Source organism: Sphingopyxis sp. Root1497, assembly GCF_001427085.1.
Lineage (GTDB): Bacteria > Pseudomonadota > Alphaproteobacteria > Sphingomonadales > Sphingomonadaceae > Sphingopyxis.
The window spans coordinates 121,158-178,497 of sequence record NZ_LMGF01000003.1; the positions used below are offsets into that span (position 1 = coordinate 121,158).

The 57,340-nt window shown below is 67.2% G+C and carries 51 protein-coding genes (1 of these 51 running past the window's edge); 19 read left to right on the forward strand and 32 right to left on the reverse strand.

Going from position 1 to position 57,340, the window contains the following annotated elements; genetic code table 11:
* Window positions 1–34 precede the first annotated feature (34 nt).
* Together ASD67_RS04125 and ASD67_RS04130 are read right to left on the reverse strand one after the other, a co-directional pair.
* Window positions 35–214, reverse strand: a complete 180-nt coding sequence (locus ASD67_RS04125) for a hypothetical protein (protein ID WP_056343813.1) — start codon at window positions 212–214, stop codon at window positions 35–37.
* Window positions 211–1,578: a tail fiber domain-containing protein gene (locus ASD67_RS04130; RefSeq protein ID WP_156377562.1), complete on the reverse strand. Its 1,368-nt coding sequence runs from the start codon at window positions 1,576–1,578 to the stop codon at window positions 211–213. Before ASD67_RS04130 ends, ASD67_RS04125 begins: the two co-directional genes overlap by 4 nt.
* Before the next feature lie 74 nt (window positions 1,579–1,652).
* Between ASD67_RS04130 and ASD67_RS04135 the strand changes: the two genes are divergently transcribed.
* Complete coding sequence (locus ASD67_RS04135) at window positions 1,653–2,222, forward strand: hypothetical protein (protein WP_156377563.1); 570 nt, start codon at window positions 1,653–1,655, stop codon at window positions 2,220–2,222.
* Window positions 2,223–2,328: 106 nt separating this feature from the next.
* On the opposite strand, the gene ASD67_RS04140 is transcribed toward ASD67_RS04135, so the two are convergent.
* The 6 genes from ASD67_RS04140 to ASD67_RS04165 all read right to left on the reverse strand — a co-directional run bounded on the left by ASD67_RS04140 (window position 2,329) and on the right by ASD67_RS04165 (window position 7,467).
* Complete coding sequence (locus ASD67_RS04140) at window positions 2,329–3,471, reverse strand: phage major capsid protein (RefSeq protein ID WP_156377564.1); 1,143 nt, start codon at window positions 3,469–3,471, stop codon at window positions 2,329–2,331.
* Window positions 3,472–3,476: 5 nt separating this feature from the next.
* Window positions 3,477–3,926, reverse strand: a complete 450-nt coding sequence (locus ASD67_RS04145; RefSeq protein WP_082544974.1) for an HK97 family phage prohead protease — start codon at window positions 3,924–3,926, stop codon at window positions 3,477–3,479.
* 56 nt (window positions 3,927–3,982) lie between these two features.
* Window positions 3,983–4,291, reverse strand: coding sequence for a DUF6127 family protein (locus tag ASD67_RS04150; protein WP_056343825.1), 309 nt, complete (start codon window positions 4,289–4,291; stop codon window positions 3,983–3,985).
* A gap of 106 nt (window positions 4,292–4,397) precedes the next feature.
* Complete coding sequence (locus ASD67_RS04155) at window positions 4,398–5,504, reverse strand: phage portal protein (RefSeq protein ID WP_056343828.1); 1,107 nt, start codon at window positions 5,502–5,504, stop codon at window positions 4,398–4,400.
* 35 nt (window positions 5,505–5,539) lie between these two features.
* Entirely contained in the window at window positions 5,540–6,904 is a 1,365-nt protein-coding gene (locus ASD67_RS04160) for a DNA-packaging protein (RefSeq protein ID WP_056343831.1), read from the reverse strand.
* A complete protein-coding gene (locus ASD67_RS04165) occupies window positions 6,895–7,467 on the reverse strand; it encodes a hypothetical protein (RefSeq protein WP_056343834.1) in 573 nt (190 codons plus the stop codon). The genes ASD67_RS04160 and ASD67_RS04165 overlap by 10 nt, the downstream gene beginning before the upstream one ends.
* A gap of 280 nt (window positions 7,468–7,747) precedes the next feature.
* On the opposite strand from ASD67_RS04165, the gene ASD67_RS23975 reads away from it, so the two are divergent.
* Window positions 7,748–8,218 (forward strand): GNAT family N-acetyltransferase, encoded by a 471-nt coding sequence (locus ASD67_RS23975; protein WP_443028027.1) that lies wholly within the window; start codon window positions 7,748–7,750, stop codon window positions 8,216–8,218.
* Here the strand turns inward: ASD67_RS23975 and ASD67_RS04170 are convergent.
* Complete coding sequence (locus ASD67_RS04170; RefSeq protein WP_056343838.1) at window positions 8,144–9,415, reverse strand: hypothetical protein; 1,272 nt, start codon at window positions 9,413–9,415, stop codon at window positions 8,144–8,146. The two genes, ASD67_RS23975 and ASD67_RS04170, sit on opposite strands and share 75 nt — an antisense overlap.
* 86 nt (window positions 9,416–9,501) lie before the next feature.
* Here ASD67_RS04170 and ASD67_RS22555 point away from each other — a divergent pair, with 86 nt between their 5' ends.
* The 3 genes from ASD67_RS22555 to ASD67_RS04185 all read left to right on the forward strand — a co-directional run bounded on the left by ASD67_RS22555 (window position 9,502) and on the right by ASD67_RS04185 (window position 14,486).
* A complete protein-coding gene (locus ASD67_RS22555; protein ID WP_082544836.1) occupies window positions 9,502–10,275 on the forward strand; it encodes a uracil-DNA glycosylase family protein in 774 nt (257 codons plus the stop codon).
* A 217-nt stretch (window positions 10,276–10,492) separates the two neighbouring features.
* Window positions 10,493–11,986 (forward strand): ATP-binding protein, encoded by a 1,494-nt coding sequence (locus tag ASD67_RS04180; protein ID WP_056343842.1) that lies wholly within the window; start codon window positions 10,493–10,495, stop codon window positions 11,984–11,986.
* Window positions 11,987–12,050: 64 nt separating this feature from the next.
* Window positions 12,051–14,486: a serine/threonine-protein kinase gene (locus ASD67_RS04185; RefSeq protein ID WP_056343845.1), complete on the forward strand. Its 2,436-nt coding sequence runs from the start codon at window positions 12,051–12,053 to the stop codon at window positions 14,484–14,486.
* Between the two features lie 43 nt (window positions 14,487–14,529).
* Here the strand turns inward: ASD67_RS04185 and ASD67_RS04190 are convergent, their stop codons facing one another.
* The 4 genes from ASD67_RS04190 to ASD67_RS23850 all read right to left on the reverse strand — a co-directional run bounded on the left by ASD67_RS04190 (window position 14,530) and on the right by ASD67_RS23850 (window position 19,597).
* The gene (locus ASD67_RS04190) at window positions 14,530–15,111 is read right to left on the reverse strand and encodes an ECF-type sigma factor (protein WP_235535564.1); all 582 of its coding nucleotides are present in this window, start codon (window positions 15,109–15,111) and stop codon (window positions 14,530–14,532) included.
* 50 nt (window positions 15,112–15,161) lie between these two features.
* Complete coding sequence (locus ASD67_RS04195; RefSeq protein ID WP_056343847.1) at window positions 15,162–15,908, reverse strand: 2OG-Fe(II) oxygenase; 747 nt, start codon at window positions 15,906–15,908, stop codon at window positions 15,162–15,164.
* 80 nt (window positions 15,909–15,988) lie between these two features.
* Window positions 15,989–17,467: a calcium-binding protein gene (locus tag ASD67_RS04200; protein ID WP_056343849.1), complete on the reverse strand. Its 1,479-nt coding sequence runs from the start codon at window positions 17,465–17,467 to the stop codon at window positions 15,989–15,991.
* 90 nt (window positions 17,468–17,557) lie between these two features.
* Window positions 17,558–19,597 carry a calcium-binding protein gene (locus ASD67_RS23850; protein ID WP_162248536.1) on the reverse strand — a complete coding sequence of 680 codons (2,040 nt, stop codon included), beginning with the start codon at window positions 19,595–19,597 and terminating at the stop codon, window positions 17,558–17,560.
* A gap of 274 nt (window positions 19,598–19,871) precedes the next feature.
* Here ASD67_RS23850 and ASD67_RS04210 point away from each other — a divergent pair, with 274 nt between their 5' ends.
* The 3 genes from ASD67_RS04210 (at window position 19,872) to ASD67_RS04220 (ending at window position 23,398) form a co-directional block, all read left to right on the forward strand.
* Window positions 19,872–21,542 carry a M20/M25/M40 family metallo-hydrolase gene (locus ASD67_RS04210; protein ID WP_156377565.1) on the forward strand — a complete coding sequence of 557 codons (1,671 nt, stop codon included), beginning with the start codon at window positions 19,872–19,874 and terminating at the stop codon, window positions 21,540–21,542.
* Window positions 21,543–21,819: 277 nt separating this feature from the next.
* Entirely contained in the window at window positions 21,820–22,068 is a 249-nt protein-coding gene (locus ASD67_RS04215; RefSeq protein WP_056343855.1) for a hypothetical protein, read from the forward strand.
* A 67-nt stretch (window positions 22,069–22,135) separates the two neighbouring features.
* Complete coding sequence (locus ASD67_RS04220; RefSeq protein ID WP_235535565.1) at window positions 22,136–23,398, forward strand: L,D-transpeptidase family protein; 1,263 nt, start codon at window positions 22,136–22,138, stop codon at window positions 23,396–23,398.
* On the opposite strand, the gene ASD67_RS04225 is transcribed toward ASD67_RS04220, so the two are convergent.
* The 5 genes from ASD67_RS04225 to ASD67_RS04245 form a co-directional block, all read right to left on the reverse strand.
* Window positions 23,395–23,970 carry a hypothetical protein gene (locus tag ASD67_RS04225; RefSeq protein WP_156377566.1) on the reverse strand — a complete coding sequence of 192 codons (576 nt, stop codon included), beginning with the start codon at window positions 23,968–23,970 and terminating at the stop codon, window positions 23,395–23,397. The two genes, ASD67_RS04220 and ASD67_RS04225, sit on opposite strands and share 4 nt — an antisense overlap.
* A gap of 42 nt (window positions 23,971–24,012) precedes the next feature.
* Window positions 24,013–24,897, reverse strand: coding sequence for a DMT family transporter (locus ASD67_RS04230; protein WP_056343864.1), 885 nt, complete (start codon window positions 24,895–24,897; stop codon window positions 24,013–24,015).
* A 94-nt stretch (window positions 24,898–24,991) separates the two neighbouring features.
* Window positions 24,992–26,341, reverse strand: a complete 1,350-nt coding sequence (locus ASD67_RS04235; RefSeq protein ID WP_056343867.1) for an aminotransferase-like domain-containing protein — start codon at window positions 26,339–26,341, stop codon at window positions 24,992–24,994.
* Window positions 26,334–26,774: a DUF983 domain-containing protein gene (locus tag ASD67_RS04240; RefSeq protein WP_056347009.1), complete on the reverse strand. Its 441-nt coding sequence runs from the start codon at window positions 26,772–26,774 to the stop codon at window positions 26,334–26,336. The genes ASD67_RS04235 and ASD67_RS04240 overlap by 8 nt, the downstream gene beginning before the upstream one ends.
* A gap of 90 nt (window positions 26,775–26,864) precedes the next feature.
* The gene (locus ASD67_RS04245) at window positions 26,865–27,929 is read right to left on the reverse strand and encodes an endonuclease/exonuclease/phosphatase family protein (RefSeq protein WP_056343870.1); all 1,065 of its coding nucleotides are present in this window, start codon (window positions 27,927–27,929) and stop codon (window positions 26,865–26,867) included.
* A gap of 87 nt (window positions 27,930–28,016) precedes the next feature.
* Here ASD67_RS04245 and ASD67_RS04250 point away from each other — a divergent pair, with 87 nt between their 5' ends.
* Both ASD67_RS04250 and ASD67_RS04255 read left to right on the forward strand, forming a co-directional pair.
* Complete coding sequence (locus ASD67_RS04250; RefSeq protein WP_056343874.1) at window positions 28,017–28,592, forward strand: phosphoribosyltransferase; 576 nt, start codon at window positions 28,017–28,019, stop codon at window positions 28,590–28,592.
* A complete protein-coding gene (locus ASD67_RS04255) occupies window positions 28,585–29,607 on the forward strand; it encodes an adenosine deaminase (protein ID WP_056343878.1) in 1,023 nt (340 codons plus the stop codon). Before ASD67_RS04250 ends, ASD67_RS04255 begins: the two co-directional genes overlap by 8 nt.
* Here ASD67_RS04255 and ASD67_RS04260 read toward each other — a convergent pair.
* From ASD67_RS04260 to ASD67_RS04280, 5 genes are all read right to left on the reverse strand, one after another.
* Window positions 29,604–30,065 (reverse strand): hypothetical protein, encoded by a 462-nt coding sequence (locus ASD67_RS04260; RefSeq protein WP_056343882.1) that lies wholly within the window; start codon window positions 30,063–30,065, stop codon window positions 29,604–29,606. The genes ASD67_RS04255 and ASD67_RS04260 overlap by 4 nt on opposite strands.
* A gap of 77 nt (window positions 30,066–30,142) precedes the next feature.
* Window positions 30,143–31,195, reverse strand: coding sequence for a rod shape-determining protein (locus ASD67_RS04265; protein WP_056343885.1), 1,053 nt, complete (start codon window positions 31,193–31,195; stop codon window positions 30,143–30,145).
* Window positions 31,196–31,379: 184 nt separating this feature from the next.
* Entirely contained in the window at window positions 31,380–32,924 is a 1,545-nt protein-coding gene (locus tag ASD67_RS04270) for a DHA2 family efflux MFS transporter permease subunit (protein WP_056343887.1), read from the reverse strand.
* Between the two features lie 8 nt (window positions 32,925–32,932).
* On the reverse strand, window positions 32,933–34,078 hold the full coding sequence (locus ASD67_RS04275; RefSeq protein WP_056343890.1) for an HlyD family secretion protein: 1,146 nt from the start codon (window positions 34,076–34,078) through the stop codon (window positions 32,933–32,935).
* The gene (locus tag ASD67_RS04280) at window positions 34,078–35,505 is read right to left on the reverse strand and encodes an efflux transporter outer membrane subunit (protein ID WP_056343892.1); all 1,428 of its coding nucleotides are present in this window, start codon (window positions 35,503–35,505) and stop codon (window positions 34,078–34,080) included. Before ASD67_RS04280 ends, ASD67_RS04275 begins: the two co-directional genes overlap by 1 nt.
* An 89-nt stretch (window positions 35,506–35,594) precedes the next feature.
* Between ASD67_RS04280 and ASD67_RS04285 the strand changes: the two genes are divergently transcribed.
* On the forward strand, window positions 35,595–36,206 hold the full coding sequence (locus ASD67_RS04285) for a TetR/AcrR family transcriptional regulator (RefSeq protein WP_235535566.1): 612 nt from the start codon (window positions 35,595–35,597) through the stop codon (window positions 36,204–36,206).
* A gap of 5 nt (window positions 36,207–36,211) precedes the next feature.
* Here ASD67_RS04285 and ASD67_RS04290 read toward each other — a convergent pair whose 3' ends face one another.
* The 5 genes from ASD67_RS04290 to ASD67_RS04310 form a co-directional block, all read right to left on the reverse strand.
* The gene (locus ASD67_RS04290) at window positions 36,212–36,595 is read right to left on the reverse strand and encodes a reverse transcriptase-like protein (RefSeq protein ID WP_056343898.1); all 384 of its coding nucleotides are present in this window, start codon (window positions 36,593–36,595) and stop codon (window positions 36,212–36,214) included.
* A gap of 179 nt (window positions 36,596–36,774) precedes the next feature.
* Window positions 36,775–38,871 (reverse strand): TonB-dependent receptor plug domain-containing protein, encoded by a 2,097-nt coding sequence (locus ASD67_RS04295; RefSeq protein WP_056343900.1) that lies wholly within the window; start codon window positions 38,869–38,871, stop codon window positions 36,775–36,777.
* A complete protein-coding gene (locus ASD67_RS04300; protein ID WP_056343903.1) occupies window positions 38,868–39,611 on the reverse strand; it encodes a hypothetical protein in 744 nt (247 codons plus the stop codon). The genes ASD67_RS04295 and ASD67_RS04300 overlap by 4 nt, the downstream gene beginning before the upstream one ends.
* 146 nt (window positions 39,612–39,757) lie before the next feature.
* The gene (locus ASD67_RS04305; RefSeq protein WP_056343906.1) at window positions 39,758–41,482 is read right to left on the reverse strand and encodes a M56 family metallopeptidase; all 1,725 of its coding nucleotides are present in this window, start codon (window positions 41,480–41,482) and stop codon (window positions 39,758–39,760) included.
* Window positions 41,479–41,856: a BlaI/MecI/CopY family transcriptional regulator gene (locus ASD67_RS04310; RefSeq protein WP_056343909.1), complete on the reverse strand. Its 378-nt coding sequence runs from the start codon at window positions 41,854–41,856 to the stop codon at window positions 41,479–41,481. Before ASD67_RS04310 ends, ASD67_RS04305 begins: the two co-directional genes overlap by 4 nt.
* Window positions 41,857–42,021: 165 nt before the next feature.
* Between ASD67_RS04310 and ASD67_RS04315 the strand changes: the two genes are divergently transcribed.
* Together ASD67_RS04315 and ASD67_RS04320 are read left to right on the forward strand one after the other, a co-directional pair.
* On the forward strand, window positions 42,022–44,157 hold the full coding sequence (locus ASD67_RS04315; protein WP_056343912.1) for a S9 family peptidase: 2,136 nt from the start codon (window positions 42,022–42,024) through the stop codon (window positions 44,155–44,157).
* A gap of 2 nt (window positions 44,158–44,159) precedes the next feature.
* On the forward strand, window positions 44,160–46,484 hold the full coding sequence (locus ASD67_RS04320; protein WP_056343915.1) for a GH92 family glycosyl hydrolase: 2,325 nt from the start codon (window positions 44,160–44,162) through the stop codon (window positions 46,482–46,484).
* A gap of 6 nt (window positions 46,485–46,490) precedes the next feature.
* Here the strand turns inward: ASD67_RS04320 and ASD67_RS04325 are convergent, their stop codons facing one another.
* On the reverse strand, window positions 46,491–46,865 hold the full coding sequence (locus tag ASD67_RS04325; protein WP_162248537.1) for a hypothetical protein: 375 nt from the start codon (window positions 46,863–46,865) through the stop codon (window positions 46,491–46,493).
* A gap of 64 nt (window positions 46,866–46,929) precedes the next feature.
* Between ASD67_RS04325 and bchE the strand changes: the two genes are divergently transcribed.
* Window positions 46,930–48,444, forward strand: a complete 1,515-nt coding sequence (gene bchE / locus ASD67_RS04330; protein ID WP_056343921.1) for a magnesium-protoporphyrin IX monomethyl ester anaerobic oxidative cyclase — start codon at window positions 46,930–46,932, stop codon at window positions 48,442–48,444.
* A gap of 66 nt (window positions 48,445–48,510) precedes the next feature.
* On the forward strand, window positions 48,511–49,482 hold the full coding sequence (locus ASD67_RS04335; RefSeq protein WP_056343924.1) for a magnesium and cobalt transport protein CorA: 972 nt from the start codon (window positions 48,511–48,513) through the stop codon (window positions 49,480–49,482).
* A gap of 181 nt (window positions 49,483–49,663) precedes the next feature.
* Here the strand turns inward: ASD67_RS04335 and ASD67_RS04340 are convergent, their stop codons facing one another.
* From ASD67_RS04340 to ASD67_RS04350, 3 genes are read right to left on the reverse strand one after another with little or no spacing between them, the layout of a single operon-like run.
* Window positions 49,664–49,843, reverse strand: a complete 180-nt coding sequence (locus ASD67_RS04340) for a hypothetical protein (protein ID WP_056343927.1) — start codon at window positions 49,841–49,843, stop codon at window positions 49,664–49,666.
* A 1-nt stretch (window position 49,844) separates the two neighbouring features.
* Complete coding sequence (locus ASD67_RS04345; RefSeq protein ID WP_056343930.1) at window positions 49,845–50,420, reverse strand: SRPBCC family protein; 576 nt, start codon at window positions 50,418–50,420, stop codon at window positions 49,845–49,847.
* Entirely contained in the window at window positions 50,420–51,067 is a 648-nt protein-coding gene (locus ASD67_RS04350) for a glutathione S-transferase family protein (protein WP_056343933.1), read from the reverse strand. The genes ASD67_RS04345 and ASD67_RS04350 overlap by 1 nt, the downstream gene beginning before the upstream one ends.
* A gap of 181 nt (window positions 51,068–51,248) precedes the next feature.
* On the opposite strand from ASD67_RS04350, the gene ASD67_RS04355 reads away from it, so the two are divergent.
* The 4 genes in view from ASD67_RS04355 to ASD67_RS04370 are tightly spaced (at most 57 nt apart) and all read left to right on the forward strand, a layout consistent with a single transcriptional unit that may run on beyond the window.
* Window positions 51,249–52,895: a CHASE domain-containing protein gene (locus tag ASD67_RS04355; RefSeq protein WP_056343936.1), complete on the forward strand. Its 1,647-nt coding sequence runs from the start codon at window positions 51,249–51,251 to the stop codon at window positions 52,893–52,895.
* On the forward strand, window positions 52,879–56,532 hold the full coding sequence (locus ASD67_RS04360; RefSeq protein WP_056343939.1) for a hydantoinase B/oxoprolinase family protein: 3,654 nt from the start codon (window positions 52,879–52,881) through the stop codon (window positions 56,530–56,532). Before ASD67_RS04355 ends, ASD67_RS04360 begins: the two co-directional genes overlap by 17 nt.
* 57 nt (window positions 56,533–56,589) lie before the next feature.
* Window positions 56,590–57,264, forward strand: a complete 675-nt coding sequence (locus tag ASD67_RS04365) for a DUF969 domain-containing protein (RefSeq protein WP_056343942.1) — start codon at window positions 56,590–56,592, stop codon at window positions 57,262–57,264.
* A protein-coding gene (locus ASD67_RS04370; RefSeq protein ID WP_056343946.1) for a DUF979 domain-containing protein crosses the window boundary here: on the forward strand, window positions 57,261–57,340 show its beginning. Its footprint extends 859 nt past the window's final position; 80 of the gene's 939 nt are visible here — the first part of the coding sequence; it begins with the start codon at window positions 57,261–57,263; its stop codon lies beyond the right edge, outside the window. The genes ASD67_RS04365 and ASD67_RS04370 overlap by 4 nt, the downstream gene beginning before the upstream one ends.

A 57,340-nucleotide genomic window follows, 5' to 3' on the forward strand; every position in this document is an offset into this window, starting at 1 on the left:
CATGACCTGCGGTCACAGGGAGGATCGGCAAGCCTCACACCAGCCGCCCGTCCCGCCGCACCCGCACCACCCGCTCCCTCGCCTGCGACCCCGCCGTCCGCCCGCGCGCGTCGCCGCGCGCCGCGCCGACCCGCGGCCCCGGATATTCGCTCGCCAGGTCGCGCAAACCCGCATCGGCGATCGCGCCAGCGCCCAGCGCCCGCGCCCCGATCATGCCGCGATCTCGCTCGCCAGCCCGGCGATCAGGAACAGCGCCAGCTGGTCGCCGCGCACCCCGAACCGGTCGTGCCAGATGCCCGCGCCATCCTCCCACCGGTCGAAACACAGAAAGGCATAGGGGGTCCGCCCCGGCCGCCCGTCGTCGCCGACCGGATCGACCAGCCCCTCGTCGGCCATGATGTCCCACACCGCCTGCGCCCGCACCCCGAAGTGCCGCCGCGCCGCATCGGCGCCCTTGGCGTCGATCGCGTCGGTCCACTGGAAAAAACCCAGCTCACCCCATATCCGCCGCGCCGCGCGTATCTCCGCCGCGCTCGCCGCGCCCTGCCAATGCTTGTCGCGCGCATCGGACGTGTTGATCGTCCCCGTCGCCGCATAGACCGTCGACCAGCGCTGGCTCGCGCCGCCGAGCTGCTGGCTATTGTCGGTGCCGGGCCGGAACCGTCCCGAACTTTCGAGCACCACCGCGCGGTCGAGCAAGGTCACCCCCGACGCGCTCAGCTTCAGGTCGGTCTGCCCGCCATGCGCCACCGGCATCGTCGCCGCGATCTGCGCGCGCACCCCGGCGCCCGTCACCGACCCGTCGGCGCTGCGAAAATTGAGCGCGGCAAAGACCGCGTTCGCAGTCCAGCCTGCGGCTCCCGCCTGCGTATCGGCAATCTCCGCCACCACCGGCGCGCTGCCGTCGACCGCCGAACTGCCCTTGACCACCAGCCGCTGCCCCGGCGCGTCGTCGCCGACCCCCAGATTGCCCGCGCAGACGAAGCCACCACCGCTGCGCTGATGGACCAGCGCCGTCGCCGGTACATTCACCCAGCCGCTGCCGCGCCGCACCGTGACACTGTCCGCCGCCTCGACAGAGGTCGCCGCCGCATGGCCGGTCGAGATCGGCTGCTTGCCCGCAAGCACACCGTCATGCGCGGCAATCGCCGCCTGCACCGCGCCGATCGCCGCGCCGTGCGCCGCGATCGTCACCCCCGCCGCCGTCAGCGCCGCGCCGTTGGTGGCAACCCCGGCGGTCGCTGCCGCCAGCGCGCCATCGGTCGCCGTCAGCCACCCCGCGCCGACGGTCAGCGCGACCGTCTTGATCCCCGCCGAAAACACCACCGGCGCCCCACCGTTCGACGACGCCGCGACGGCATCGCGCCGCAGCCGTCCTTCGGCATCGAGCCCGCCGGTCCCGACCTCCCACTCGCCTTCGTGCCGCACCCCGGCAATGCTGTAGTGAAAGCTCGCGCCGCCGGGCACGGCATCGGCAAACCGCCGATGCCCCGCCACCGCGCCGCTCAGGGCAAAGGGTCCCGTGCCCGTCGCGCCGCTCGTCTCGCGCACCAGGTCGGCAAAAAATATCGTCGGCATGGTCATGCCATCCTTTCCATTCAAAATGAGCAGCCGCTTGACGGCGGATGCGCAGAAGCACAGGGCTGCCAGCCATGCGAAAACGGATGATCGGGCTGTTGATATTTGGCATCGGAGCGGCGCCCCAGCCGTTGCTCGCCCAAAACATGTACAGCGAACCATTCAGCGGACCGCTGAAGGAGATCATCGATCAGGGCATAGGCGATCGAAATATTGCCCCGGACGAACGCACTGACCTGAGCAAGTGCAACGGCGCTGACGAAAAAGGCGTGGTTCAGGCCATTGAAAGCTGCTGGCCGGTTCTCGAAACCTACCGCCTTCTGGCCGAACTCTCGTCGGCGATGCGAGAATGGAAAGCTCTGCCATCCGAGAAGCAGATGCTCGTCACACCTCAAAGCACATTGGCTGGAACTCTCTCTGACGACATTCTAAGGCGCGCTGCCAGCCGCAAGTATCCGGCAGAAGACATTGCGCGGGTGATCGCTTTTTTCAGTCGAGCCCAAGTCGCAATGGGACGTGACGATCCCAACGATGTCTATCGAAATATGGTTGGAGCGGACATTGTCATAAGCATGACCCGCATCGACGCGTTGCGGAACAGCAAGCTTGCCGCATTTATCAGAGGGGTTGCTCGGCCCGATTGAGCGCGTGCAAATCTGTGGCGAATCTCGGCAGACGAACACAATGGTAAGCGCCCGGCCCCTACCGAAAGGGAAAGGACCGGGGCCGGGCGCCGCATCGCGCGCCAGATCAGCTGGCGGCGAATTTCATCAGCTTGATCGCTTCCGAATTGATGATCGCGCCGCCCACCCGCTTGGTTGCATAAAAATGCACGAAGGGCTTGTTGCTGAACGGGTCGCGCAAAATGCGCGTCTCGCCGCGGTCCGCGATCAAATACCCGGCGCGGAAATTGCCGAAGGCGATCGACAGGCTGTTCGCCCCCACCGCCGGCATATCCTCGGCCTCGACCACCGGATAACCGAGCAGCGTCGCCGCCTGCCCCTCGACCAGCCCCGGCTGCCACAGGAAGGCGCCGTCGCTCGTCTTGAACTTGCGGATTCGCGCCAGCGTATCGCTGTTCATCACCCACACCGCGCCTTGCCGGTACGGGGCGCGCAGCGCATGGACCAGCTCGACCAGCTTGTCCTGCGGGTTCGACGCCGCAAAGGCGCCCGCCGCGCCCGACGCCAGATATTGCAGTGTCCCGAACGCGCGCACCCCGTCACCCTCGTTGGTCGTCGCCGCGTCGAGGAAGCCCTTGGGCCGGTTCGTCCCGTTGCCGCTCACAAACGCCGCGCCTTCCGCCACCGCGAATTCGCGCGCGATCTCGTCGGCCAGCCAGCTTTCGACATCGAACATCGCATCGTCGAGCATCGCCTGGCTCGCCGCCGGATTGGCGTAAAGCTCGCCCGATGGCGGCGCGATCTCGGCAAAGCTGCGCGTTCCGGTCTCGGGCCGCGCCGCGGTCTCGCCGACCCAGCCCGCCCCGGTCGCCCCGGTCGCGACCAGCTTGCGATAGCCGCTCGTCCCAGTCTGCACGACGGTCGCGATGCTGCGGATCGGCGACAACGATTTCAGTGTCGCGGCGATCGTCCCGTCGATCTCGCGCGGCACCGCATAACCGCCCTCGGCGCCGCTCGCCCCTGACAGGCTCTTCATCTCGACGCCGGCATCGATGCCCCTGCGCAGGTACCGCTCGACGAACGCATCGCGCGCCGGATCGGCCGCCTTCGCCCCGTCGAGCGGCAGCCGCGCCGCCGCGACCGCCTGCGCATCGACCTGCGCCTTCAACGCCGCGACCGAGGCCTTCAGATCATCGACCGCCTCCGCCGCCAGCACCGCATCGAACGCCCCATCGAGCGCATCGGCCTTCACTTCCATATCCAACTCCATGCCCGTCACTCCTTCACCAAAAGACTCCCCTCCCGCAGGCGGGAGGGGTTGGGGGAGGGCCTGTCGCCCGCCGCCAATGTTTCGATTGCAATCACCCGCGCCAGCGCCTGCATCGGCGCCGCCACCAAACTCACTTCGGCGAGGTCGAGCCCCAGCAATTCGCGCGGATTGCTCCCGCGCGCCGCGGTCACCCGATATCCGAACGACAAGCCCGTCAGCGCCCCGCGCGCGACCAGCGCCGCCGCGGTCGGATGCGTCACCCGCGCCACCACGCGCAGCCCGCGCGCATCCTCGGCCAAGCCCTCGATCGTCCCGATCACCGCCCCCGGCCGGTGCTGCCACAACAGCGGCACCGCCCCGCCCGCCGCCAGGCTGCGCGCAAAAGCGCCGCTGCGCACCACATCCCCGCCGCGATCGACGCGGTCGAACACCGACGCATAGCCCGCGAACCTGATCCTCCCTCCCGCTCGCGGGAGGGGTTGGGGGAGGGCCTGTTCCACCACCGCCCCCCTCACCGCAGCAACCCCGGCAGCCCCAGCTTCACTGCCAGCCCGACGACCAGCAGCGCCAGCATCCCGCGCACCGCCCAGTCGACCGCCGCCTTCCACGCGCTCGTCTTCGCGTCGCGCCACGCCCCCAGCAGCTGCCGCAAATCGCTCATGTCGCCGCGCGCCGCCTCGTCCGAGAGCCCCAGCCGCGCCAAAGCCCGCCGCGCCCCCAGCTCGCTCGCCTCCTCGATCAGCGCGCGCAGCACCGCCGCGTCGGCCACACCCGTCCCCGCCAGCGCCACCAGCCGCGCCAGCGCTTCTTCCTCATCCATGTCGAGATCCTTCCTTCCCCTCTCCCATCTAGGGAGAGGGTTGCGCAGCCTTGGCAGCTTGCTGCCTAGGCGAAGCTGGGTGAGGGGATCGCCCTCGCGTCCTGCATCACCCTACCCCCAGCAACGCCCGTTTCTCCTCACCCGTCAGCCAGTCCGCCGCCGACACCTCGTGCCACAGCATCATCCGTTCCTCGGTCAGCGCGGGCACCTTGTTCAGGTCGACCCGCAGCGCGGCATCGGGAAACCACCCGCGCAGCCCCTGCGCGATGCCGCCCAAGATCTTCCCCGCCAGCGGCAGCACCGTCAGCCGCCACAGCGCCCGGTTCGCCTCCTTGTAATTCGCGTAAGTGGCATCGCCCGGCAGCCCGAGCAGCATCGGCGGCACCCCGAACGCCATCGCGATCTCGCGCGCTGCGCTATGCTTCAGCTCCAGGAAATCCATGTCGGCGGGCGACAGCGACAGCGCCTGCCACCTAAGCCCGCCCTCCAGCAGCAACGGTCGCCCCGCATTCGCCCCGCCGGCAAACCCCTCGGCCAGCTCCTCACGCAATCTTTCGACCTGCTCGGCCGACAGCGGCACGCCCTTGTCGCCCGGATCATGCACCAGCGCCCCAGACGGCCGCGCCGCATTCTCCAGCAGGCTGCGGTTCCACCCCGTCGCGGCATTATGCGCCGCGATCGCCGCCGCCGCCGCGCCGAGGCACCCCGCGCCATAATGATCGTCGAGCGGATGCGGCGCCTTCAGGTGGACGACCGCGGTCCGCCCCGCGCCATCCTCGGCCGCCAGCACCGCCGCGCTACCCCCCGCCTTGTAGCGATAAGCGATCGGCCAGCCGCGCGCATCGGCCTCGACCGTCACCCGCTCGGGGCGCAGCGCGAACAGCTCCGCCGGCGCCCCCGTGCCGTCGCCCAAAATCTGCACATAACCATTGCCGTGCAGCAACAACTGCGCCGCCAGCGTCTCGAGCAACCCCTGCCCGCCCGACGTGCCCGCCACCAGCGCGCCGAGCGCCGGGTCGCCCGCCTCCAGCGGCGCCCCGCCGACCGCCTCGGCGACCAGCTGCACGCTGCGCCGCACGATCGGATTCTCCAGATATCCGCTGCGCACCTGCGCCTCGAACGACAAGGGCGCGGGCGCGCTCCACGAGCCATACACCCGCGACAAAGCGGGCCGCGTCGCCGTCGACGCGGCCTTGCGGCCAAACCAGTTCATGATGTTCTCCTGACCCGTCGCGCCCGAAAGCGGCGCTATAATTTTTGCACCCCCGGCCCCGCCGTTCCCATCCCGCGCAGCAACTCCGCCAGCGCCCACACGCACGCATCGGCGCGATCGGGCGAGCGTCCCGGCCCCGCATAGCCGCCGCCGACCTGGAACCCGCAAAGCTGGTCCTCCAGTTCGCCGAACACCCCCGCATGGACCACCTGCCCGCGCTCATAGGCAAGCGCGACCGGCTCGGCACGCCGCGCCTTGCCGACGCTCGCGTGCACCGGCACCACCGGCAGCGTGCAATCGGCCTGGCGCAGCGTGCCCAGCACCATCTCGCCGCCCATATTGCTCTCGGCGACCACCCGGTCGGCGCCCCGGCGCGCCGCCGCCGCGGCGACCGCCTGCGCCCACACGCCAGGCGACGCCTTTTCGACGCTCGCATCCTCCAGCACCGCCAGCCGCCCGTCGCGCAGCAGCGCCGCGACGACGATCCCGCACGCATCGCCTTCGCTGGTCGCCGGCGGATCGACCCCGATCACCACGCGCACCGGCTTGCCGACGCTCGCCGCATCGACCCGGCACGCCTCGACCAGCGCGCGGCTCCACAGCGCGCCCTCGACATCCTCCAGCATCTCGCCGCCCAGCTCCTGCCGCCCCAGCCGCGTCCCGCCATAGCTCGCCAGCATCGCCTCGACGAAGCTTTCGGGCAGGTGCGGATTCTCGCCCGTCCGCCCATAGGTCGGCACCATGCCCGGCGCCGCCAGCACGCGCCGCATCGCCGCATTGGTCCGCGGCGTCGTCGTCACCAGCACCCGCGGCCGCTCGCCCAGCCGCATCCCCAGCATCAGATTGTCCCACGCCGCCGTCCCGCGCCGCCATTTCGCCAGCTCGTCGCACCACGCCGCATGATGTTCGGGCCCGCGCAATTCCTCCCCGGCCTCGGCCGAATAGAGCATCGCCACCGCGCCGCTGTCGAACAGCAGCTCGCGCCGCCCCGCGACCCAGCGCGGCGTCTCGTGCGACCGCGCCACGGTCAGCAGCCCGCTCGGCCCCTCGATCATCACCCGCTGCCCGTCGGCGATCGTCGCCGCGACCAGCGCGATCCGCGCCCCCGGCCGATCGCGCGCCACCTCGCTCACCCATTCGGCGCCCGCCCGCGTCTTGCCGAACCCGCGCCCCGCCTGGATCAGCCAGATCCGCCAGTCCCCCGGCGGGGTACGCTGCCCGTCATTTTGGAACCCGTACCAGCGCCGGACCAGCTCGGCCTTCTGCCCCTCGGTCAGCCCGCGCAGCACATCGCGCAATTCCCTCGGTGTCAGGCTGCGCAGCCACGCGATCAGGTCGTCCGACCGCCACTGCCGCGTGACCGCGTCGGTCGCGTCGGGGTCGGCGTCGGTCAACCACATACCGGCTCCGGCGCGTCCGGACCGGCGCCGTCCTTCGGCGGCGGCGGCGAAGACGAAGACGGCGGCGGCAACGCCCCGCGCGCCGCGCGCTGGCGCAGCACCATGCCGATCCGCTTGATCAGCGCCGCGTCGGTCTCCTCCTGCGTCGCGACATGCCGCTCGGGCTGCCGGCGTTTCGACGCATGCCCCTGCTGCACGCTGCGGCGATGCAGGTTGAGCAGGTTCATCGCCTGCTCCACCGTCATTTTCTCGACCGGTTCCGCGCCCTCATCAAGATCGATCCCTTCGACCACCTGTAACGCACGGCGGACCAGCGCCATTTCCAGCCGTTCGTAACCGATCTCCAGCGCCGCCTGCCACTGCCGCGCAAATTCGGGATCGCGCGCGCGGAGCAGATAGGCGCTGCGCGTCGCGACCCCCGCCGCCTTGTTCGCGCGGCTGACGTTACAGCTCTGCGCCAGCTCGGCCAGGAACGCCGCGCGCTTCGCCGCCGTCCACCCGTTCTTCCGCACCGCCCGAACCTGCAACTGCCCCTTCTGGTTCGGAATGATTTCCTCGTCCATATCGCCCGCCTCCAAAGCAAAAGGGCCGGAAAGCCCCTCCCATCGGAAGAGGCCCCGGCCCGACTCGCAATTCTGCATGATGAGAGTTATGTGCCATATCAGCGTGACGATGTCAAGGAAAATAACCTATATGGTTATGATTTCAGTTTGAAATGGCGGAAACAGCGAATTCCATTTCAAGCCCCATGGAAATATCCTCATTTCCTGTTAAATTGGTCTAGTGGATACGATCTCGCAGATCCTAGTGCCTGAGCGCAGCTGCGTACGCAGCGCATTAGGAGTGCTCGGTGTTCAATACCCTGACGGACTTGATTGGCTCGAACGGCGGTTAGACGATATCGAAAGTGGGCGCGCGCAGCTCTGGCAGGCGGGTCTAGGGAAGTTTACTTCCGGTTGGGCCATCGTGACGCCCAAAGGAAATCACGACGTCAAGCTTTCCACCATGTACGTCGCACCTGGTGCTCGGGGCCAAGGCGTAGGCCGCAGAATGATAGAGGCGATTTCTGCGGAGTGGCACTATCGCAACATATTCAGCGCGCGGGTGACCTTTGACGAAGACGACAGAGTGACGCGCGGTTTTTTCGAAGCCGTTGGTTTCAAACCAATCCCCGACAGTCGTCGCCAATATGGCGCGCGATTCGATCGCGCCTACTTGCTGGATCTGAGTTCGCCAGATTTATTGCCCGTCGCGACCAACAAGCGGCGTGTCCCATGTGAGTTCGCGCTTCATCGCTTCAAGCGCTTCATATAGCGGCTGAACTAGGCCCGTCGACCAAAGCGGCTCCCAGATCTTATCATGGGCGATTTTGTCCGCCGTCAGCCGCCCGTTCGGATCCTCCTGGACCTCACATTCCAAATCCGAGACAGCCTTCCCTGGCATCAGGAGATTTTCGCCATGCGCTTCCAGAAAAATAATGCCCAAAGGATCAACGTTCTCGTCCGGCGGGATCGGTAATGCCATCAGCGAACTGGCGCTCCCGCCCTGCTTATAAGCTTCGCCACGGGTCAACCCCCAGAGACGCACCAGTCGATTGCGCGTTCCGTCGACTTTCCAATTGTAGAGGACGATGCGCTGACGAAAGGTGCGTCCAATGATCCCATAGCGAACGGAAAATCGGCGGCCAACGACAGGCCTATCGGGGTTTATTGTTGGCCGCGGCAGATAATTCGTTGCCTGCACGAGCTGTTCGTCGGTCATTCCAGGGACATACAGCGTTGCCCGATGCGAAATTTTATTGAGATCGACATTGAATTCGCTGAGAAATTGCTTGTCTATTTCAAGCTTAAGCCGTGCGAACAACGCGTCGAGATCGAATTGTTTGCTTTTTTGCTGATAGGTCGAGCTAACAGCTGCATCGATCGCCTCGAGCGATTGACGAATGCTGCTCTTGACCATGGCGACGTCACGCGCGACGGAAATTGGACCGATGGCAAACTCCTTCACTTGCGCGAGCCACGCCGGCGTCGCGGGTACCAGAAGCAGTACCGACACAATAAAAATCGCCAAAAGGATTACAGGTCCAGTCCATTTGAAGAAACGACGCAGCTGATCGTAGATCGTGGCAGGCAGGTCGCTCGACGCTTCGCCCTGACGATTCAGATCCTCGCGCACTTTCGCGACGCCTTCGTGTGCCTTCCAAAGCTTTGACTGGAAGTTGGCATTCTGGTCGGCAAGTTTTTCCATGATGATATCGACGTCCACCGCAATTTCGGCGCCCTTGCCTTTCGGAAGTTTAGCGATTTGCACGCGCAGTTTGCGCATGTCTTCGGTGATGCTGCGGGGATCCTGCAGCCCATCCAGCAGCGCCCGGTCGATCTGATCCGCTTGGGCGAGGACACTCTTGGCAGGCTTGCTGAGAAGCATGGGTTGGGAGATGCTAGCGCCCAGATATAGGCCAAACATGCTCGACATCAGCACCGCCAACAGGATCAACCAAAATTGCTTCACTTGAGCTCCCCCCGTACGTTAGGTTATGCCCTCATCCCATTCCCGGTGCCAGCAGAGAAATGGGTTGAGATAGGACGATCGCCGCCATGCTTCCATTACGCTTTCGGGACGCAGTCCTTGGAGCCGATACGCGAGCCTATCGCACCGGGATCGCCGAGCCCGCCCTTCTTCTTGAGGCCGAAGGCGACCTAACTATCGACTATGCGCCTTTCGATCACGTCGAAGAAAAGGCCGAACTCGTTCTGGTCGGCCTAACCCCGGGTCGTATTCAAGCTGCCAATGCAATTGAGGCTTTGGCGGCTGCGCTTCGAGCCGGCACGACGCTTAAGCAAGCCTTGGGAATAGCGAAGCGCAGCGCAAGTTTCAGTGGCCCTATGCGGGCCAATCTCCTCGCTATGCTTGATGCGATCGGGGTTCCGGCACTGTTCGGTCGGACCAGTGCCGCCGAGTTCTTTGATGATAATGCAAATGTGCATTTCACCTCTGCGCTCCGTTATCCAGTTTATATCAATGGTCGCAACTATTCAGGCATCCCGAACCCACTGCGCCATCCCCTGCTTGTCGCGATGATTGAACGGTATCTCGCCGAAGAAGCCGAAAAAATTGAAGGTGCCCTATGGGTGCCCTTAGGAAGTCATGCGGAGGCAGCGCTTCTCCACCTTTCTGTGCAAGGCCATATCAACGGGTCCCGTATCCTCGCCGGATTGCCACACCCAAGCGGCGCCAATGCCGAACGCATCGCCTATTTCCTCGGCCGCAAATCGCGCGAAACTCTATCGGCGAAGACAAATGCGGATGCCCTTGATGCGACGCGTGCCCATTTGGAAACTCAAATCGCCGAGTTCAGACCCAACCGCTAATGGATTAAGTTGACGCCCTAGGCGTATCACATTGTGTTGAATATCCGCTCTCTTTGTTCGATCCTCAAAAGTCGACGATCTCAGGACGGCCACGTGCTCTCGCCCGTCGGTACGCATAGGAATTAATGAGCTTCTCCGCGTCCGGGCAGCGTCCAACACCGATGGCATGCCCCCCACCATTGCCACCCCGCTCCCGCCCCGTTAGTGGCAAGCCATCGTGGACAGCAGCATCACCATCGGAACCGACGCCGCGCAGAATGCGGTCCGCATCGACGTGCAGGAACTGCTCGCGACGCGCCTGCTCGTGCAGGGCAATTCGGGGTCGGGCAAGTCGCACCTGCTGCGCCGCATCCTCGAGGAAAGCGCCGGCCTCGTCCAGCAGGTGGTGATCGATCCCGAGGGCGATTTCGTCACCCTCGCCGACCGCTACAACCATGTCGTGATCAACGCCGGCGACTATAGCGAGCGCGAGATCGCGGCGATGGGCGCCCGCATCCGCGAGCATCGCGCCTCGGTGATCGTCGCGCTCGACACCCTCGACATCGAGGCGCAGATGAGCTGCGCCGCCGCCTTCCTCAACGCGCTCTTCGACGCCCCGCGCGAACATTGGTTTCCCGCGCTCGTCGTCGTCGACGAGGCGCAGATGTTCGCCCCCAGCGCCTCGGGCGACGTCTCCGACACCGTCCGCCGCGCCAGCCTGTCGGCGATGACCAACCTCATGTGTCGCGGCCGCAAGCGCGGACTCGCCGGCGCGATCGCGACCCAGCGCCTCGCCAAGCTTGCGAAGAATGTCGCGGCCGAGGCGAGCAATTTCCTGATGGGGCGCACCTTCCTCGACATCGACATGGCGCGCGCCGCCGACCTGCTCGGCATGGAACGCCGACAGGCCGAGGCGATCCGCGACCTCGACCGCGGCCATTTCCTCGGGCTCGGCCCCGCGATCTCGCGCCGCCCGGTGTCGATCCGCATCGGCGCGACCCATACCGCGACCCGCGCCGGAACGCACAGCCTGCTGCCGCTGCCCGATGCCGAGCCGCACGACATGCGCACCATGCTCTTCGCCGAGCTGGAGACGATGCCGCCCCCCCCTCCCCCACCGCCGAAACCCGTCCCCGCGCACGACCTGATGCGGCAATTCGCGGCGCACGACGACGACCTTGCGCTCGCCGAAACCGAACCCGATCCCGCGCTCAGCCCCGAAGAGGTCGAGGCGGCACAGGCCGCCGCGACCGCCGCCGCCGAGGATATCGAGGCCGGCATCGTCGCCGCGCTGCACGACATGCTCGCCGACCCCGACGGCGCCTTCCATCCCGAGGCATTCCTTTACCAGGATTTCTCGGTGCGCTGCCGCATGGCGCGGCTCGCGCGCGTGCCGCTCGATCTCGCGCAGTTCCGCCGCCGCTTCGCGCTGGCGAAGGGCGGCATCTTCGACCCCGCCGACGCGCGCTGGGCCGATCTGCTCGACGCCGCATCGCGCCTGCCCGACGACATGCTCGCCCCCTTCGTCCAGATCGGCCGCGCCGCGATGGAGGGGCTGCCCTGCCCCGACGACGACGCGCTCGGCCGCGCTTACGGCACCCGCTCGCCGGGCCGCATCCGCCGCCTCGTCGACTATATGGAAAAACATGGCGCGGTCGTCGTCCGCTCGGACTTCGGCGGCCGCCGCTCGATCGGCATCCCCGCGCTGGGGCTCAGCACCGAGGCCGAATAACGCCCCGATTCCGGCGATTGACCTCTCCCTGTCTTGCCCTACACCGAGGACAGGGGGACATCATATGGCGGGACTCGACCGGGACGATTGGCAGGCCATCCAGGCGCTGTTCGATGAACTGGTCGACCTGCCCCCCGATACCCAGACCCGGCGGCTGACCCGATCGGCGCTCGCCCCCGACATCATCACCGCGGTGCGCGGGCTGCTCACCGCGTCGCGCGGCGAGGGCATCCTCGATGGGACGCCGCCGCCGCTCGGCACCGAAGCCGCGCCCGCCGCCTACACCTCGCTCGCGTCGGGGCAGGATGTCGGCGGCTTCACGATCGACCGGTTGATCGGGCGCGGCGGGCTCGGCGAGGTCTATCTGGCGCGCCGTGCGGGCGCCGATTTCGACCAGAAGGTCGCGCTCAAGCTGCTGCGCGTCGATGCCGCCGAGCGCGCCGAAAGCTTCGCGCGCGAACGCCGCCTGCTCGCGCGGCTCGACCATCCGGGGATCGCGCGGCTGATCGATGCCGGGGTCGCCCCCGACGGCCGGCCCTATATCGTCATGGACTATGTCGACGGGCAGCCGATCGACGCCTGGTGCCGCAGCCACGCCGCCGACCTCGACACAAGGCTCAAGCTGTTCCGCGAGACGTGCGATGCGGTCGCCTTCGCCCACGCCAACCTCGTCGTCCACCGCGACATCAAGCCGTCGAACATATTGATCGACCCTGCGGGCAAGCCGCGCCTCGTCGATTTCGGCATCGGCAAATTGCTCGACGACAGCGCCGCCTTGCCCGCGACGACGCAGGCGATGCTCACCCCCGACTATGCCGCCCCCGAACAGCTCGGCGGCGACGAGGCGACGGTGGCGACCGACGTCTATGCGCTCGGCGTCGTCCTCTACGAACTGGTCAGCGGCCAAAGCCCCTGGCGCACCGAAAAATCATCGGTCCCCGCGATGATCCGCCGCGTGCTCTATGAAGACGCGGCACTGCCCAGCCGCGCCGCCGCGAATGGTGGTCCGGTCCCCGCGGGCAAGATCGGCGGCGACCTCGACGCGATCGTGATGAAGGCGATGCGCCGCACCCCGACCGAACGCTATCTCAGCGTCTCTGCGCTGTCCGAGGACGTCGCGCGCCACCAGCAGTTCCTCCCCGTCCACGCGCGCGACGGGTCGACCCGCTATATGGCGGGGCGTTTCCTGCGCCGGTACCGCTGGGGCGTCGCCGCGACCGCCGCGGTGCTTGCCGCCTTGCTCGTCGGAGCGGGCGGCATCGCCTGGCAGGCGCGCGCGACCGCGATCGAACGCGACGCCGCGCTCGCCGAGGCCAAACGGTCAGAGGCGATCAACCGCCTGCTCACCGTGATGCTGCGCGACACCGCCGCGACCGACGAGGGCGAGACCGCGACGGTCAAGCAGATGCTCGACCAGACCGCCGAGAAGCTCGCCAATTCGCTCGACCATAGCGAGGAATCGGCGGTCCTCGTCGCCACCCTCTTCAACCTTTACGTAAACCTCGAAGACAACCTAGGCTCCTACACCCTCGTCAGCCGCGCGCTCGAACGCGGCGTGGGCAGCGACAGCGCCGCCGCGACCGCCGACCTGAAGGTAAAAAAGGCGGCCGGCGCCGCCGCGATCGACAATACCGAAGAAATGCCCGCGCTGCTCGCCGACGCCGAGCGCGTCTTTGCGACGGATCCGATGCGCTACCGCCTGCAGATCGTCGAACTCAAACAGGCGAAGGCCCAATATCTGCGCCGTACGGGCAAGACCCAGGAGGCGATCGAGCTCCTCGTCTCGACCCTCCCCGACGCCGAAGCGGTGTGGAAGGAAAACCATCGCGACCTGCTGTCGGTCTATAACAATATCCTCGTCTACATGATCGAAACCAACCAGCTCGACGCGATGACGCCGATCATCGCGCGTGCCGAGGCGGTGATCGCCCGCTCGGGCGATGAGAACAGCGGATCGGACCTCAACATCCGCCAATTGAAGGCGCTGCGCCTCATCCGGCTCGGCAAGCCCGCCGAGGCCGAACCGCTGTTGATCGCCCTCGTCGCCCAGCGCCGCGCGACGCTCGGTGAATCGGCGGGCCTCGCGGTCGACCTGGTGCAATTGAGCCGCGCTCAGATGCCGCTTGGCAAATATGCAGCGGCGCGCAAAGCGTTGGAGGAAGCCTATCCGATGGCGGCCGACAATCTTTCGCCCAAGGCGCTGCCGACGATCATCATCGGTGCCGCACTCGCCGAGGCGCGCGCCGAAACCGGCGACGTTGCGGGTGCACAGGCGCTGATCGATCAGCTCCAGCCGCTTTTCGACGCCATGCCCCCCGGTCTCCCCGCCGCCGTCCTCGGCCGCGCCCGCGCGATCCTGCGCCTGAAGCAGCGCCGCCTCGCCGAAGCGCGCCGGGAAGTCGACGACGCCGACGCGATCTTCCGCAAGGCTGGGCCGAGCGGCATCCCCTATCTGCAATCGGTCGCGGCGCTGCGCAAACGCATCGCCGCAGCGGGCTAGGCCGGGACCGCGCCGGCGACCATTGGGCTCATGGCAGCAGGCCTTAAGCCGCGGCCATTTCCTGATGGATCCACGCCCGCGCCTGTACCCACCAACGGCGCACCGTTCGGTCGGTTACCCCCAGCACGTCGGCAGTCTCGCGCTCGTCCATCCCGGCGAAGAAACGGCAATCGACGACCTGCGCCAGATTGGCGTCCTGCCGCTTCAACGCCTCGAGCGCGTCGCCGAGTTTCAGCACCTGTTCGTCCTCGGGCACTGCGGCGGCGAGCGAATCGAGGCTCTGGGTAAAGCTGTAATCCCCCGCCCCGCGCTTCGACGCCAGCCGCGCCCGCGCCGCGTCGATCAATATGTGGCGCATCGCGGTCGCCGCGCAGGCGAGGAAATGCGACTGGCTTTCCCACCCGTCGGCGCGGCGCAATTTGACATAGGCCTCGTTGATCAGCGCCGTCGTCTGCAAGGTCTGGGGGCCGCCGGCGCGATAATGCTCGCGCCGCGCGATCGTCCGCAGTTCGGCATAAAGATCCGCCACCAGCGCGTCGGCGGGACCGGGCAGGTCGTCCTCAGGGGGCGTATCCGGATCGATCGACTTTCCCCCGCAACGCGGCCCGCCAGCAAGTCTGACCAAATGATTTTATGCGGCCAGACCAGCAGTTTGGCAAGCGGGCTTCGCTCGCGTCACCCCGCGTCGTGGAAGATCAGGCCGAGGGTGCGGCGCTGACCGGTTCGTAGGGCACTTACCCCGTGGCGCATCGCTACCCGATAATCGCCGCGGGCGCCCCGCACCGGCCGGGTGTTGACCGCGAAGACCACCGCATCGCCCTTGCCCAGCGGCACGACCGCGGCGCGCGACTGCATGCGCGGGCGCTGCTCGGTGAGCAGGAACTCGCCACCCGTAAAATCGTCCCCCGGTGCCGACAGCAGCACCGCGAGCTGCAGTGGAAAGACATGCTCGCCATATAGATCCTGATGCAGGCAGTTATAATCGCCCGGCCCATAGGACAGCAGCAGCGGTGTCGGCCGCGCCTGCCCCGCCGCGTGGCAGCGCGCCAGAAACGCGGCATGGGCGTCGGGAAAGCGCACATCCATCCCCATCCGTGCGTGCCAGCGGTTGGCGATCGGCGCCAGCCGCGCATAGAGTGCCGTGCGCAGATCCGCGACCGGCGCCGGCAGCGGATAGGCGAAATAGCGATATTCCCCGCGCCCGAACCCGTGCCGCGCCATATGGACATGGCTACGAAACCCTTGCGGCGCGTCGTAACACGCCGCCAGCGCATCGCATTCGGCATCGCCGAACAGCCCTGGCACCACCGCCCAGCCCTCGGCATCGAGCGCCACCGAGAGGGCCGGCCAATCGATCGCGGCGATCCGCGCCTCGATCGGGTGGGTGGCGGAGCGGGCGGGCGGGGCGATACCAGTCGTCATCCCGCCGCCATGGCTTCGCGCCGCGCGCGCGGCGCCCCGTTTCTTGCGGTCAAATGCCGGCGAACATCGAGTGCCGCCGCTCAGAACCCGAAATCGGCGCCCGACAGCAGCGACATGTTGAAATTCTGGATCACCAGGAAACGATCGGCCGCATATTGGACCACCGCGTCGGCGCCCTGCTGATAGATATGCGGCTGCAGCGCAGCAAAATCCGAATACCCGTCGACCTTGATCGTATCGAGGCCGTCTTCGAAATCGAGGATATAGTCGATCGAAGGAAGGCTCGACGCTTGCACGAAAAACAGGTCCCCTGCCGCGCCGCCGACCATGACGTCGTTGCCGTCGCCGCCATCGATATAGTCGCGGCCGGCGCCACCAACGAGGACGTCATTGCCGCCATAACCGTACAGCTCGTCGTTGCCATCCTCGCCATAGATGCCGTTGGCAACGTCATTGCCCAAGATCAGGTCATGGCCGCCACCACCCAGCAAGGCGACGTTGAGTTCGCTAGCCGGTCGACCGCGCTGGTCGCGCGCCGAAATGAGATTGCTCAGCTCGTTGCCGACCCCAAAGGTCGTGTTGCCCCAGACGTACAGATTCTCGACATTGGCGTAGAGGTAATAGCCCGCCCCTTCGATGAGGGCATAGACACTGTCGCTTCCGCCGCCCGCAGCTTCGAAGGTCAGATCGGCGGGGGTATCGACACGATAGCTATCGTTGCCGGCACCACCGTCCATCAGGTCATAGTCACCAAGTCCGCCCGCGCCGTCCAGAACATCTCTGCCGGCACCGCCGACGAGGATGTCGGTGGCGAAATCCTCACCCCCTTGCAGTTCGTCGTCGCCGTCCTCGCCATAGAGGGCATCCGAACCGTCACCACCATAAAGCAGATCGTGACCATTGCCGCCGACCAGATAATCATTCCCGTACAGCCCGAACAGCCAATCGTTGCCGTCTTCGCCGAAAATGCTGTCGTTGCCACCGAACGGCTCGCCTTCGCCGCCGCCCGCAATCGAGTCGTTCCCGGCGCCGCCGAGCAACAACTCGTCACCCAGCCCGCCTTCGATCCGGTTGTCGCGGGAATTGCCGACCAGAAAGGTCAGCGTGTCCGACTCGACGATAATCGTCTCGATATTTTCATTGGCGTACCAGCCGCCATTCTGAATGCGGACAAAGGCCGTATCCCGGCCATAAAGAGAGAGGCCTGGCGGGTTGGCATCTTCGAACACGATATCGCCCGGATGGTCGATACCATATAGGTCATCGCCCTTACCGCCATAGAGCAGATCGGCCGACGGCGCTTCGGACGGATCGAAACGGATATCGAGCGAGTCGTTTCCGAACCCGCCAACCAGCGTATCAGTCCCCCTGCCGCCGTTCAGCGATGCGCCATAGAGAATGTCGTCACCGTCCCCGCCATCTATCTCGTCATAGCCGGCACCGCCGACCACCAGGTCGTTCCCCGCACCGGCCCGGATGATGTCATCCCCGTCGGTCCCGGTGATCTTGTCGTCCGCGGCAGTACCGACGATTTCCTTATGCGCCATCTTCTTCAACACGATCTTCCTCGTTCTGCGTCCCAGCCTCCTCGCCGCCTAAACATCCGATATTCAGCGGCACCAGTTCGCACAACGGCAATGTGGGTGCGGCTAAAATCCGAAATCGGCGCCGGTCAGCGTCGTCGCGACGACATTTTCCAGCACCAGGAACCGCCCGCTGCTATATTCGATCACCGTGTTGGCGCCCTGTTGCGAAAAATGCGACTGCAGCGACGCGAAGTCGAGATAGCTGGCGCTGAGCTGGATCCGGTCGATCCCGCGTTCGAAGTCCCTGATATAGTCGATATCGTTGCCATGGGTGCCGATGAAGAAACGGTCCGCCCCCGCGCCGCCGACTAGGACGTCGCCCCCCGCGCCGCCGTCGAGGAAATCATTGCCGGCGCCGCCGATCAGCACGTCATTGCCGCCGCCGCCGTAAAGTTCGTCGTCGCCGTCCTCGCCGTAAAGCCCGTTCGCGCCGTTATTGCCATATAATTTGTCGTTGCCCCGCCCGCCGAGCAACGTCACCGCGGTGTTGCCTTCGGCGGAGATCAGATTGTCGAGCTCGTTACCGACGCCAAAGCTCGTGTTGCCCGAGAGGTACAGATTCTCGACATTGGCGTAGAGATAGTAGCCGGCGCCGTTGATGTGGGCATAGACCGTATCGTTGCCGCCACCCACCGCCTCGAAGGTCAGGTCGTCGGGGGTGTCTACATAATATTTGTCGTCGCCGGCGCCGCCGTCCATCAGGTCATAGTCGCCCAGCGAGGCGTTGCGATCGCCGGTGCCGCCGTCCAGACTGTCGTTGCCTGCGCCCCCGACCAATATGTCGGTGAAGAAGCCGGTGCCGCCGAACAGGAAATCGTCGCCATCCTCGCCGTAAAGCGCATCGGCCTCCCCGGCCCCGTTGAGCGAGTCATTGCCGGTCCCGCCGGCGAGATAATCGATCCCGCCGCCGCCAAACAGAAAGTCGTTGCCGGCTTCGCCGAACAGGCTGTCATTGCCCAGACCGCCGTTGATGCTGTCGTTGCCGCCACCGCCGAGCAGCAATTCGCTCGCCTCGCCGCCGCGAATGTCATTGTCCTGCGCATTGCCCACCAGAAAGGTCAGGGTGTTCGAACTCGACCAGATATTTTCGATATGGGCATGCGCGTACCAGCCGCCGTTCGCGATGCGGACGAGCGCGGTGTCGGTGCCTTCACCGGCATTTTCGAACGCGATGTCCCCGGCATGATCGATGCCATAGGTGTCGTTGCCGGTCCCGCCATACAGCGCGTCGGCGAATGTCGGATCGCTCGCGAAAAAGGAGGTGTCGAGCGAATCATTGCCCTCGCCGCCGATCAGCACATCGACCCCCGTGCCGCCGCTCAGGGAGTCGTCGCCCGCCTCGCCGTACAACACATCGTTGCCGGCATCGGAAAAGACCGAGTCATTACCCGCCCCGGCCAGGATCGTCATGTTGCCCGTCGGTGTCTTCACCCCGCCCAGCTCGGCCGAGGTCTCGATATAATTGTCGAGGTTATTGCCGACGATCGTCGCCGACTCGCGAACCCCGTTCACTGTGCGCGTGCCCAGCACTCCGCGCAGCCATTCGACATTGGCGGGCATGTAAAACACGTTCCCGCTTCCCGGCGTCTCGCGATAGAGCAGGATGATCGTGTCGCGGGTGCCCTCGCCGGGATTTTCGAAGATATAGTTCTGGTCGGCGAAGCGCACATAATAGGTGTCGTCACCAGTGCCGCCGTACATATAGGTCGTGCGGGTGCCCGTCTGAGCGGTCCCGAAGGTGGCCTCGGCGATCAGCGTGTCATTGCCCGCCTCACCGTACAGATAGCTGGTCTGGCGCCCGTTCGCAGGCAACCCCAGACTGGCGAAATCGGCGTTTGCGAAGGCTTCGAGGCTGCCCTCCAGCGTATCATTGCCTTCGCCGCCATACAGCCTGTCGTTGCCGACCGTCGCGTAAAGCCGGTCGTTGCCGCCCTCGCCATATAAAATGTCGTCGCCGATGCCGCCATCGACCACGTCGTCGCCGCCGCCGGCATGGACGATATCGTTGCCCTTGCCGGTGGCGATCTCGTCGGCGTCGGCGGTGCCGACAATGTCATCGACGCCATCGGTGCCGGGAATCACTTTTCTTGCAACGGTCGCCACAGGATTCTCCCCACGGAAATGCACCAAAAGACAGACAGATGCGTCGCCCCCCACACCTGCCTAGATTCGACCCGGCGCGCCGCCCATCCCAATAAATTTCGGGTGGGATGCCGCATGGGTCGTTGACGGGGCGCCCGATCGCGGCAGCTTGTGGGGTGGCCCCGGAGAACATCCCCGCTGCTTTGGCGCCGCGAATGTGCCATGGACGGAAAAACGCACTCTGACGGGTCGGGACCTTCGAACCCACCCTTTCCAGCCGGGACTATACCTTATCATGTCGATGCGCCTCACCGCCGCCCTTCTCCTCGCTCTCGCCGCCCCCGCCGCCGCACAAACCGGCACGGCGCCCGCCCCGACGATCTCCGCCGACAACCTCACCGAAACGGTGCGAACCCTCGCCTCGGACCAGTTTCAGGGCCGCGCGCCCGGCACGGTCGGCGAGGAGCGCACGATCGGCTATCTCATCGGGCGGATGCAGGCCTTGGGGCTCGAACCCGGCGGAACCGACGGCGGCTGGACCCAGCCGGTGCCCCTGCTCCACACCGCGCTCGCCGCGCCGACCAGGCTGCAGTTCGCACGGAACGGCAATGTCCAACCGCTCGTCCAGGGCACTGACATCTATGTCTCGACGCTCCAGCCCGTCGATGTCGCAACCGTCGCCGCGGCGCCGCTGGTCTTCGTCGGTTACGGGGTCAGCGCCCCCGAACGCAGCTGGGACGATTTCAAGGGACAGGATCTCAAGGGCAAGGTCGCGGTCTTCCTGATCAACGACCCCGATTTCTCCGCCGCCGCGGGCGAACCCGTCGCGGGCAAGTTCGGCGGCAAGACGATGACCTATTACGGCCGCTGGACCTACAAGTTCGAGGAAGCCTCGCGCCGCGGCGCGATCGCCGCGCTGATCGTCCACGACACCGACGGCGTCGGCTATGGCTGGAACGTCGTCAAAAGCGGCGGCGGCGAAAATTATGGCCTCGTCGTGCCCGCCGAAAAGCGCACCAGCCTGCAACTGCAGGGCTGGATCGCCCACGACGTCGCCGACAAGCTCTTTGCCGACGCCAAGCTCGACCTGAACCAGCTCCGCATCGCCGCGCGCCGCGCCGATTTCCGCCCCGTTCCGATGTCCGGCGTCACCCTCGACGCCGCAATCCCGGTCCGCCAAGAGGTCGTGCAGAGCCAGAATGTCCTCGCCAAAATCCCCGGCGCCAAACGCCCCGACGAGGTGGTGATGTATGGCGCCCACTGGGACGCCTATGGCGAGGGCAAGCCCGATGCGCAGGGCCGCATCTACCGCGCCGGCGCCAATGACGACGCGCTCGGCGTCGCCGGGCTGTTCGAGATCGCCCGCGCCTTCAAGGCGGCGCCCGCCCCCGACCGCAGCCTCGTCTTCGCCTTCTGGACCGCCGAGGAACGCGGCCTCCTCGGCTCCGAAGCCTATGCCCAGAACCCGATCTATCTGCCCGAAAAGACCGTCGCCAACCTCGGCCTCGACATCCTTCAGACCGCAGGCAAGGCGAAGGACGTCATCCTCGTCGGCAAGGGGCAGGGCAGCCTCGAGGACGATCTCGCCCGCGTCGCCGCGACGCAGGGCCGCACGGTCTCGGTCGAGAGCCTGCCCGAACGCGGCCTCTTTTACCGCGCCGACCATTTTTCGATGGCCAAGCGCGGCGTCCCCGTCCTGCTGATGATGGGCATCGCCGGGGCGTCCGACCTCGTCGTCGGCGGCAGGGCGGCGGGCCAGAAGTGGGTCGATGACTATACCGGCAATTGCTATCATCAGGCCTGCGACGCGTGGGACGACAGCTGGAACCTCGACGGGGCGGTGCAGGATATCGAGCTGTTCCGCACGATCGGCGACGAGCTCGCGCGCTCGGCCAAATGGCCGTCGTGGAAGGACGGCAGCGAGTTCAAGGCGATCCGCGACGCGAGCGCCGCGGCGAGGCAGTAAACCTCGGCACCCTCACCCTTCCCACCGGCCTTGCCGGCGGGCCCCTTCCCTCTCCCGCCGGGAGAGGGAGGGAGGCGCGAAGCGCCGGAAGGGTGAGGGCCGAAGGACTCGCCCGCATCCCTCGTTCCACCGCCAAAACTCCCCCTCTCGTCGCGCAAAGCGCACCGCTGATCGCGCGCCCGACGCCCCCGTGCAACATTGGCCACCACGCCGCGTAGCTTTTTCGCACGCGCGTCGGGGGGAATCCCCACCCTGCGCCATTTCCAAGGAGCGACCCATGCGTTTCACCCCCCTCATCGTCACCGGGGCCGCCGCCCTGCTACTGTCAGCCTGCGCCGCCAAGGAAGAGGTCGCCATGGCCCCGCCGCCACCGCCGGGCGCGGTCGCGGGCAGCGTCGCCGCCGACCGCGACGGCGATGGCATCATCGACGGCTATTACACCGCCGACGGCATCTATCACCCGAACCAGCCGGCTTACACCCCGCCGCCCCCGCCGCCGCCGACCCGTATCGGCGAAAAGGGCTGATCGCCCTTTGGACCAGATGACATGCCGGGGAATGCGGCGGAGCTGCATTCCCCTTTTCCTCGCGCTGATGGCGACCGCCGCGCCGGTCGTCGCCTCGGCCGCGCCTGCAAAGGCCCCCGCGACGGCCAGCGCCGCCACCGGTTTGGACAGCGCGCTGCGCGAACAGGCGGGCGGCGACATCAAACGCTTCTACGCCGAGCGCGGCTACAAACCGCTCTGGGTCCGCGCGGGCCGGATCGGCCCGCAGGCCGACACCCTGCTCGGCTACCTCGCCTCGGCCGATCTCGACGGCCTCAAACCCTATCGCGTCGACAAGCTGCGCGCGCTGATCCGCGACGCGCAGGGCGGCAACCCCGAGGCGGTCGTCCGCGCCGAACTCGCGCTGTCTGACGCCTTCGCCTCCTATGTCCGCGACCAGCGCAAACCCGGCAAGGACCGCACCGTCTATGCCGACAAGTCGCTCAAACCCAAGCGCCCCGAAGCAATCACCGTGCTGCGTGCCGCCGCCTTCCCCAAGGATTTCGGCGCGTACATGACCGGCATGGACTGGATGAGCGAGGATTATGTCCGCCTCCGCACCCTCGCCGGGCAAGCCGCGAAACGCGGCGCCTCGCGCGACCAGATGGCGCGCCTCCGCCTCAACCTCGACCGCGCGCGCATCCTGCCGGGGCCGTGGGTCCATCATGTCGTCGTCGACGCGTCGTCGGGCCAGCTCAGCTATTATAGCGCGGGCAAGCGCGTCGGCACGATGAAGGTCGTCGTCGGCGCCCCCGCCACCCCCACGCCGCTGCTCGCGGGCAAGCTGCAATGGGCGATCCTCAACCCCTATTGGAACGTCCCCGACTATCTCGCGCAGAACAGCATCGCGCCGAAGGTGCTCGCGGGCCGCAGCCTCGCCTCGCTGCGCATGGAGGCGCTGTCGGACTGGAGCCCCGGCGCGCGCAAGCTCGACCCGTCCGAAATCGACTGGCCCGCGGTCGCCTCGGGCCAGCAGGTATTGCGCCTGCGCGAACTGCCCGGCGGTGCCAATTCGATGGGGCGCGTCAAATATCTCTTCCCGAACAAGCTCGGCATCTACCTTCACGACACCCCCGACCGCGCCCTGCTCAAGAAGGACGACCGTCACTTCAGCAACGGCTGCATCCGGCTGGAGAACGCCGCCGAACTCGGCCAGTGGCTGCTCCAGCGCTCGATCAAATCGAAATCGGGCGCCCCCGAACAGGCCGTCGCGCTGCCGCACGAAGTCCCGGTCTACCTCACCTACCTCACGCCTGTTGCGACCAAACAGGGCGTGGCGTTTCGCGAGGATGTGTATGGGAGGGACAGCTAGAAGCGGGCGTGTCCAACGCAGTCGATGTCAGTAGGAACGTCCATCTCCTTCAGCATCTTTTTGACGCCGTCATAGTCGAAGTCCCAAACCTCGCTTCGGTCACCGTTCGGGCCATAGGTATATGGCGTCACCCTGATATCGCCGCAGCAGTAGCAGACGGCCAGTTCGCCAATTTGCCGCCCGTCCTTGTCGTAATAGCGAAAGAAGTGATGCGGGATGAAGCAAGCTGGCATGTCGTATTTGCCCATTTCCGAAGGCTTCGCCCGGTATCGGTGGACCGATCGATCGAGAATGGCCCTTTGACCGGCCGTCAGCAATATTCCGTCCGGATTGTTGATCAGCTGATTGACGCGGGCTGTCGTGCGATGGGGAACGCCCTCGACAAACAGGCGAACCTCGACCGCATCGGGCGCGGGCACCACCCGGATGCGCTCGCCGACCCGAAGCGCGCTCGATTCCTCGATGGGCTCTTTGACTGGTACTGGCTTGGCGGGCGACGACGTCAAACCATAGACGAGCGCCCCGATAGCCGAGATCAGCAATGCAAACAGAAGGAACGGCCAATATCTCATTCCCGGCCTCATAGGCCTATCGCATGAAGAAATGGTGCCCGGCTACCTCACCTCGCGCTCGACCAGCAACGCGGTCGCCGGCTTACGCCGGATCGCCACGATCAACACCCCGACCATCGCCAACCCGCCGCCGATCGCCATCCGCAGGTCGAAATGATCGTGGGTGATCCACACCCCGAACCCGATCGTCGCCAGCGGCGTCATCAACGTCAGCGGCGCGAGCAGATTGGCCTCATAACGGTCGATCAGATGATAATAGACCGAATGCGCGCCGACCGAGACGATCAGCGCGGTGAACAGCACCGCGGCGAGGAAGGGCCAGCCGACCGCCAGTGCCGCCGCCAGCTGCCCCTGCTCGAAAGTCGCCGACGCGAAGCCCAGCGCGGTCACCGATACCAGCCCCACCCACGCCTGGAAGCGAAAGGGCGCGACATCGTCGACCTGCTTCATCAGCACCGCCCCCGCAGCCCCCGAAAAGGCCGAGGCGGCGATCAGCCACAGCCCCGTCGACAGCGCGAAGCCGGGGCGCCAGGTGACGATCAGCACGCCGACCAGCGTCAGCGCGATCCCCAGCCCGCGCCGCCAATGGATGCGCTCGCCCAGGATCAGCACCGACAACAGCATCGTGAACGGCACCCCCATCTGCAGCACGATCGCCGCCGAGGACGGCGAGGTCGTTTGCAGTCCGACGAACAAAAGCGCAAAACTGCCGCCGCCCAGGCACAAAGCGATGGCGACGATCCGCCAGGCCGGGCGCGGCATCGGCAGCAACCATGGCAGCATCACCGCCGCGACCACGGCGAAGCGCAGCGCCGCATAGAAAAGCGGCGGAATCGCCCAGCTGTCGACGATGATCTTGCTCAGCACATTGTTGAAGGCCCAGATCAGGCACACCGCAACAAGGAGGAGGAAATCGCGGACGCGCACCGTTTCACCCGAATGGCGGAAAGCCGGACGTCCGCACTCGCGGGCCGCGTTAGCAGATAGGGCGCATCATGGAACCCGCAGAACCGGGTAATCGCTATGCGGCTTTACCCGCACCCAATTCCATCTCAAGCACCGTCAGCCCGCGCGCCAGCACCGCGCGCGTCACCGCGCCGCCCAGCGACACGCGCAGCGCCGCCTCGCCGCCCTCGCCCGCCGCAAAGGCATCGGCGGCGATCGCGGTCACCCCCGCACCGCGCAGCGCCTCGGCGATCCGCCCCTGATCAGCCCCGGCGGGCAAGGGCACCCACAGATGATAGCCGCTGGCATGCGCCGCATAGCTGCCCGCGGGCAATATCTCCGCCGCAAGCCCTTGCCGCGCCGCCGCCTCGGCGCGCGTCTCGGCGACCAGCCGGTCATAGCTGCCGTCCTCCAGCCAGCGCGTCACCAGCGCGGCATCGAGCGGCGGCGCCATCACGCAGCTCTTGTGCACCTCGGCGGCCAGCGCCAGCGCCTCGCGCACCGACGGCGCGCGCACATGCGCGACGCGCAGCGCGGGCGACAGGATCTTCGAACAACTCGCCACATAAGTTCCCAGCTCGGGCGCGAAGCTGGTCAACGGCGCGATCGCGCGCTCGGGAAGCTGGCCATAGGCGTCATCCTCGATGATCCGCACCCCGTGCCGCCGCGCCACCTCGGCCAGCGCCCGCCGCTCGCCGGCGTCCAGCGTGCGCGTGGTCGGATTGTCGTTGGTCGGCACCACATAGAGCGCGGCGACCTTGGTGGTCCGGCACAGCGCCTCCAGCGCGTCGGCGTCCATCGCCGCCAGCGGCGCGAGCCTCAGCCCCGCCTTGCGCGCCAGTTGCAGGAACACTGAATAGATATGCGTCCCGCAGGCGACGACGTCGCCCGGCTGCAACGTCGCCGCGACGATCGCGTGCAGCGCATTTTGCGCGCCCGCGGTGACGATCACCTCGTCGGCCGAACAGGCCAGCCCCAGCCGCGCGAAAATCGCCGCGCCCGCCGCGCGGTCGGTCGCGCGCCCACCCGCCGGCGTGTAATGCAGTCGCCCGCCCGCGCCTGGCGCGCGCAGCAATGCGCTCGCGGTGCGTTCCCACGCCGCGAGCAACGACCCGCCCGCGACCTCGGGCGGCATGTTCATGCCGGTGTCGAGCGGCGGCGGTCCCGCCGCGATGGCATCCTGCGGCAGGATGAAGCTTCCCGCCCGTCCGCGCGCGCCGATCAGCCCGCGCTGCCGCGCCTGGTCATAACCCTTGGTGACGGTGGTCAGGTCGATCCCCAGCCGTGCCGCGAGGTCGCGTTGCGGCGGCAGGCGGTCACCCGCACGCAGCCGCCCGTTCTCGACCGCCGCCGCGATGCTGTCGGCGATCGCCAGATATTTGGCGCCCGGCGTTTCGTTCAGGTCGGGAATCCATGCCTCAGCCATCGCCGTCGCTCGTCGCCTCCCGTTTCGCCCGCGCGTTCAGCTCGGCCCACAGTGCGCCGGTCCCCGCTTCCTGCGCCTTGTTCACATATTGCGACGCGACGAGCCAGCCCTTGATCGGGTGCAGCATCAGCAGGCAAGGCACGATCATCAGCGGCACCGACGTCACCAGATGCACCCACCACGCCGGGTTCAACGCAACCTCGAACCACACGACGAGGAACAGCAAGGGAAAGGCGACAAAGCACAGCGAGAAGAACGCCGGGCCGTCGTCGGGCGTCGCGAAATCATAATCGAGCCCGCACGTGTCGCAATGGTCGGCGACTTTCAGCCAGCGCCGGAACATCTTTCCCTCGCCGCACCGCGGGCACAGCCCATGCAGCCCCGCCCGATATATCCACCGCCATTTGTCGCGACCCTCAAGCTCGCCGGTCATCGTCTTCATCCTGCATGTTACCGTGCATATATCCATACACAATGCCATACATAATATCGAGACGTTGCGGAGTCAATATTTGCGAAACGTTCAGCAGGCGGGAACGGGCGCCGCCGCCGTCGCTGCGGGCCAGCGCAGTTCATAGGTAACGAGAAAGCCGTCATGATCCGACAATCGCGGGCTGTCCGGACGGCCGTCGAACATCGCCTCGGCGCGCAGCGGCCGGATCGTCAGCCGCTCGCCGTTCGCGAAAAACTGCAGGTCCTGCGTGTCCATCCACGGCGCGTCGCCGTCCCACGACAGCGCGACCGTGCATCCCGCGGCGGGGTCGATGCAGACCTCGTGCACGAGAGTCAGCGGGTGATGCGCGGAGAACCCCTCCCACCGCGCCTCCGAATGGCGCATGTTGAAATCGCCGCCAAAGATCAGCGCGCTCTCGGGCGCCTGCGTCCGCGCGATGAAGTCCGACGCCGCGAGCGCCTGCCGCGCATGCGCTTCCAGATTGCGCGTTTCGGCGACCCCCGACGCCTCGCGCGAATTCATATGGGTGTTATAGATGTCGATCGGTCCCGGCACCCCGGGCAGATGGACGCGCGCGAGCATCACCCCCTTGTTCGCGAGGCAATCGAGCCCCGCACAGGCGCGCCGTCCAAAAGCGTCGGTTTCGGTCGCGACGATCGGGTAGCGCGACGCGATGGCGAGCCCGCCGCCGAGCAGGCGAAGCCCGACCTCACCCTTCAGCGGCTTCGCCGTCCCCGGCATCCGCCCGTTCGCGGCGGCGGGCGAATCGGTGCGCCGCGGGCCGGGCACGATCGCGGGATAGCCGCTCGCGGCGACCGCACGCTTCGCGGCGGGGCTGAACATCTCCTGGAACAGCACGACGTCGGGCACGGTGCCCGCCGCGTGCATCGCCGCCAGCCGCGACCCGATCTTGGCCAGTTCGCGCGCGCGTCCCTTGCGCGCCGGCCAGCCCAGCCCTTCCAGATTATAGGTCAGCACCGACAGCGTCGCGGTCCGGCTTTCGCCCTCGGTCCGGACCGGCATCGCGGGGGCCGCCGCGCAGGACATCATACGCAGCGGCGGCTTGGGGCCGCAGGCGGCGAGCAGCGATGCGCTGCACGCCATCAGGATCATCTGGGCATATCGGGGGGTCATCGCACCAGCCCATATCGCCGCATCGCCGATCCGTCACCGGTTCCGAGACGGATTGGCGGCGCGGCGTGGCGGGGCTATGCCACGACCATGACCACCGACAAGATTTTCCTCAGCGCCAACGACCTCCTCGCCGATTCGCTCCGGCTCGGCATGCAGGTCATCGACAGCGGCTTCCGCCCGACACATCTCGTCGGCATCTGGCGCGGCGGGGCGCCGGTAGGCATCGCGGTGCAGGAACTGCTCGATTATCATGGCCAGCATTGCGACCATATCGCGATCCGCACCTCCTCCTACCACGGCATCGACAAACAGGACGCCGAGGTCAAAGTCTTCGCGCTCGGCTATCTCATCGACACCCTCGACCCCGAGGACCGGCTGCTCATCATCGACGACGTCTTCGACAGCGGGCGCAGCATCCGCGCCTTCATCGCCGAACTAAGGGCGCGCTGCCGCCACAACATGCCGCGCGACATCCGCATCGCCACCGTCTATTATAAACCGCGCCGCAACGTCACCGATCTCCGCCCCGATTTCTTCGTCCACGAAACCGACCAGTGGCTGATCTTCCCGCACGAGATCGACGGGCTGACGATCGAGGAAATCCGCCGCCACAAGCCCGAGGCGGCGATCATCCTGCGCGAGGAGGGAAGCAGCAATGCCTGACGGTTTCACGTCCAGCGACCGCGCCGCCTTCATCGCCGGCCTGCCCAAGGCCGAACTCCACCTCCATATCGAGGGTAGCCTCGAGCCCGAACTGATGTTCACCCTCGCGCAGCGCAACGGCATCGCGATCCCCTTCGCCAGCGTCGACGAGGTCAGGGCGGCTTATGCCTTCTCGAACCTCCAGGATTTCCTCGACATCTATTATCAGGGCATGGGCGTGCTCATCGCCGAGCAGGATTTTTACGACCTCACCGCCGCCTATCTGGCGCGCGCCCACGCCGACAATGTCCGCCACGTCGAAATCTTCTTCGACCCGCAGGGCCATACCGAACGCGGTGTCGCCTTCGAAACCGTCGTCGCCGGCATCACCCGCGCCCTCGACGATGCCCACGCGCGGCACGGCATCACCTCGAAACTCATCCTGTGCTTCCTCCGCCATCTCAGCGAAGCCGACGCCGAGGCGACCCTCGACGAAGCGCTGCCCTGGCTGGGCCGCATCGACGGTGTCGGCCTCGACAGCTCCGAAGTCGGCCACCCGCCCTCGAAGTTCGCGCGCGTCTTCGCCCGCGCCCGCGGCCTCGGCCTGAAAATCGTCGCCCACGCCGGCGAGGAGGGACCGCCCGAATATGTCCTTGAAGCGCTCGACATCCTCCAGGTCGACCGCATCGACCACGGCAACCGCAGCCTCGAAGACCCCGCGCTGGTCGCCCGTCTCGCCGCCGAAGGCATCTGCCTCACCGTCTGCCCGCTCTCGAACCTCAAGCTCTGCGTCGTCGACGACCTCAGCGCCCACCCGCTCAGGGCGATGCTCGATGCGGGACTCGTCGCAACGGTGAACAGCGACGACCCCAGCTATTTCGGCGGCTATGTCGGCGCCAATTATCAGGCGGTCGCCGACGCGCTCGACCTGTCGAAGTCCGAACTGGTCACCCTTGCGCGCAACAGCTTCACCGGCTCATTCCTGGAAGAGGCCGACAAAGCGAAGTACCTCGCCGCGATCGACGCCTGGGCCTAAGCGGCGGGCACCAGAAACTTCAATCCCTGCAGCCGGACGACCTCGCCGCCCTCGCACACCGGCGCCGCGATCAGCCGCATCCAGCGCCGCGCGCCGGTCGCGGGCGCGATCTCGGCGTCGAGGGTGAAGCCGCGCCGGTGCTGGATCGCATAGGCGCGCAGCGTTTCCATCGCCGCGCGCGATCCTTCGCAATAGAGCGCGACCGTCTCGGCGCGCGATACGCGCGCGCCGTCGGGCAGGCCAAAGATCGTATAGACCTCGCTCGACCAGCTCAGCCGGTTGTCAGCCAGTTCGCAGCTCCATTCGCCGGGTCTGGACATCCCCGCGGGCAAGCTTCGCCCGGCATCGGCGAAAACCAGTCCCGCGTCATAGTCGTGCAACTGCCCCAGCTCGAAGTGCCGCGCACGCTCGTAAAGCGGCCAGCTATGATGGATCGGCAGGGGATGGGTTTGTTGCACGTGCGCTCCTGAGGTTCGCTCCTTAACGCTAATCGCCAACGACTAACAACAGGTGACCGACCTGCGCCCCTATGGGATCACCCCGCGATCAGCACCCCATGGTAAGCGGGGTCCTCGAACGCCATTCCCGCTCCGGTCGCCACACAGGTCAGCGCGTCCTTGGCGACCTTGACGTCGAGCCCGGTCGCCTGCGCGATCGCCTCGTCCATCCGGCCGAGCAAGGCGCCGCCGCCGGTCAGGGTGATGCCTTCGTCGATGATGTCGGCCGACAATTCGGGCGGGGTCTGTTCCAGCGCGGCGCGCACCGCGCTGACGATCTGGCCGACCGGCTCGGCGAGCGCCTCGGCGATCTCGACCTCCGACACGCGGATTTCGGCGGGACGGCCGTTGACGAGATCGCGGCCCTTGACGCTGATCACCGTGCCGTCGCCGTCGGGCGGGGTGGCGCAGCCGATCGCCAGCTTGACGCGCTCGGCGGTCATCTCGCCGATCATCAGATTATGTTTGCGGCGGATGTAGGAGGAGATCATCTCGTCCATCTTGTCGCCGCCGACGCGCGCCGAATTGCTGTACGCGATGCCGCTGAGCGACAGCACCGCGACCTCAGTCGTTCCGCCGCCGATGTCGACGACCATCGCCCCGCGTGGTTCGGCGACCTGCAGCCCGGCGCCGATCGCGGCGGCCAGTGCCTCCTCGATCAGTTGCACCGACACCGCGCCGGCGTTGCTCGCCGCATCGCGGATCGCGCGGCGCTCGACCATCGTCGACCCCGACGGGACGCAGATCACGACATGGCTGCGGCGGCGCAGCCGGCTCGGGCCGCCGAGCACCTTGTCGATGAAATATTTGATCATCTGCTCGGCGACGTCGATGTCGGCGATCACACCGTCGCGCAGCGGCCGGATCGTCTCAATATTGCCGGGGGTCTTGCCCATCATCAGCTTGGCGTCGTTGCCGACGACCTTGACCCGCCGCACGCCATCGCGCGTTTCAAGCGCGACCACCGAAGGTTCGTTGAGCACGATGCCCTGGCCGCGGGCATAAACGACGGTGTTCACGGTACCGAGGTCGATGGCCATGTCGTGCGCGGAACTGCCGAAACCTTGGCCGAAACGATGGAAAAAACTCATGGGGGGTGCGGACCCTTTTTTTGGCGGCGTTGGGGGAGGCGGGGTCCGGCCGGCCACCCGCGCCCGAACCCTCTGTCAGGCTCGCTTGTGGCGCGCGGCGGGGCGCGTCAACCGGAACGGTAGCCGGAACGGTGGTTAATCAGGGCCGAACGATATTACCGCGCCGGGCCGTGCCCCGATCGCGTCAGTGCGAGGCGCCCATCGACACCTGCTTGGGCAGCGGCGCGCACCAAACCGCAATCGCGGCGATGACGAACACCACCCCGGCGGCGAGAAACAGGTGCAGCACGCCGATCGTGCCCGCCTGCACATCGACCATCCGCTCGATCGCCGCGCGCGCCTGTTCGAGGCTCAGCCCGGCGCGCTGCAACTGGTCCATCGCGCCGCCGGTGTCGTTCATATGGCTCACCAGTTCGGACCGCGCGACGCGGTTCTGGCTGTCCCACGCCGACGTCGCGATCGCCGTCCCCATCGCGCCCGACAAGGTACGCAGGAAACTCATCAGCCCGGCCGCCGACGTCTGCTTGTCGGGCGGCACGCTCGACAGCGCGAGCGCGGTCAGCCCGACGAAGAAAAAGGGCATGCCCATCCCCTGCAACAGATGCGGCATAGCGAGCGTCCAATAATCGACATCGGCGTTCCAGCTCGCGCGCAGGATCGACACGAACGCCATCCACATGATGCCGGCGCTGATCGAAATGCGAATGTCGATCTTGCCGATCAGCCCCGCCGCCACCGGCGACAGCAAGACCGCGAACACCCCGATCCACGCGACGACATAGCCGGTCTCGGTCGCGGTATAGCCCGCCACCTGCTGCAGCCACAGCGGGGTCAGCACGACCTGCGAGAAAAAGGCGCCAAAGCCCAGCGAGATCGCGATCGTGGCGAAACTGAACCCCCGGAACCGAAAGACGCGCAGATCGACGACCGGATTTTCGTCGGTCAGTTCCCAGATCACGAACGCGACAAAAGCGATCGCGGCGACGATCGCCAGCGTCACGATCCATGCCGATCCGAACCAGTCATGCTCGCGCCCCGTGTCGAGCATCAGCTGGAAGGCGCCGACCGACAGCACCAGCAGGATCAGCCCGACCGTGTCGATCCGCGCCTTGGCTTTTTTGGTTTCGAACGGCCGCAACAGGCTCCCGACCCCGAAGAAACAGAGCGCGACCACCGGCAGGTTGATGAAAAAGATCCACGGCCAGCTCCAATTGTCGCTGATCAGCCCGCCGAGGATCGGCCCCAGGATCGGCGCCGTCGTCGTCGTCATCGCCCAGATCGCGAGGCCGATCCCTGCCTTCTCCTTGGGAAAGATACGCAGCAGCAAGATCTGCGACAGCGGCATCAGCGGACCGCCCGACAGCCCCTGCAGAATGCGGAAGACGATCAGTCCGTCGAGGGTCTGCGATATGCCGCAAAGGAAGGAGAAAATGCCGAAGCCGACGATCGAATAGAGGAACCAGCGCACCGTGCCGAAACGCATCGCGAGCCAGCCGGTCAGCGGCACACTGATCGCGTCGGCCACCGCATAGCTGGTGATGACCCACGTCCCCTGCGTCGGCGACACTGCCAGCCCGCCCGCGATATGCGGCACCGACACATTGGCGATGGTGGTGTCGAGCACGACGACGAAATTGGCGAGCGCCAATGCGAACGCCGCCGCGAACAGCCGCACGCCCGTCAGCGGCGCGGGTTCGTCGGACAGGATGGCGGTGGCAGCGCTGGCCATGGTTCAGCTCATTTCCCGCGCGTGTCGATCGTCGCTTCCATCGACAATCCGACGCGCAACGGATGCGCCTTCAGCTCTTTGGGGTCGAGCGCGATGCGTACCGGCAGGCGCTGCACCACCTTCACCCAATTGCCCGTCGCATTCTGCGCCGGGATCAGCGAAAAGGCGGCGCCGGTGCCGCCCGCGATGCCGACGACCTTGCCGTGGAACACCACGTCGTCGCCATAATAGTCCGACACCAGTTCGACCGGCTGACCCATGCGGATATCCTTGAACTGGCTTTCCTTGTAGTTGGCGTCGACATAGGCGGTGGCGATCGGCACAATCGTCATGATCGGCGCGCCCGCGGCGATCCGCTGCCCGACCTGCACCTGCTTGTTCGTCACGATGCCGTCGACCGGCGCGCGGATCACCGTGCGCGCCAGGTCGAGCTCGGCCTTTTCGAGCCGCGCCTGCGCCGCCGCGACGTCGGGCGCGCTGTCGATCGTCGTCCCGCGCGTCAGCGCCTCGGCCGCGCCGAGGTCCCCCGTTGCCGAACCCTGCGTCGCCTGTGCCGAAGCGATTCCGGCCGATGCCAGGTCGCGCGCCGCCGTCGCCGACTGCAACGCGGCGCGTGCCGAGGTGATTTCCTCGCCCGATACCGCGCCGGTGCCCGACAGGCTTTCACGCCGCGCCAGTTCGGCGCGCGCCTTCTCGACCATCGCATTGGCATCGCGCAGTCGCGCCCGCGACTGGTTCACATCGGCGCCGCGTGCGACGACGCGCGCCCGCGCCGCATCGGCATTGGCACCCGCTTGGCCATAGCGTTGCCGTGCCAGCCGCAGCGCCGCCTGTGCGTCGGCGACCGCAAGCTTGGCATCGCTATCGTCGAGGATGACGAGGATGTCGCCCTTCTTCACCGCCTGCGTGCCCGCGACGCGGACCTCCCGCACCGGCCCTGCGACGAGCGCGGTGACGACGGCGGAATCGGCACCGACATAGGCATTGTCGGTATGCACCCGCCCCGCCTGCGTCAGGAAATACCACACCGCCCAGAGCAGTGCGACGCTGACCACGACGATCAGCAGGATGCGCAGGAATTTCCTGCGTTTCGCGCCATTCGCCTCGGCGGTGGGGGAGGTTTCGGCGGGGATCGCAGCCGTATCGTCGGCCATCATCTGTCTCCTGTGGAAGTCTTGGCCCGATAACCGCCGCCCAGCGCGCGGATCAGGCTGATGTCGAGCGACAGCTGCCGCGCCTCGAGGTCGGCGACGCCGCGCGCCAGCGCCACGGCGCTGTCCTCGGCGGTCAGCGCGACGATCTGGTTCGACAGCCCGGCGCGATAGCGCAGCCCGGCGAGCTTCGACGCCTCTTCGGCCGCCGCCAGCGCCGCGCGCCGCTCGGTCAGTTGCCGCGCATTGGCCTCGCGGCTGCGCACGACGTCGGCGACGTCGCGCAGCGCCGCGATCAGGCTCTTGTCATAATTGGCGACCACGACGTCATAATCGGCGCGCGCGCCGCGATACCGGCCCTGCAACCGCCCGCTGTCGAAGATCGGCAGGCTCAGCGCGACGCCGCCATTGCCATATTCGGATCCCTTGTCGAACAGGTTCGACAGCCCGAGCGACTGCAGCCCGACGAGCGCCGACAGGCTGATATTCGGATAGAAATCGGCGCGTGCGACATCGATGCGTTTCGCCGCCGCCTCGCCGCGCAGCCGCGCCGCGACGATGTCGGGGCGCCGGCCGATCAACGCGATTCCCGCGTCGGCCGGCAATCCCGCCGCCGGAAGCGTCAGCACCGGCCTGGCGATCGCCAGCCCGCGATCGGGACCCGCGCCGACCAGTGCCGCGATGCGGTTGCGCGTCAGCGCTATCGCCTCCTCGAGCGCGACGACATCGCCGCGCGCCGCCGCGGTGCGGCTCTCGGCCTGTCGCTGTCCCGCCAGATTTTCCAGTCCCGCCCGCGCGCGCTCCGCCGACAGCCCGGCGCTCGTCCCGCGCACCCGCACCGCCGCGTTGGCGACGTCGAGCGCGGCGAACTGCCCCGCGAGGTCGGCATAGGCGCTTGCGATCCCGGTGGTCAGCATCAGCCGCGCCTGCGCCGCATCGACCCGCGCCGCCTCGGCCTCCGAGGTCGCCGCCGCCAGCGCCGCGCGGTTTTTGCCCCACAAGTCGAGGTCGAAACCGAAAGTCGCGGCGATATGCCCTGTATCCTGGATGCCGCCGGGCACGAATTGCGGCGGAATGCCCAGATTCTTGCTCTGCTGGGTGCCGCCCGCGCTGCCCTCGACGCCAATGCGCGGGCCGAGCGCCGCGCCCGCCTGCTGCGCCAGCGCATCGGCGGCGCGCACCCGCGCCGCAGCGATCGCGACGTCGGGCGATCCGGCCAGTCCTTCGTCGACCAGCGCCGTCAGCTGTGCATCGCCGAACCCCTGCCACCAGCCCTCGACCGGCCACGCGCCCGCCGCATCGGCGAACGAGGCGCTCGACGCCAGCGACTCGGGCGCGACGGGAACCGGCTTCGGCCCGACGTCGGGGGTCGCAACGCAGCCCGCGAGCAGGCCGAAAACAGCGGTGACAAGAAATATTCTGCGGGGCATGGCATCCAACGATACTAGCTGGTATCATGCGCCATTGAACTGCGGGCGATAAGTTGTCAATCGAAATGATACCAGACAGTACGACTACTTTGGACGATGCCGCTGCGGCGCGACGCAAGGCCTTTGTCGACGCCGCGCGCGCGCTGTTTTTGGCGAACGGCTATAGCGGCACCACCATGTCGTCGATCGCCGCCAAGGTCGGTGGGTCGAAGACGACGCTCTGGACCTATTTCCCGTCGAAGGAGGACCTGTTCGCGGCGGTGGTCGACGAAATCGTCGGCGAATATGGCACCGCGCTGCACGTCGACCTGCCGGTCGACCAGCCGGTGGTCGAGGTGCTGACGCGCTTCGGCAATGTGCTGATGGCGGCGCTGGTCACCACCCCGCTGCTGTCGCTGTTCCGCCTCGTCGTCGGCGAGGCCGAGCGCTTTCCGCATCTCGCCGAGACCTTTTACGATCGCGGCCCACGCCGCGGCAAGGCGCGCGCCGCCATCTGGGTCGCCGCCAAGATGGCGCGCGGCGAATTGCGCACGGGCGACCCGATGCAGGCGGTTCGCCATTTCGCCGGGCTGTGCCAGTCGGGCATTTACCAACACGCGGTTCTCGGCCTTCCCGAAGGCCGAGAAACCGACCGGATCGCCGCCGAAGTCGATGCGGCGGTCGACACCTTTTACCGTGCTTGGGGGCCTGCGGCGCGCTGAGCACCTCAGCGCGCGTGCAGCTTCGCCAGCGCGATCCCCGCCAGGTTTTGCGCCCGCCCGACATGGCGCACCCGCGGCCTGGGGCCGTCGCCCACCAAGGCATGAAATGCCGCCAGATGGACCGCCGCACCGCCGCGCGCCCTTACCGCCCCGTTCGCCTGAGCCACCACAGCGGCGGCATCGCCGAGCAACAGGAAATCCTCGAACCCCCGCGCCCGCGCCAGCCGCAGCCCCGCGATCAGCGCCAGCCATTCGGCGTCGAGGCTGCCGCCCCGCCCCGCATCGCGCTCGATATGCGCGACCCCGCCGCACACGACGGCGATCTCGATCGTCCCCGGATTCGGCCGCGCCCCGCCGTCGAAATAGATTTTGATACGGGTCTTGGTCATAGCGCTCACTTACCGCAAAGCGGCGCCATCGAGAACCGATCCTCCCTGTGCCGAAGGCATGGGGAGGGGGACCGCTCGCGAAGCGAGTGGTGGAGGGGCCAGCGACGTCGCGCCAACGCCCCTCCGTCAGCGCTTCGCGCTGCCACCTCCCCATCGCTGCGCGACAGGGAGGATNTTCCTCAGAACTTCCCGCGCACCGAGAAAGCGAAGACCGGCCCGATCAGCCGATCGCGCTTCTCGACAAAGGCGATCGGGCTTTCGCCGCGCACCCCGGTATAGACGGTGCGGTCGCGCTTCGATCGCGCATTGGCAGCATTGGCAAGCTGCGCCCGTACCGTCAGCCCCATCACATTCTTATGCTCGATATAGGCCGCGGCGAACCACGGGCCTTCCCACGTCTTGTCGACCTGGTTGCGGCGATAGTTCGGCTGGTAATGCCCATAGTTGGCGCTCGCGCCCAAGGCGATATCGCTGCCCGGGATGTCGTACCGCGTGCCCAGTTCGATCACGGTGTCAGTGAACCCGCTCCACTGACGCTTCTCCCCCGTGAACGGATCGCGCAGCGAGCTTTTCTGGACCAGCACCCGTGTCTCGAACTTCATGCCCTTGATGCCGGCGGGGTCCATGTTGATCGTCGCGGTCCAGTCGATCGCGCCGGCCTTGGCCTTGGCGATATTGCCGACCGCCTCGCCATCGACCCCGATCGGCACGACATCGACGCGGTCCTCGACGTCGCGATAGATCAGGATGACCTTGGTCGATCCCCAGGCGCCGAATTTCTTGTTGATCTCGGCCTCGTAACTCCAGTCCTGCTGGGGCCGCAGGTCGTTGTTGCTCTCATTCTGGTTGCCATCGTTGAGGAAGGCGCGCGCAAGAAAATCGTAAAAGGACAATTGTAGCACCCGCCGCCGGATCTTGAGCGACGCGTCGAAATCGGCGGTCGGCGTCCAGGCGAGCGACAGCGACCCCTTCGGCCGGGAAAAGGTGCGCGTCAGGCCGTTGACCCCGGTCTGGGTGATCGTCGAATGCTCGGCGCCCGCGACGATCTGGAACGACAATTTGTTCGTCAGCTTGCGCCCGAAGCTCAGCAGCCCTTCGTAGCGGTCCTCGCTGACTCCGCCGGTGCCGCCCGGAAAGGGTATGTTGACGAACACGCCATCCTCGAGCTCCGCGATCGACGCCACATTGTCGAGCGTGTTGAACGCCGCTTCCCCCGACAATTGCCAGTCGCCGCCGAACATCTTCCACTGATATTCGCCGCGTGCGATCGTCTCGCCCAAATCGCCGGTCTGCGCGAAGCGGTCGCCCTCGTCCGGCCTGCCGTCGGCAAAGGTCGTGACGATTTCCTGTGAATAGGGCTCGTGGCTGAACCGCCGCAGCCCGATCAGCTTGAGTTTGCCCGGTCCGACCCCGAACTGATAATCGCCGCTGACCTCGTAGTTCCAGCTGTCGGCATTTTCACGCACGGTGCGCAGCCGGTCGACAAGCCCGGGACCGGTGCGCACGCCATCCTCATAATAACGGTCATATTTGCGCTGATAATGGCCGCCGAGGTTCGCGACGCTGTCGCCCGCGGGGTCCCAGGTGATCCGCCCCGACAATTTGGGCGTGTCATAATGGGTGTTCCAGATATCCTTGCGCCGCTCGATGAGGTTGCCCGCGCCGTCGGTGATCAGCGTCGGGCCGCCGGCACCGCTGCGCGCCGAATCGTCGTTGTTGAGCGCCGCCTCATATTCCAGATCGCCCGACCGCCCGCGCACCGACACGTCGCCGCGAGTGAATAGCGGATCGGTGTAATGCGCCCGAAACTCGGGCTTCCACGAAAATTGGCCCGAGAAGCTGTCGGCGCGATAGACAATGTTCGCGACCTGCCCCGACAATCCGGGGATATCGAGCGTCGCCCCGTCGACGATCTCGATCCGCTCGACATTGCCCGCGGGGATCCGCGACAGCTGGGTGTACATGTCGTCGCCCTTGTTCGACGGCCTTTCGCCGTTGAACAGTACATTGCCCGTCGCCTGCCCCAGCCCGCGCAGATTCTCGTTGTCGCGAATCGAAAAGCCGGGGACCTGATTGAGCATGTCATAGGCGTTCTTCGGCGCGTAGCGCGCGAAGTCGGCGGGGGTATAGACCTGCCGCGCGGCGCTGCTCGCACCGCCCGCGGGCACCTCGGTCGCCGCGGGCGGCGGCGTATCGCCGGTCGGTGCATCCTGCGCCGCGACGGGAAGGGCGACCAGCACCGCTGCGATCGCCGAAAGACTGGCTGCGATCCTCACTGGCCGCCCCCCGTCGCCCGGTTCATCGCCCTGGCATAATCGCCGGTCACGCCCATCGCCTTCATGCCGACCACATCCTCGACGTCGAGCGTGTCATATCCCGCCGCGACCAGCTCGCGGACATAGGCGCCGGTCACGCCCAGCGCCTTGCACGCGATCGCATCCTCGACCTCGGTCAGCTTCAGCGGCGCCTGCTTGAGGTCGCGGACATAGTCGGGGGTCACCCCCAGCGCCGCGGCGGCGATCAAATCATTGCTGTCCTTCGGCTTCACGCCTTCGCGCGTCAGGCCGTCGGCGAGCGTCAGCGTCGCATCGACCATCAGCATCGCGAGCAGGTCGCCGCGCTTCTCGGGCGCCAGCCCGCGGGCGGCCAGGTCGCGCTCGAAGCCCGCATCGGGGGTGAAATCGCACCGCCCCTGCCCCTTGTGCGCGGCGGTCAGCGTGCCCGTGCATGCGAGCGATCCCGCCGCATGCCGCACGGCGAAGCGGACCGGCCCGGTCCCGCCTAGCGCGCTGCGCGCCGCGCCGAATTCGGGGCGTGCGCCGTCGAGCGCGATGTCGCTGTTCGAATTCTTCTGGCGCAGGCGCAGCACCGGCTGGTCGCCGGCGCCGTCGGCCGGCTTCACGTCCCAGGCGATCGCGCCCGTTTCCTGCGCGGCGGCGGTCGCGGGCTCGCCCGGTCCGGCGCAGGCCAGCACCGACATCAGGGCCAGGCTCGACGCGACAATCATGCTCTTCATGGCTACACTCCTCCCTCGTGCGCCGGACGAGCGTCATCGCTCGCCGCCGCAGCGACGTTTCAACACAGACTTTCGATCAGTGGCCGCCAGGGTCGGACGAATGTCCGGGCGTCAGCGGCCGGTTGGGCCGGACCGGAGTCCGGGGATCAATCTTCGGGTGGTTCCGGCGGCTGCGGCGCTTCGGGGATTTCGATCCGCGCGACCCGCCCGTCGGCCGACCGCGCCTCGATCACCCCGCCGGGGCCGACCCGCACCGTCGCCGCCTTGTCGCCTTTGCCGCCCTTCGGCCCCTTCGCGACAAAGGGTCGCCGCGGCGCCGACACCGCGCGCAACGCGATCGCATCGTCGGGGGTGCGCAGCACCACACCGGCCTTGCGCATCTCGCGGATATAGGCGCCGTCGACCCCCATCGCGCGCATCCCGGTCAGGTCGTCGAGGCCGACGCCGGGGAAATAGGACTGGATTTCGCGGGCATAGGCGGCATCGACCCCGACCGACGCGGCGCCAATCATGTCGCCGACGTCGGATCCGGGGAACAACCGGCGCATCTGGCCGATATAGGCGGCGTCGACCCCGCTCGCCTTCGCAGCGATCACATCGTCGGCATCGACCGACCAGCGTTCGTCCTGCATCTGGCGGACGTCCTCGGGGGTCACGCCGACCGCACGCATGCTGATCAGCTGCTCGGGGGTCAGCGGCTTGCCGGCCGCGGCGGCCTCGGCCTTCTTCTCGGCGACGGCCTGGGCAGCAACGGCCGTCCGTGCCGATGCCCGGGCGGTTTCGCGCGATGCGACCGCGACGGCGCGAGCCTCTTCCGCCGCCTGCCGCGCTTCGGGTGCGGTCGCCGAAAAGGCGGCGAGCGGCACCGTCAGCCCGACCAGCAGCATCAGGCTGCCGAACATCCAGCCGCCACTCGCCGGACCGCGCTTCAGGCTGCCGTCGAGCACGCGGGTGATCCGCCGCTTCAGGCTGCTCTTGGCGGGTGCGACGCCATGCGCCGCCAACAACACCGCCTTATTGTCGTGGCGCGCCGCGCCGACCAGCAGCGTCGCATAATCGGGGCCGTCGATGTCGGCCATCAGCACCGCATCGTCGGCAGCTTCCTCGCGGAGCTGGTGGCTCTCGCGCGCCAGCATCCATACAAAGGGGTTGAACCAGAACACCGCACAGGCGACCCGCGCGCCGAGCAGTTTCGCCCAGTCGAGCCGTGCAACATGCGCCAGTTCATGCGCGATGATCGCCTCGGCCTCGCCCGTCGCCGCGACCGCCTTCGGGCTCAGCACGATCGTCGGGCGCAGCACGCCCCAGCTGATCGGCGAGCGCAATTCCTCGCTCACCAGCAGCGCGGTGCCATGTTTGAAGCCCATGCGGCGCTGCGCCTCGGCGAGCGCCGACAGCCACGACGGCTGTACCAGCACCTCGGCGCGGCCGCGCATCGCGAACAGGCGGACGACCGCGAGCAGCATCACTCCAAACAGCAGGACGAGCGGGACCGCATAGAGAAAGGGGGCAATATCCCCCAGCGACGGCAATACGACCGGCGGCGACCCGGCCGCCTCCGCCGCGACAGGGACTGAGGTCGCGACGGGGACGGCCAGATCGGCCACCGGTCCCCCCGTTGTAGAAAGATCGCCCGCGGCCAGCGCCACCGGGGCCGCGTTTGCGAACCATGCGGCGGGCAGCGGCGCCCATTGCGGCATCAACAGGATCGCGGCGGGCAGCGCGAGCAGTGCGAACAGCCCGCTGTGCGCGATCATCGACCGTTCGCCCGACGAGCGCGACCGCGCGAGGCGCAGCAGCAACAGCGTGGCGCCGGCGATCGCGGCGGATTTCCAGGCAAAGCCCAGCAGCATGTTGGCATCGAGCATCATTTCGCCCTCCCTTCGCGCGCCTGCGCGATCAGTTTTTCCAGTTCGTCGAGTTCGGATCCGCTCATCTCGTCCTGCATGCCGAGCAGCGCCGCGGCAGCGCTCGTCGCCGATCCGTTGAAAAAGACGCGCACCACCTGCCCCAGCGCCGACTTGCTCGCCGCCTTTTCGGGCACGCTCGGCGCATAGAGGAAGCCACGCTCCGAATGTTCGCGCGCGACGAAGCCCTTGGCCTCGAGCCGCTTCAGCATCGCGCGGATCGCCGAGCCCGACAGTTCATCGGGCATCGCGTCGCCGATCTCGGTCACCGTCGAGGCACCGCGCTCGTACAGAATATCGACAATCTCGCGTTCCCGCGGGGGCAAACTGGACAGCATTCGAATCACCTCATGCGCTACATTTGTAGCGTGCTACATTTGTAGCGCCGCGTTGGCAAGGGGTTTTATTCACATAATACACGTCGCCGCTCGGGCACCCGGTTGACCACCCGCCGCTTAAGGTTCAGACCCGCGCCATCCAGTCGAACAAGGGGCATGATATCTATGCGTAAACTCGCGATCCTCGGGGCGAGCCTCCTCGTCCTCGCCGCCCAGACCGCCGCCGCGCAGAATGCCCCGGCCGCCACAGAAACCCCCGCCGCGCAGGCGCCGATGTCGGCCTCGGCCACCGGCAGCGCGCGCACCGGGGCGCAGCATCGCTTCACCGGCGAGGATCTGTTCGACCTCGCGATCGCCTCCGATCCGCAGATCAGCCCCGACGGCCGGCGCATCGCCTATGTCCGGCGCGCGAACGACATCATGTCGGACAAGGCGGCCAGCGCGATCTGGCTGATCGACACGACGACCGGTGAGGAAGTCGCGATTGCCGGCCAGAATGGCGGCGCCTTTTCGCCGCGCTGGTCGCCCGACGGCAAGCGGCTGGCCTATGCCTCGGCCGAGGGTGGCAGCGCGCAGCTCTGGGTCCGCTGGATGGACGGCGGCGAAGCGGTACGGCTGACCGGTCTGCCGACCAGCCCGTCGAGCCTCGCCTGGTCGCCCGACGGCAAGGCGATCGCCTACACGATGCTGGTCAAGGACGACGGGCCGAAATTCGGCAAGGCCCCCGCGAACAAGCCCGAGGGCGCGAAATGGGCCGAGCCGCTCGAGGTCCGCGACCTGCTCACCTACCGCGCCGACGGCGAGGGGTATATCGAGCCGGGGTTCGAGAAGATCTTCACCGTTCCCGCCACCGGCGGCGCCCCGCGCCAGCTGACCTTCGGCCCCTATCACGACGGCGGCCCGCTGAGCTGGTCGCGCGACGGCCGCACCCTCTATTTCGGCGCCAACCGCAAGCCCGATTGGGAAAATGACCCGGTCGATGGCGAAATCTACGCGCTCGACGTCGCGAGCGGCGGCGTCACCGCGCTGACCGACCGCAACGGCCCCGACGGCAACCCCGTCGTATCGCCCGACGGCGGCAAGATCGCCTGGCTCGGGTTCGACGACAATCTGCGCGCCTATGAAAATACCCAGGTCTATGTGATGAACCGCGACGGCTCGGGCCGCCGCAGCCTGACCGCCAATTGGGATTATGGCGCCGACGCGATCCTCTGGGATGCCGACAGCGGCGGCGTCTATGTCCAATATGACGACCATGGCGAAACCCATGTCGCGCGCATCGGCCTCGACGGATCGGTGCGCACCGTCGCCTCCGGCCTGTCAGGCGGCGGCCTCGACCGGCCGTACAGCGGCGGCAGCTTTTCGGTCTCGAACGGCGACGCGATCGCCTTCACCGGCGGCACCGCCACCCGCCCCGCCGAAGTCCAGCTGGCGGCCGCCGGCAAGACCCGCATCCTCACCGACCTCAACCGCAGCTTGCGCGAGGTCAAGGCGTTCGGCGAGGTCCGCAAGATCACCACCCCGTCGAGCCACGACGGCAAGGCCATCGAAGGCTGGCTGACCTTGCCCCCCGGCTATGTCGCGGGCACCAGGGTGCCGCTGATCCTCGAAATCCACGGCGGACCTTTCGCGGCCTATGGTCCGCATTTCTCGACCGACAACCAGCTCTATGCCGCCGCCGGCTATGCCGTACTCTCGGCCAACCCGCGCGGGTCGACCAGCTATGGCGCCGCCTTCGCGAACGAGATCGACAAGGCCTATCCGGGCAATGATTATTTCGACCTCATCAGCATCGTCGATCGCGCCATCGCGCTCGGCATCGCCGATCCCGACGCGCTGTTCGTCACCGGCGGCTCGGGCGGCGGGGTGCTCACCAGCTGGATCGTCGGCAAGACCAACCGCTTCAAGGCCGCGGTGACCCAGAAACCGGTGATCAACTGGACGACGCAGGCGCTGACCGCCGACGGCCCCGCCTTCTTCGGCCGCTACTGGCTCGGCGCGATGCCGTGGGAAAAGCCCGAGCTGTTCTGGGCGCGCTCGCCGCTGTCGCTCGTCGGCCATGTCGAGACCCCGACGATGGTCGTCGTCGGTGCCGAGGATTATCGCACCCCGGTCAGCGAGTCCGAACAATATTATACGGCGCTGCGCCTGCGCGGCGTGCCCACCGCGCTGGTCAAGGTCCCCGGTGCCAGCCATGGCGGCATCGCCGCGCGCCCGTCGCAATCGGCGGCCAAGGCCGCGGCGATCCTCGCCTGGTTCGAGAAATATAAGAAGGGATGGACCCGGCCGGCGGGCGAGTGAGCATGAAACGCCTCGCCACCACCGCCGCGCTGCTGCTCGCGGTGCTGGCGATTCCGGGCGCGGCCGAGGAACCCGCGCCCGATATCCTGACCTTCGTCGATCCGATGATCGGCACCGGACCCGAGGGCCACACCTTCCCCGGCGCCACCGCCCCCTTCGGCATGGTCCAGCTGTCGCCCGACACCGACGCGACGTGTCAGATTCGCGACTGCTACGCCCATGCCGCGGGCTACAGCTACCACGACCCGACGATCCAGGGCTTCAGCCACACCCATTTTTCGGGCGCCGGCCATTCGGACCTCGGCGATTTTCTCGTCATGCCGCAGGTCGGCGAGGTCAAACTCGACCCCGGCGACCCCAAACAGCCCGGCTCGGGCTATCGCCAGCGCTTCGACCATGCCACCGAAACCGCCAGCCCCGGCTATTACGCCGTCACCCTCGCCGACAGCGGGATCCGCGCCGAACTCACCGCGGGCACCCGCGTCGGCATCCACCGCTACAGCTTCCCCGCGGGGCAGCAGGCGCATCTCCTCCTCGACCTCCGCTCGTCGCTCTATGATTATCCGGGCAAGATCCTCTGGTCGGGACTCCGCCGCCATGCCGACGGCACAATCACCGGTTTCCGCGAAACGCGCGGCTGGGCGCCGGGGCGCAAGCTCTATTTCGCGATGCGTTTCTCGCACCCGCTGTTCGGCCACGCCTTCGTCGATCGCGACGACAAGATTCCGTACAAGGGTTTCCAGGGTCCCGGCCGCGGCAGCGACGCGCTCGCCGAAAAACTCGGCAAGGCGCTCGAGGCGCGCTTCGACTTCGGCGAATTGCGCGGCCCGCTCGAAGTCCGCGTCGCGCTCTCGGGGGTCGACGAGGCCGGCGCGATCGCCAATCTCGACGCGGAAGGCGGAGCCTTCGACGCCGTCCGCGCCCGCACCGAGGGTGCATGGCGCAAAGCGCTCGGCGCGCTCACCATCGAAGCCCCAGCGCCGATGCGCACCAACCTCACCACCGCGCTCTACCACAGCCTGCTCGCCCCGAGCGTGTGGAGCGATGTCGACGGCCGCTATCGCGGTCCCGACGATGCGGTCCATGTCGCGAAAGACTTCACCTTCCGCTCGACCTTTTCGCTGTGGGACACCTTCCGCGCCCAGCACCCGCTGCTCACTCTCGTCCAGCCCGAGCAAACGACGACCGACGTCGTCCAGTCCCTGCTCGCCAGCCAGCGGCACAGCCCGCACGGCATCTTGCCCGTCTGGCAATTCCACGGGCGCGAGACCTGGACGATGATCGGCTATCACGCCGTCCCCGTCATCGCCGACGCCTATATGAAAGACCTCGGCTATTTCGGCGCCGACGACGCGCTCGACGCGATGGTCGCGAGCGCGGACTACGCCCCCTATGGCGGCCTCGGCGAGTATATGACGCGCGGCTACGTCGCGATCGACCGCGAACCCGAAGCGGCGTCGAAGACGGTCGAATATGCCTATGACGACTGGACGATCGCCCGCATGGCCGAGAAAATGGGCCGCACCGACGTCGCCGACCGCTTCTACAAACGCGCCGGTTCTTGGCGGAACAGCTTCGACGCCAAGACCGGCTGGCTGCGCGCGCGCAAGGCCGACGGCAGCTTCCGCACCCCCTTCGATCCGACCGCGATCAACTATGGGTCGGATTATACCGAGGGCAATGCTTGGCAATATTCATGGTTCGTCCCTCAGGACCAGGCTGCGCTCTTCGCCATCCTCGGCGGCGACGCGAAGGCGATCGCCAAGCTCGACACGATGTTCGATTACGACAACAGCAAACTCGACTACAGCCATGCCGAGGATATCGCCGGCCTCATCGGCCAATACATCCATGGCAACGAACCGAGCCACCATGTCGCCTATCTCTACACTTACGCCGGGGCGCCCTGGCGCACGCAGGAACGGCTCAAGCAGATCGTCGACAGCCAGTATAAGCCGACCCCCGACGGACTGTCGGGCAATGACGACCTCGGCCAGATGTCGGCCTGGCTCATCTTCACCGGCCTCGGCTTCTACCCCGTCGCGCCGGGGTCGAACCAATATATCATCGGCCGGCCGTTCGTCGACCGCGCGGTGCTGACGCTACCGGGCGGCAAAAGCTTCACCGTCGAAACGATCGGCCTCGCGGACGCCAACCCCTATGTCGGCAAGGTCGAATTGAACGGCAAAGTGCTGACCCGCAGCTGGATCGCCGACGCGGAAATCCGCCAGGGCGGCACGCTGCGCTTCACGATGCAGGCAAAACCCAACGCGGCGTGGGGAAAGGCGGCGAGCGCGCGGCCTTATTCCATGTCGCGCACGAAATAGGATCGCTCAGCCGAAGCAAGCGGCCAGCCCGATCGCGACCAGCACCGCTCCCGCCAGCGCCTCGCCGATGAGGACCAACGCCATCGCCCCCGGTGCCGACCGTCCCGTCGGCGCCATCGCCGCTTCGCCGTTCAACCCCCGCCACGCCGCCGTCATCGCCGTAAAGGCCGACCGCTCGCGCAGCAGCAACCGCTGGGCGACGAACGCCCCCGCCACCGGCACCCACCCGATCACCGCGAGCGCTTCCACGACCAGAAACAGCGCCCACAAGGCCAGCGTCAGCAGAACCGAAAAAGCGATCACCGCAAAATAGAGCCGGCTGAAATGCAGCCTTGTATCGCTCATCACCCGGTAACGGACCAGCAATGCATCCCTGTCCATCATATCCCCTCGCGCTTCCCTAATCGGCTGATATACCGGTCAAACCCGATGGAGTGAACGGTCGATGCGCATTGCCCTGGTCAACGTCCCGCATCCCGCGATCGGCAGCCGTATTCCGGACGAACAGCTTCCCCCGCTCGGGCTGCTCTGCGTCGGCGGGCCGCTGATCGACGACGGGCATGAGGTGCGCCTGTTCGATGGCGAATTCGGTCCCGTGCCGCTCGCAACCCTCGCCTCCGACATCGCCGCCTTCGCCCCCGATGCCGTGCTCTTCGGCCATTCGGGCTCCTCTTCGGCACAGCCGATCATCACCGCGATCGCTGCGACGATCCGCACCGCATTGCCGCACGCAACGATCGTCTATGGCGGGGTCCACCCGACCTATCACTGGCGCGACATCCTCGCCGCCGACCCCCATGTCGATATCATCGTGCGTGGCGAGGGCGAGGCGACCGCCGCCGCGCTTTTCGCTGCGCTGCGTGCGCAGGCGCCGATCGATAGCATCCGCGGCCTCGCCTTTCGCGACACCGACGGCCGCGCCATCGCCACGCCCCCCGCCGCCGCGATTGCCGATCTCGACGCCCACCGCATCGGCTGGGAGCTGATCGACCACAGCCGTTACTCCTATTGGGGCGGCAAGCGCGCGGTCGTGATCCAGTTCTCGCGCGGCTGTCCGCACCTGTGCAACTATTGCGGCCAGCGCGGCTTCTGGACCCGCTGGCGCCACCGTGACCCACGGAAACTCGCCGCCGAAATCGCGCATCTCCATCGCAGCCATGGCGTCGAGGTCTTCAACTTCGCCGACGAAAACCCCAGCGCCGGGCGCAAGCCTTGGAAGGCGTTTCTCGAAGCGCTGATCGCCGAAAATATCTCGGTCACCCTTGTCGGCTCGACCCGCGCCGACGACATCGTCCGCGACGCCGACATCCTCCATCTCTACAAGAAAGCGGGCTTCGAACGCTTTTTGATGGGCATGGAAAATACCGACGAGGCGACGCTCAAGCTGATCCGCAAGGGCGGCACCGTCGCCGCCGACCGCGAAGCGATCCGCCTCCTCCGCCAGCATAATATCCTCTCGATGGCGACATGGGTCGCGGGCTTTTCGGACCAGAGCGACCGCGACCTCTGGCACGGCCTCAGACAACTGATCGACTACGACCCCGATCAGATTCAGGCGCTCTACGTCACCCCGCATCGCTGGACCCCCTTCTTCTCGCTCGCTCGCGACCGCCGCGTCGTGCAGGACGACCGCACCAAATGGGATTACAAGCATCAGGTGCTCGGCATGGACCGCATGCCGCCCTGGCGGCTGTTCCTGTGGGTCAAGGCGATCGAGGCGGCGGCGCAGCTTCGCCCGCAGTCGCTGCGCCGTTGGGCGTGGAACCCCGACCCGAAGATCCGCCACGCGATCCGCTGGTACTACCGCATGGGCCGCCGCGTCTGGTTCCACGAAATCATCGGCTTCCTCTTCCGCGACCGCACCCGCGACCAGGGCATGACGCTCGCCCAGTTTGCGGGTGAAACGCTCGAAGCCGAGGAGGAATCGATGGTCGTCGAGCGCCGCGCCCGCGCCGCCTGACGCACCCCCTTCCCTTCATCGCGCAGCGGCCTATGGAGGGCGCAGTTTCGCAAGAAAGTCCCGCCGATGCCGATCATGGCCGCCCGCCACTATAACAAAGGCCTGCTCGTCCGCGAACTCGGCCCCGACGACATCATCCCCGAGGATTGCGACGACGGCGATTTCTACTGGCTCGGCCTTTTCGAGCCAACGCCCGAGGAACTCGCGGGCATCGCCAAACGCTTCGGCCTCCACCCGCTTGCCGTGGAAGACGCGCTGAAGGCGAAGCAATTGCCCAAGGTCGAGGTCTATGGCGACCAGCTGTTCGTCATCGCCGCGACCGGCAACCGCGAGGGCGATACGATCCAGTCGGGCGAGACCGCGATCTTCGTCGGCCGCCATTTCATCGTCACCGTCCGTCACGGCTCGGCGCGCGCCCATACCGACGTGCGGGCGCGACTCGAAACGCTGCCGGCGAAGCTCGCGCACGGACCCGATTACGTCCTCTATGCGATCCTCGATTTCATCGTCGACGGCTATTTCCCGGTGATCGACGCGATCGAGGACCGGCTGCTGCTCGTCGAGGAAAGCGTGATGGACACCCCGCTCGACGCCGCCGAAATCCGCCACCTCTACGCCCAACGGCACGAGGTCATCCGTTTCCAGCGCATCGTCGGGCTGATGAAGGACGTCGCCTGGCGCCTCGCGGGCGACGACGAGCTGCCCGGCATCGACGATGCGGTGCGCCCCTTTTTCCGCGACATCTGGGACCATGTTCAGCGCGCCGAATTCCGCCTCACCGGGCTGCGCGACGTCACCGCATCAGTGATCGAGACCAATTCGATGCTCGAACAGCAGCGCCAGGGCGTCATCACCCGCCAGCTCGCCGCCTGGGCCGCGATCCTCGCGGTGCCGACCGCAATCGCCGGCATCTACGGCATGAATTTCGAATTCATGCCCGAACTCGACTGGCAGCTCGGCTATCCCTTCGCGCTCGGGCTGATCTTCGGCGGCTCGGCGCTCGTCTTCTGGCGCTTCAAGCATATCGGCTGGCTCTGACGCGGCTGGAATGTCGGTTTTGGGGTGGAAAGCGGACCTTGCCGCTTCCTTGCTTTGTCCTTCCCGCGAAAGCGGGAACCCAGGGATGAACCAGCCAACGGACGCTCTGGGTCCCCGCTTTCGTGGGGATGACAAAGAGAGATGAGGCAGATTTCGCCCGAATCCCGCCACCCCTGACCGCTCACCCCGCCACCTTCGGCATCCACTTGCCCTTGGTCCGGCTCGTCAGGTGGAACTGCCGGCACCGCTCGCAGCGATAGGGCCGCAACACCAGCCCGGCTTCGCGCGCCGCCGCCATCGCCGCTTCCGCCGATGCATAACGCCGCTTGCGTGCACAGATGCTCGCCCGCGTGCGCACCATGTCAGCGGCGCAGCTTGGCGGTCCAGTCGACCGGTCCGGTGACGAACCGTGTGCGCAAATTTTCCAGCGTCTCTCCATTCCCGCTTTCGAAAAAGCCGACCAGCACGCGGCCGCCCTCGCTGTCCGGATAGCCGCGCGAGGTCAGCCGAACACGGGTCTGCCGGCCCGCCGGTTCGATCTCGAACACGCTCGTCACCTTTTGATACGCGTCCCAGTGCGGAAAACCCGCGGGCGCCTTGACCGTCCGGAATCCCAGCCGCCGGCCGGGAATCCGTTCACCGAACCGCTGCTGGATCGTGTCGGCACCGCCCGGTTTCGACGCCGGGTCATAGGCCGCCTCGATCAGGTCGGGGTCGTCCTTCGTCATCCACGCGATCGGCACCGCCCAAGTCATCCAACCTTCGGCGGTCGAGATCGCGGTCCACACCTCGGCGGGCGTCGCATCGACCAGTATCTCGTGCACCATCGTCGTCGTGGCGTCGGCCTCGACCTGCCTGGTCACCCGTACCTCTCCGGCGAGCGCCGTCGACACCGTCAGCAGCAACGCCGCGGCCAGCCCGGTCGCCCATGCGCGCATCAGGCGAGCACCTTCGCCATCATCCGTTCTTCCTTCGCCACCCACAGCGCCATGCTCGGCCGCGACAGGATCGCTTCGCTCCATGCCGCGATCTTCGGGTGCGTCGCCGCATCGACGACCGCGCCGCAATGGCGAAAATTCATCAGCGGCGACGCCACCGCGAGGTCGGCGAGCGTCAGCCGGTCGCCGACGAGGAAACCCGACGCGGGGATCGCGCTTTCCAGATAATCGAGCAGCTTCGGCAATTCCTCGCTCTCGGCCTGCGCCGCGGCGGCGAGGTCGCCCTCGCGGCCCAGGAATTTCGGCGCGACGATGCGGTTGAAGAACATCTTGCCGCTGCACGCCGCGAACACCGTGTCGCCGAACTCCTCCCACCAGATCACCCGCCCGCGCGCCTGCGGGTCGGCGGGGATCAGTTCGGGTGAGGGATGCTTCGCCTCCAGATACTGGATGATCGCGCTCGAATCGGCGAGCATGAAGCCGTCGTCGTCCATCGCGGGCATCTTGCCGAGCGGCGAGGCGGCTCGGAACCCCGGATCGGGATCGCCGATCCCCACCCCTTTCAGTTCGAAGTCGATCCCCTTCTCGCCGAGATAGGCAAGCAATTTGCGCACGAAAGGCGACACCAACGAACCGTAAATGATCATCCGACCGCTCCCCTGTTCTTCTCCATCGCGCCCGTCTTACGCCAAAGGGCATAAACCGCAACCATCGCCGCGGCGGGTGCATAAGCGCGACATTGCGCTTGCTAAGCGCCCGTCCGCGTGGGAATATTGCGGTCACAGGGGCGCCGGGCTCAGCGATAAACCACGGGAAAATAACAAGAGCATGCGCTCGGTTTGGGCAGATCGGCTGATAGGGCTGCTGGTCCGTTTCGTCGGGCTGGTGATCCTTGTCGCCACCCTGATCGCCGCCGCCGCCAGCTTCCTCTACAACCAGTCGCAGGAGGCCGACCAGGCCAGCCGCGTCGCAACGCAGGTCAATATGCGGCTGCGCGACCATATCGCGGTGCTCGAAGGCGTCCGCGCGCTGTATCAGTCGGACACCGCCGCCAGCGGTCCCGGCATCCGCGCCTATCTCGCCGCGCTGCAGCCGCAGGTGCAGGCGCCGGGCATGGAGGGGGTCGGCATCGCCGCCGCGGTCCGCCGCGACGACCTGGCCCCTGCGGTGGCGCAATTGCGCCTCAACTACGGCCGCGATATCGCGATCTGGCCCGCCACCAGCCCCCGCAAGATCGGCTTCGCGGTCGTCCTCGTCGAACCCTATACGCCGCGCCGCAACGCCGCGCTCGGCTTCGATATGTACAGCGAAGCGACCCGGCGCGAGGCGATGCGCCGCGCCTGGCAGACCGGACGCCCCGCCGCCAGCGGCATCGTCCACCTCGCGCAGGAACGCGTGTCAAAGGTCAAACAGCCGGGCTTCCTCGTCTACGTCCCCGTCTATGCGCGGCAACGCACGGCGCTCGAACCCGCCGACTCCGGCGATGTCCCCGTTCCCTCCACCACCGCCATCATCGCGACGATGGGTGACGCGCGGCCGGTCGAGGCGTTCGTCTACGCCCCCTTCCGCACCGAGGACATGATGAAGGCGGTGCTCGGCGAACAGCTCAAGGGCGTCGATGGCATCGAGGTCCGCGCCGGCGAGGGTCCGTCGGCGCCGCTCGTCTTCAGCCACGGCACGATCGGCTGGGACGCGCACGAACAGAAATTGCACGTCGCCGACCGGCAATGGATCATCCGCATTTCCTATGGCCGCTTCATCGACCGGCTCGGGCGGCCGCTCGGCATCTTCCTGTTCGGCCTCGCGCTCGCGGTGCTCGCGACCCAGCTCCACCGCGTCCAGCGCCGCCGGATCGACGCCGCCCAGGCGCTCGCCGCGGAAAAGGCGCGCCATGCCGAGGATCGCGAACTGATGATCGGCGAAATGGCGCACCGGATGAAAAACGCCTTCGCGCGGATCGGGGCGCTCGCGCGGATCACGCTGCGCGAATCGACCGACCTTCAGGATTTCGAGGCCAAGTTCGACGGCCGCATGCGCGCGCTATCCGATGCGAAACAGATGCTCGTCACCGGCGCCGTCGACACCGTCGACCTCGGCCAGATCATCCGCCGCGAACTCGAAACCACCGGCCGGGCGTCCGACGACGTCACCGGCCCCGACGTCCGCCTCGACGACGAAGCGGCGCAGGCGATCTCGCTCGCGGTGCATGAAATCGTCACCAACAGCATCAAATATGGCGCGCTCGCCGGCAAGGGCGAGCTCACCGTCGGCTGGCGCCGTGCGGCCGAGGATATCGAACTCAACTGGGTCGAAAGCGGCCTTCCCGAAACCCCGCAGATCGACACCGAAAGCTTCGGCACCCAGTTCATCCGAACCCTGATCGAACGCCAGCTCAAGGGCAGCTGGAACCGCAGCGCCGCCGACCACAGCCTCTCGATCACCATCCGCTGGCCCGACCGTGACATCGCGGACTGACGCCGACTGGCAGGTCTGGATCGATCGCGGCGGCACCTTTACCGATGTCGTCGCGCGGTCGCCGGACGGCGCGGTCGTCACCGCCAAATATCTGAGCGAGGATCCCGCGCGCCCGGGCGACGCCGCGGTCAATGCGATCCGCGACCTGACCGGTGCCGGCACGGGCGCGCTGCCGCCGCTCGCGATCCGCATGGGCTCGACCGTCGCGACCAACGCGCTGCTCGAACGCAAGGGCGAACCGACATTGCTCGCGATCACCCGCGGTTTCGGCGACGCGCTGACCATCGGTTACCAGGACCGCCCCGACCTCTTCGCGCGGCGGCTCGACCGCATCCCGCCCCCACACGCAGCGGTGGCGGAGATCGCCGAACGCACCGGCCCCGACGGGACCATCCTGACCCCGCTCAACGAGGATGCCGCGCGCGCATCGCTGCGGGCCGCCCGCGACGCCGGCCTCGCCAGCATCGCGATCGTCCTGATCCACGGCTATCGCTATCCCGCGCACGAGCTGCGCCTCGCCGAAATCGCACGCGAACTCGGCTTCGCGCAAATCTCGACCAGCCACGACGTCAGCGCGCTGATCAAGCTGATCGGCCGCGGCGACACGACCCTCGCCGACGCCTATCTCTCGCCCGTCCTGCGCCACTATGTCGATCAATTCTGCGCCCAACTCGGTGACGACGTCGAACCACAATTCATGAAAAGCTCGGGCGGCCTCGCCTCGGGCAGCGCCTTCCACGGCCGCGATGCGATCCTCTCTGGCCCCGCCGGCGGGATCGTCGGCATGGTCGGCAGCGCCGCCCCCTTGGGCAAGACCCGCCTCATCGGTTTCGACATGGGCGGCACCTCGACCGACGTCAGCCATTATGCCGGCCGCCTCGAGCGCGACAACGAAACGATCGTCGCGGGTACCCGCATCCGCGCCCCGATGCTGCGCATCCACACCGTGGCTGCAGGCGGCGGCTCGATCTGCCGCTGGGACGGCGCGCGCCTGCTCGTCGGCCCCGAAAGTGCCGGTGCCAACCCGGGTCCCGCCGCCTATGGTCGCGGCGGGCCGCTCACCGTCACCGACTGCAATGTGCTGCTCGGCAAGATCCAGCCCGATCATTTCCCGAAACTCTTCGGCCCCGCAGGCGACCAGCCGCTCGACCGCGACGTGGTCGCCCGAAAATTCGCCGCCATGGCGAAAGACGTCGGCCTCGCGCCCGAAGCTCTCGCCGAAGGCCTGCTCGCGATCGCGGTCCAGCAGATGGCGAACGCGATCAAGCGCATCACCATCGCGCGCGGCCATGACGTGACCCAAGGCTATAGTCTTGTCGGCTTCGGCGGCGCCGCGGGCCAGCATGTCTGCCTGGTCGCCGACGCGCTCGGCGTCGACGAAATCCTGCTCCATCCGCTCGCGGGGGTGCTCTCGGCCTATGGCATGGGCCTCGCCCGGCCCTCGGCGATCCGCGAGCGCACGCTGGGGTCGACGCTCGACGCCCAATGCGCCGAGATGCTCGCCGAGGTCGAAACCGAGCTAGCGCAGCAAGCTCGCGCCGACCTCGCCCCCCACGCCCAAACGACCCAGGAAACCCTGCTCTTCGTCCGCCTCGCCGACAGCGACAATGCGATAGAACTCCCGCTCGCGCCGCCCGCCGACGTGGCGCAGGCCTTCGCCGCCGCCTTCCGCCAACGCTTCGGTTACGCCCCGCACGCCAATCTCGTCGTCGACCGCATCCGCGTCGAACTGACCGAGGCGGGTGATACCCCCGCCGCGCTTCCGCCGCCCGCCGCAACCAAGGAAACGCCGCCCGAAACTGTCGCCGCCTGGCTCGCCGGAGCCCGCCACTACGTCCCGCTCCACCAGCGCGACGCCCTCGCCCCCGGCAGCACCGTCACCGGTCCCGCGATCATCATCGACGCACTCGCGACGACGGTGGTCGAGCCGGGGTGGAATGCGACGGTAGAGGCAGAAGGAACGCTCAGGCTCTCTAGTGCTCCCCGGCGAAAGTCGGGGGCCAGCGCAACCGAAAACGCGCGCGGCAGCGCGTCGTCTGGGGCCCGGCTTTCGCCGGGGAGCACTGACCCCGCAACCCCCGACCCCATCCGCCTCGAAATCTTCAACAGCCTGTTCATGGCGATCGCCGAGGAAATGGGCGGCGCGCTCCAGCACAGCGCCTCGTCGATCAACATCCGCGAGCGGCTCGACTTCTCCTGCGCGATCTTCGACGGCGAAGGCCGCCTCGTCGCCAACGCCCCACACATGCCGGTGCATCTCGGCTCGATGGGCGAAAGCGTCCGCACCATATTGCGCCAACGGACCAAAGACGGCCGCGGCCTGCGTCGCGGCGATGCCTATGCCCTCAACGCGCCATATGACGGCGGCACGCACTTGCCCGACATCACCGTCATCATGCCGGTGTTCGTCGCCAAAGAAGAGGGGGACGCCGACGCCCCCGCCTTCTTCGTCGCCGCGCGCGGGCATCACGCCGACCTCGGCGGCATCGCGCCGGGATCGATGCCCCCCGACAGCCGCAGCATCGAAGACGAGGGTATTCTCTTCGACAACATACTCATCGTCGACGACGGCAATTTCCTCGACGCGGAGGTCGCCGCCCATCTGGTCGACGGCGCCTTCCCCACGCGCAACCCCGCGCTCAACATCGCGGACCTGAAGGCGCAGGTCGCCGCGTGCCAGCGCGGCGCCAGCGCGCTTGCCGACCTTTCCACCGCGCACGGCACCGCCACCGTTGCCGCCTATATGGCGCACGGCCAGGCGCAGGCCGAAGCGGCGGTCCGCCAGCTCATCGCCCGCCTCGACGACGGCGCCTTCCGCTACGCGATGGACAATGGCGCCGAGGTGGTCGTCGCGGTCAAGGTCGACCGCACCGCGCGCCACGTCACCATCGACTTTACCGGCTCGTCGGCGACCCTGCCCGACAATTTCAACGCGCCGCTCCCGGTCGTCCGCGCCGCGGTTCTTTATGTGCTGCGCACGATGCTCGACGACCCGATCCCGATGAACGAGGGCTGCCTCGCCCCCGTCACCCTGATCGTGCCAGCGGATTCGATGCTCAGCCCCAGCTATCCCGCCGCGGTCGTCGCCGGCAATGTCGAGACCAGCCAGGTCATCACCGACGCGCTGTTCGCCGCCTTCAACGCGATGGCGCCCGCGCAGGGCACGATGAACAATTTCACCTTCGGCAACGACGCCTACCAATATTATGAAACGATCGCCGGCGGTTCGGGCGCGGGCCCCGGCTTCGACGGCACGTCGGTGATCCAGACGCATATGACCAACAGCCGCATGACCGACCCCGAAGTCATGGAAATGCGCTTCCCCGTCATCGTCGAGGAATTCTCGATCCGCAAAGGCTCGGGCGGCGCGGGCCAGTGGCGGGGCGGCGACGGCGCCACCCGTCGCATCCGCTTTCGCGAAGCGATGACCGCGAACATCCTCGCGAACCGCCGCAGGATCGCGCCCAGTGGCCTCGCGGGCGGCGACGATGCCGCACCGGGACAAAACTGGATCGAGCGCGCCGACGGGTCGGTCGAGATGCTCGCCGCGACGGGTAGCGCCGATCTCGGAGCGGGCGACGCGTTCGTGATCGAAACGCCGGGCGGCGGCGGCTATGGGAAAACAGGGGAGAGATAGGTTGACGACAGCGCGGTCTACCCCACGCGGGGATGACGGGATGACAGGAGACCGATCATGCTCGTCCTGATCGGCATCCTGATCATCATCGCGGGCTTCCTGCTCCGCTTCAATCCGTTGCTCGTCATCATGGCCTCGGCGCTCGCGACCGGTCTTGCCGCAGGGCTCGACGTCACCGCGATCATCGCCGCCTTCGGCAAGGCGTTCAACGACACGCGCTATGTCTCGATCATCTGGATCGTCCTGCCCGTCATCGGCCTGCTCGAAGCCTATGGTCTGCAACAACATGCCCGCACGCTGATCGCGCGGATGAGGGGCGCGACGCTGGGGCGCCTTCTGACCGGCTATCTGCTGCTGCGTCAGGCGATGTCGGCGGCCGGGCTCACTTCGGTCGCGGGGCATGCGCAGACCGTGCGCCCGCTTGTCGCCCCGATGGCCGAGGCCGCCGCCGACGCGCAGAATCCCGCGCTCAGCGATGACCAGCGCGAGGAGGTCAAGGCCTATTCGGCCGCCACCGACAATGTCGGCCTGTTCTTCGGCGAGGACATCTTCCTCGCGATCGGCTCGATCCTGCTGATGAAGGGCGTGCTCGAAGGCTATGGCTACGTCATCGAGCCGCTGCACTTCTCGCTTTGGGCGATCCCGACCGCGATCGCCGCCTTCCTCATCCACGGCTTCCGGCTTCGCCGTCTCGAACGGCGCATGGCCGCACCGGCGGAGCGCGGCGCATGATCACGCTAGGCCATGTCTATATCCTCGCCGGCCTCGCCTTCGCGCTCTTCGCCGCGCTCGGTGCCCTTGATCGCAG

Excerpts from the sequence above, each read along its gene's own strand:
- ASD67_RS04125 (WP_056343813.1), bottom strand. The coding sequence starts at position 214 with ATGATCGGGGCGCGGGCGCTGGGCGCTGGCGCGATCGCCGATGCGGGT.
- ASD67_RS04130 (WP_156377562.1), bottom strand. The coding sequence starts at position 1,578 with ATGCCGACGATATTTTTTGCCGACCTGGTGCGCGAGACGAGCGGCGCG.
- ASD67_RS04135 (WP_156377563.1), top strand. The coding sequence starts at position 1,653 with ATGCGAAAACGGATGATCGGGCTGTTGATATTTGGCATCGGAGCGGCG.
- ASD67_RS04140 (WP_156377564.1), bottom strand. The coding sequence starts at position 3,471 with ATGGAGTTGGATATGGAAGTGAAGGCCGATGCGCTCGATGGGGCGTTC.
- ASD67_RS04150 (WP_056343825.1), bottom strand. The coding sequence starts at position 4,291 with ATGGATGAGGAAGAAGCGCTGGCGCGGCTGGTGGCGCTGGCGGGGACG.
- ASD67_RS04155 (WP_056343828.1), bottom strand. The coding sequence starts at position 5,504 with ATGAACTGGTTTGGCCGCAAGGCCGCGTCGACGGCGACGCGGCCCGCT.
- ASD67_RS04160 (WP_056343831.1), bottom strand. The coding sequence starts at position 6,904 with ATGTGGTTGACCGACGCCGACCCCGACGCGACCGACGCGGTCACGCGG.
- ASD67_RS04165 (WP_056343834.1), bottom strand. The coding sequence starts at position 7,467 with ATGGACGAGGAAATCATTCCGAACCAGAAGGGGCAGTTGCAGGTTCGG.
- ASD67_RS22555 (WP_082544836.1), top strand. The coding sequence starts at position 9,502 with ATGCTTCCATTACGCTTTCGGGACGCAGTCCTTGGAGCCGATACGCGA.
- ASD67_RS04185 (WP_056343845.1), top strand. The coding sequence starts at position 12,051 with ATGGCGGGACTCGACCGGGACGATTGGCAGGCCATCCAGGCGCTGTTC.
- ASD67_RS04195 (WP_056343847.1), bottom strand. The coding sequence starts at position 15,908 with ATGACGACTGGTATCGCCCCGCCCGCCCGCTCCGCCACCCACCCGATC.
- ASD67_RS04210 (WP_156377565.1), top strand. The coding sequence starts at position 19,872 with ATGTCGATGCGCCTCACCGCCGCCCTTCTCCTCGCTCTCGCCGCCCCC.
- ASD67_RS04215 (WP_056343855.1), top strand. The coding sequence starts at position 21,820 with ATGCGTTTCACCCCCCTCATCGTCACCGGGGCCGCCGCCCTGCTACTG.
- ASD67_RS04220 (WP_235535565.1), top strand. The coding sequence starts at position 22,136 with ATGGCGACCGCCGCGCCGGTCGTCGCCTCGGCCGCGCCTGCAAAGGCC.
- ASD67_RS04225 (WP_156377566.1), bottom strand. The coding sequence starts at position 23,970 with ATGAGATATTGGCCGTTCCTTCTGTTTGCATTGCTGATCTCGGCTATC.
- ASD67_RS04235 (WP_056343867.1), bottom strand. The coding sequence starts at position 26,341 with ATGGCTGAGGCATGGATTCCCGACCTGAACGAAACGCCGGGCGCCAAA.
- ASD67_RS04240 (WP_056347009.1), bottom strand. The coding sequence starts at position 26,774 with ATGACCGGCGAGCTTGAGGGTCGCGACAAATGGCGGTGGATATATCGG.
- ASD67_RS04245 (WP_056343870.1), bottom strand. The coding sequence starts at position 27,929 with ATGACCCCCCGATATGCCCAGATGATCCTGATGGCGTGCAGCGCATCG.
- ASD67_RS04250 (WP_056343874.1), top strand. The coding sequence starts at position 28,017 with ATGACCACCGACAAGATTTTCCTCAGCGCCAACGACCTCCTCGCCGAT.
- ASD67_RS04255 (WP_056343878.1), top strand. The coding sequence starts at position 28,585 with ATGCCTGACGGTTTCACGTCCAGCGACCGCGCCGCCTTCATCGCCGGC.
- ASD67_RS04265 (WP_056343885.1), bottom strand. The coding sequence starts at position 31,195 with ATGAGTTTTTTCCATCGTTTCGGCCAAGGTTTCGGCAGTTCCGCGCAC.
- ASD67_RS04270 (WP_056343887.1), bottom strand. The coding sequence starts at position 32,924 with ATGGCCAGCGCTGCCACCGCCATCCTGTCCGACGAACCCGCGCCGCTG.
- ASD67_RS04275 (WP_056343890.1), bottom strand. The coding sequence starts at position 34,078 with ATGGCCGACGATACGGCTGCGATCCCCGCCGAAACCTCCCCCACCGCC.
- ASD67_RS04280 (WP_056343892.1), bottom strand. The coding sequence starts at position 35,505 with ATGCCCCGCAGAATATTTCTTGTCACCGCTGTTTTCGGCCTGCTCGCG.
- ASD67_RS04290 (WP_056343898.1), bottom strand. The coding sequence starts at position 36,595 with ATGACCAAGACCCGTATCAAAATCTATTTCGACGGCGGGGCGCGGCCG.
- ASD67_RS04300 (WP_056343903.1), bottom strand. The coding sequence starts at position 39,611 with ATGAAGAGCATGATTGTCGCGTCGAGCCTGGCCCTGATGTCGGTGCTG.
- ASD67_RS04305 (WP_056343906.1), bottom strand. The coding sequence starts at position 41,482 with ATGATGCTCGATGCCAACATGCTGCTGGGCTTTGCCTGGAAATCCGCC.
- ASD67_RS04310 (WP_056343909.1), bottom strand. The coding sequence starts at position 41,856 with ATGCTGTCCAGTTTGCCCCCGCGGGAACGCGAGATTGTCGATATTCTG.
- ASD67_RS04315 (WP_056343912.1), top strand. The coding sequence starts at position 42,022 with ATGCGTAAACTCGCGATCCTCGGGGCGAGCCTCCTCGTCCTCGCCGCC.
- ASD67_RS04320 (WP_056343915.1), top strand. The coding sequence starts at position 44,160 with ATGAAACGCCTCGCCACCACCGCCGCGCTGCTGCTCGCGGTGCTGGCG.
- ASD67_RS04325 (WP_162248537.1), bottom strand. The coding sequence starts at position 46,865 with ATGGACAGGGATGCATTGCTGGTCCGTTACCGGGTGATGAGCGATACA.
- bchE (WP_056343921.1), top strand. The coding sequence starts at position 46,930 with ATGCGCATTGCCCTGGTCAACGTCCCGCATCCCGCGATCGGCAGCCGT.
- ASD67_RS04335 (WP_056343924.1), top strand. The coding sequence starts at position 48,511 with ATGCCGATCATGGCCGCCCGCCACTATAACAAAGGCCTGCTCGTCCGC.
- ASD67_RS04340 (WP_056343927.1), bottom strand. The coding sequence starts at position 49,843 with ATGGTGCGCACGCGGGCGAGCATCTGTGCACGCAAGCGGCGTTATGCA.
- ASD67_RS04345 (WP_056343930.1), bottom strand. The coding sequence starts at position 50,420 with ATGCGCGCATGGGCGACCGGGCTGGCCGCGGCGTTGCTGCTGACGGTG.
- ASD67_RS04350 (WP_056343933.1), bottom strand. The coding sequence starts at position 51,067 with ATGATCATTTACGGTTCGTTGGTGTCGCCTTTCGTGCGCAAATTGCTT.
- ASD67_RS04355 (WP_056343936.1), top strand. The coding sequence starts at position 51,249 with ATGCGCTCGGTTTGGGCAGATCGGCTGATAGGGCTGCTGGTCCGTTTC.
- ASD67_RS04365 (WP_056343942.1), top strand. The coding sequence starts at position 56,590 with ATGCTCGTCCTGATCGGCATCCTGATCATCATCGCGGGCTTCCTGCTC.